Here is a 52,627-nt window from a genome sequence, read left to right as displayed (position 1 = left end):
CAAGCAGCCCCGCCGTCGCGACGCTGGCGAGAAGTTTCACCTTCATCATATCCCTCATGCTCGTTGTTTGCCCGAAGTCCCAATGTATACGGGACGCTCACGAGGCCGAACGGCAATGTACGGTCGTGGTTCCCGATTTTGGCTACGAATGCGGCGACTGTGGCGCCGTTTCAACACATTGACGCAGGCCTTTCCCGAAACGACACGCCTGCAGACAGTATTCCAGCACAAGGAGCGCGATATGGCGATTGGATTTGAGGGCCGGGTGGCCATTGTCACCGGAGCCGGCGGCGGCCTCGGGCGCGAGCACGCCCTCGCCCTGGCGAAACGCGGCGCAAAAGTGGTGGTCAACGACCTGGGCGGCGCGCGCGACGGTTCAGGCGGCTCGGCGACGGCGGCCGAATCGGTCGTAGCGGAAATCCGGGCCATGGGCGGCGAGGCGATCGCCAATGCGGCTTCGGTCACCGACTTCGCCGCCGTCGAGGCGATGGTTCAGGCGGCGATGGCCGAATGGGGCCGGGTCGACATCCTGGTCAACAACGCCGGCGTGCTGCGCGACAAGACCTTCGCCAAGATGGATCTGGACGATTTCCGCTTCGTCATGGAGGTGCACCTCATGGGCGCGGTCAACTGCACCAGGGCGGTGTGGGACATCATGCGCGAGCAGAACTACGGCCGCATCGTCATGACCACCTCGTCTTCGGGCCTGTACGGGAATTTCGGTCAGTCCAACTACGGCGCGGCCAAGATGGCGCTGGTCGGCCTGATGCAGACCCTGTCGATCGAAGGGGCGAAGAACGACATCCGGGTCAACTGTCTGGCTCCGACGGCCCATACGCGCATGACCGAGGATCTGGGCGCCCGCCTGCCGCTGGACCTGCTGGGTCCGGATACGGTTTCGCCGGGCCTGCTGTATCTGGTCAGCGAGGACGCACCGAGCCGTTGCATCCTGACGGCCGGAGCCGGCGGCTTCGAGCGCGCCTATGTGACCCTGACCCAGGGCATCCGCGCCGTCGGCGACGACGCCGCCGAGCAGGTGGCCGCCCGCTTCGCCGAAATCTCGGACCGCACCGGCGAGATCGTCCCCGAAATGGGCGCGGCCCAGGGCATGATCGAGTTGTCGAAGGCGCAAGCCGCGCATAAGTAGGTTCTGAAACAAAACTATCTCGGGGAAAGTCCGCCATGCGCGAAGCCGTCATCGTCTCCACCGCCCGTACGCCGATCGGCCGCGCCTATCGCGGCGCGTTCAACGACACCCAGGCGCAGCAGTTGGGCGCGCATGCAGTGCGTCACGCCGTGGCCCGGGCCGGCGTCGACCCGGCCGAGATCGAGGACGTCGTCATGGGCGCGGCCCTGCAGCAGGGCTCGACGGCGCCCAACGTCGCGCGCCAGATCGCCCTGGCAGCCGGCCTGCCAGTCACCACGGCGGGCATGAGCCTGGACCGCCAGTGCGCCTCGGGCCTGATGGGCATCGCCACGGCGGCCAAACAGGTGATCTTCGACCAGCAGAAGGTCGTGGTGGGCGGCGGACTGGAGTCCATCTCCCTGGTCCAGAACCAGAATATGAACCTTTACCGCGGCAAGGACGCGGATCTGCTGAAGCTGGCGCCGCACATCTATATGTCGATGCTGGAGACGGCCGAGGTCGTGTCGCGCCGCTACAACATCAGTCGCGACGCCCAGGACGAATACGCCCTGCAGTCCCAACAGCGGACGGCGCAGGCCCAGGCAGAGGGCCGGCTGGACGCCGAGATCGTGCCGATGACCTCGACCATGCTGGTCGTCGACAAGGCGACCGGCGAGACCTCGAAAAAGGAAGTCACCCTCTCGAAAGACGAGGGCAACCGCGCCGACACGACGCTCGAGGGCCTGAAGTCGCTGAAGCCGGTGTTCGGCTCGGGCGAGGAAATCCAGCAGGGCGAGTTCATCACCGCGGGTAATGCGTCACAGCTGTCGGACGGGGCCTCGGCCTGCGTCATCATGGAGGCGGGCGAGGCGGTGCGTCACGGTCTGCAGCCGCTGGGCGCCTATCGCGGCATGGCCGTGGTCGGCTGCGAGCCGGACGAAATGGGCATCGGCCCGGTCTTCGCCGTGCCAAAACTGCTCAAGCGCCATGGCCTGACGGTCGACGACATCGGCATCTGGGAGCTGAACGAGGCTTTCGCCGTGCAGGTGCTTTACTGCCGCGACCGGCTGGGCATTCCCAACGACCGGCTCAACGTCTCGGGCGGCGCCATCTCGATCGGCCACCCCTATGGCATGTCGGGCGCCCGGATGACCGGCCACGTCCTGATCGAGGGCAGGCGGCGCGGCGCGAAATACGGCGTCGTCACCATGTGCGTCGGCGGCGGCATGGGGGCTGCTGGTCTGTTCGAAATCTACTGAGGCGGGGGGCAGCCCGCCGCCTCCCATGCGGCGCGTTCGGCCGCGACCCTGGCGTACCATTTGCCGCGCAGCACAGCCGGCCGGCCCGGATAGCGGTCGTCGAGGAAGTCGGCCTCCACCACGCGATCGGTGCGGAAGGTGCGGAAGTCGTCCCGGGTTTCGCACCAGCCGACCAGCAGTCGTTTGGTTTCGCGATAGCCGACCAGACACGGCCATATCACGCGCAGGGTTTCGTTGCCCTGCTCGTCCGCATAGTGGAGCCGCAGCTTGCGGCCCGCGTGGATCCAGGCGCGGACCCGGGACATGTCCAGAGTCTCGACCTCGTGTTTCCAGACCGGGGCGCTGGCGACGGCGGGCTCCAGCAGGACCGGCCGAAGTTTTTCGGGCACCGTCGCCGCGATCTTGGCGATCAGGTCGCGGGCGGCCCGGGCCAGTGCCGGATCGCCCCGCCCCGCCACCCATTGGGCGCCCAGCACCGCCGCTTCAACCTCATCCGAGGTCAGCATCAGGGGCGGCATGTCGAAGCCCCCGTCCAGCACATAGCCGATGCCCGCTTCACCCCGGATCGGCACCCGCTGACCCGTCAACGTGGCGATGTCGCGATAGATGGAGCGTTTCGACGTCTCGAGCTCGGTCGCGATGGCGTCGGCCGTGACCGGTTTCGAGGACCGGCGCAGCACCTGGATGATCTGGAACAGTCGGTCGGCGCGTCTCATTCGTCCACCATGGATGACGACTGCTGACAGCATGCTGTCAGCAGGGTGGCAGTAGTCAATCCCTGTCGGCGGCGAGGGGCTGCCGGCGCGCTCGACAGCAAGCGACCATGTCGCGAGCGGCAGCGCCCATATGCGCTCAAGCAGCGAGGCGCGGCGCGCCGAGCGACAGCGCCACAAGGAAGGAGACAGCTCATGCTCACCCTGTTCCACGCTCCCCAGTCGCGTTCGGGCCGTATCGTCTGGCTGCTGGAGGAGATCGGCGCCGACTACGACATCCGATACGTCGACATCTTCCGCGCCATGACCCTGACAGGCGCCCGCGATCCCGCCAATCTGCACCCGGACGGAAAGGTCCCGGCCCTGCTCCACGACGAGGCGTTGGTGACGGAATCAGCCGCCATCGCCCTCTATCTGACCGACCTGCACCCTGACGCGAACCTGGGTGCGCCGGTCGGCTCGCCGGATCGTGCGGACTACCTGACCTGGCTGGCGTGGACGGCGGGCGAGATGGAGCCGGCCTTCTGGGGGAAGATCAGCGGCGCGGCCGAGACCGACCCCAACGCCAAGGCCCGCTACGACGCCGCCGTCGCGCGTCTGATGACCGCCCTGGCCACCGGACGCTATCTGATGGGCGACCGGTTCACTGCGGTGGACGTCATGATCGCCTCGGCTCTCGCCTGGGGCCGGGAGTACGTTCCCGAGAGCGCCCTTATCGACGGCTATCTGGAGCGGGCGCTGAACCGGCCCGCCAATGCCCGCGCCATGGCGAAGGACGGTGTCCTGCCTGGAGCCGTTCAGGCCGCCTGATCGGAGGGGGCGGCGGCCGGGTGGTCGCCGCCGTCCGCCGGACGTTCGATGGCCCGCAGGGTCGAGACGAAGTCGTCGCGCCAGACTCCCACGTCGGTGTCACGCACCACCTGCATCAGGCACTCCCATTTCCGTTTGCGCTCTTCCAACGGCATGGTCAGGGCGCGTTTGATGGCGTCGGACAGCTCCTCGCGGCTGAACGGATTGACCAGCAACGCCTCGCCCATCTGTTCGGCCGCGCCGGCGAAGCGCGACAGGACCAGCACGCCGGGATCATCCGGATTCTGGGCCGCGACATATTCCTTGGCCACCAGGTTCATGCCGTCGCGCAGCGGCGTCACCAGTCCGACCCGCGCGGCGCGATAGATGCCCGCCAGCTGGTCGCGGCGATAGGTGCGGTTGAGATAGCGGATCGGCTGCCAGTCCATCTCGGCGTAGGCGCCGTTGATCCGGCCAGCCAGGGCGTCCAGCCGGCCACGGATATCCTGGTAGGAATCGACCTCGTCCCGGGAAATCGGCGTGACCTGCAGAAGCAGGACTTCCGAACGCATGTCCGGATTGGTCTCAAGGAACTGCTCATAGCCCAGCAGCCGCTCCTCGAGCCCCTTGGAATAGTCGAGCCGGTCGACGCCGACGATCAGCGACCGGAACGCGGCCGACGCCGCCATCCGGTCGTAGGTGCGATTGCCCAGCGGAGAGTTGCGGGCCGCAATGAACCCGTCGACATCGATGCCGATGGGGAAGACACCGGTCTGGACCGTCTTGTCGAAGGCCTCCAGCGCGTCATTGGGCAACAGCTTGCCATGCACGCCAGGCTCGGCCGCGACATAGTCGCGGAACAGGTCCAGCCATTCGCGGGTCTGGAAGCCGATGAGGTCATAGTCGAACATCGCCTCAACCAGCCGTCGATGATGCGGCAGGGTGACCAGTAGCTGCCGCACCGGCCACGGCGTGTGCAGGAAGAAGCCGATGCGGTTGCGGATTCCCAGGCGGCGCAGGTCCCGGGCCAGCGGGATCATGTGGTAGTCGTGGATCCAGATGATGTCATCGGGCTGGATCAGCGGGGCCAGCACCTCGGCGAACCGGGCGTTGGTCCGCTCATAGCCCTCCCCATAGGACCGCTCATAGGCGGTCAGGTCGACCCGATGGTGGAACAGAGGCCACAGCGTCTTGTTGGCGTAGCCGTTGTAATATTCGTCGACATCCTGGGCTTCCAGATCGACCAGGGCGACGGTGACGCCCGCCCGGTCCTCCATCTTCAGCTCGCCGGTGAAATGCTCGACCGTTTCGCCGGACCAGCCGAACCACAGGCCGTCGTATTTCCTCAGGGCCGCCGACAGCGCCATGGCCAGGCCGCCCGCCGAGCCGGCGGCAGGGTCCTTTGACGCGGACACGCGGTTGGAAACGATGATCAGCCGGCTCATGTCCGGTCAACGATTCTGCACGCCCCTGGTTCGCGACCGGATTTCATCGCGCGTCCGTCCACGAACGGCTGAGCAGCACGGCGCAGTTGATGATGCCGACCAGCGAATAGGTCTGCGGATAATTGCCCCACAACTCCTTGTCGCCCAGCGACAGATCCTCGGACAGCAGGCCCGCGTGGGTGCGGCGGCTCAGCATCTCCTCGAAGATCTCGCGGGCCTCGGCGTCGCGGCCGTTCTGGTGCAGGGCCTCGATGAACCAGAAGGTGCAGAAGTTGAACGCCGTCTCAGGCTCGCCAAAATCGTCGGGCTCGACATAGCGGAACAGGTAGGGACCCTTCTTCAGCTCGCGCTCGATGGCGTCGAAGGTCGCGACCTGACGCGGATCGCGCGGATCCAGGAAGCCGAGGTCGGTCATTTGCAGCAGGGAGGCGTCCAGCTCGCGGTTGCCGAAGCTGGCGGCGAACCGGCCCTCGTCCTCGACGAAGGCTTCCCGCTCGATCCGCTCGCGGATGATACTGGCGCGTTCGCGCCAGAAGGCGGCGCGTTCGCCCAGCCCCATATGATCCGCCGCCTTGGCCAGACGGTCACAGGCGGCCCAGCACATGACCGAGGAATAGGTGTGGACCCGGGCGATGGTCCGGAATTCCCACAGGCCGGCGTCGACCTGGTCGTGCATGGCGAAGGCGCGATCGCCGACCTTCTCCAGGGCGTGAAAGTCGTCGATCGTGCCGGGACGCAGCAGCCGTTGGTCGTAGAAGGCCTGGACCAGCGGCAGGACGATCTGTCCGTAGACGTCGTGCTGAAGGTGTTCGCGCGCCTGATTGCCGATCCGGACCGGCTTCATGCCCCGATAGCCTTCGACGGTTTCGGTGATCCGTTCGTCGATGTCTTCCTCGAGCCCGACGCCGTAGACGGGCTGGACGTGCCCGCCGCCCGAGGCGTCGACCAGATTGCGCAGATAGCCGAGGTAGTTTTCCAGCAGGTCGACCGCGCCCAGCCGGTTCAGCGCCCGGACCACATAATAGGCGTCGCGAATCCAGCAGTAGCGATAGTCCCAGTTGCGGCCGCTCTCGGGAAACTCGGGCACTGATGTGGTCAGGGCGGCGACGATCGCGCCGGTCTCCTCATAGGCGCAGAGCTTGAGGGTGATCGCCGCACGGATCACCGCCTCCTGCCAATCCAGCGGGAGATAGAGGGTCCGAACCCAGTCCTGCCAATAGGCGATGGTGCGGTCCAGGGCGGCGGATACACCGGGCCCCACGTCCTGATCGTAGCCTTCGTCCGGACCGAAGAAGAAGGCGTGCGGTCGTTCCAGTCGGAAGGTCCGCTCATTCAGGACGTGGGACACCGGACAATCGGTGGTCAGCCGGAACGTCACGTCCGTGCACAGATAGCGGATATGGTTGGATCCGCTGGTGCGTTCGGCCCGGCGCGCGCCCCAGTCGGCGGACGGACGCAGGCGCACGCGAATCCGCGGCGACCCGCTCAGCGGCCGGATGATCCGGCCGAACGCCAGCGGCCGATAGGTGCGGCTGTGCTTGGGATGGCGGGGAGCGAAATCGATGATCTCGACCGAGGCGCCGTCCTCGGCCGTCAGCACCGTGCGCAGGACCGGGGTGTTGCGGACATAGGCCTGTTCGACCGTCGCCGGCCCTTCCAGTTCGACGTCCCAGAAGCCGTGGTCCGGATCGAAGCCGTCCATCAGGGCGGAGAACACCGGGTCTCCATCCACGCGCGGGGCGCAGGCCCAGACATAGCGGCCGTTGCGGTCGATCAGGGCGCTGATCGAGCAGTTGCCGACGGGTGCGAGATCCAGATTGGGGCTCATGCGGTCTCCTCGACGCTGTCCAGCCAGGCCAGCACCGCATCCACATCGGGCAGGCCGTAGCGGGCCGCGGTCCCGCGCGGCGGCCCGACCAGTATGCCGAAGCCGCCAAGGGCCTGTGCCGCCTCGAACCCGTGCTCGTCCGTCAGATCGTCGCCCAGCATCACCGGCGTAGAACCCTTGAACGGGGCCTCCGCCATGAAGGCCGTCAGCGCCGTGCCCTTGTCCGTGCCCGGAGTTTTTAGCTCCACCACCAGATTGCCGGGTTGCAGGGTCAGCCCCGTCTCGCCGGCCAGACGCTCGGCCAGAGCCGCGACCGCATCGGCCTCGCCCTGCGCCTGGCGAAAATGAAGACCCGCCGACACCGTCTTGTCCTCGACGATCAGGCCGGGCCGGGTGCGGGCGAAACCGTGAAAGGCGGCGACCGCCGCCCTCACCGCCGGATCGGGTTCCGCGCGATCCACCGAGCCGTCGGCGCGTCTCCGCTCCAGCCCGTGCACGCCGGACGCCGAGGCGGCGGCGCTTTCGGCGATACGGTCAATCTCGGCGATGGTCCGGCCGCTGATGATCGCTACCCGACCCTGCAGCCGCTCGGCCAGCCGGCGCAGCACAGCGGTGCGCCGGGCGTCCGGAACGACGGCGTCGGGCGTGGGCGCCAGCGGCGCCAGCACGCCGTCCAGATCGAGGAACAGCGCAGGCTGGTTCAGGCGCCCGGGCGGTTCAGGAAGGCGCGGCATGGCGCCGGCGGCCGTTTGCGCGGCGTTGGTCTGTTGCGACGTCCCCATGGGCTGCCAAACGCGCAACAGCCCGGTTGGTTGTCTCAAGGCGAAGCTTTTCTTCGCATCGCAGCATTACGCGCCCGAGCGCCGGACGTTGTGAATCCGTCCCGGATGGGCCAATTCCCGCCGATGACCGACGCCGCCGAAACCCTCTCCGCCGACCCCGCCGCCATGACCGCCAGAGCGCGCGAGGTGATCCGGCTGAACATCGCCGCGCTTCAGGCGCTGGAGAGCGGTCTGGACGACAGCATCGCCCGCGCCTGCGAGATCATCCTGTCCCGCCCCGGCTATCTGGTGGTCACCGGCATGGGCAAGTCGGGCCATATCGGCGGCAAGATCGCCGCGACGCTGGCCTCCACCGGCACCAACGCCTTCTTCGTCCACCCGGCCGAGATGAGCCACGGCGACCTGGGCATGCTGCGCAAGGACGTCACCCTGCTGGCCATCTCCAACTCCGGCGAGAGCCGCGAACTGCGCGATCCGCTGATCTATTGCCAGCGCGAGGGCATTCCCGTCATCGGCCTGACCCAGCGGCCCAACAGCTTCCTCGGCCGCTCGTCGGCGGTCTGCCTGACCATGCCGCAGGTCGCCGAGGCCTGCCCCAACGGCCTGGCGCCCACCACCTCGACCTTGATGACGCTCGCACTCGGAGACGCCCTGGCCATGGTGCTGATGGACCGGCGCGGCTTCACCGCCGAGGCCTTTGGCCTGCACCACCCCGGCGGCAAGCTGGGCATGAGCCTGCAGAGCGTGCGCGACTGGATGGGCGACCGGCCGCCGGCGCCCGCGACCGTGCCCCTCACCGCGGCCTTCGCCGAGGTCGTCTCGGCCATCACCGAGGGCCGCAAGGGCGCGGCGGCCGTGCTGGCCGCTGACGGGACCCTGGCCGGGATCGTCACCGATGGCGACATCCGACGGGCCTTTTCGCGCGATCTCAACGGCCTGACCGCCGCCGACGTCATGAGCGCAAAGCCCAAGGTCATCGGCCCCGACGCCCGCATGAGCGACGCCGTCGACCTGATGACCCAGAACAAGATCGCCACCCTGTTGGTGGTCGAGGACGACCGGCCCCTCGCCATCATCCACATCGCCGAACTGATGCAGGCCGGCTACGTCGGCTAGAAGGCCCGCTGGCCGTCGATATTGCCCGGCGGCGCATAGCGACAGGCCAGCACGGAACGATCGTCCCGGGTGGCAACGGCGCAGCCGACATGTGTCGTCCCGCTCCAGACCACCTGGGTGTAGTGGCCCACGTCGATCCAGTTGCCGGTCCGGCTGACGTTCGGGAAGACGCCGGGGCGGTACCGGGCCTTCTTGGCGATCCAGTCGCCGACCATGTCTTCCGGTGTGAAGTCGCGCCCGCCCCAGCCCATCCATAGGTTCTCGCCGTGGCCGTGCGCGGACGGATCGTGCGCGAAACGGCCACTGGCGGTCAGCTCCTGCACCCAGACTCGCGCCTCGGCCTCCAGCTCATCGCTCCACGCCAGCGGCGGCGAACCGACGCGGCGCCGCTCGCCGTTGTGGGCCTGAAGCAGCCGTGTCTCGATCTGATCCGAAGGTCGCGAGCTGCGGGGCGGGGCGATCGGCACAACCTGCCGCGCCGACTGGGACGCCGGCTCGACATAAGGAGCCCGCGGCGTCTGGGGCGCATAGCTGTCGGCGCAGGCCGACGCCGCTGGCAGGAGGCAGATCAGGGTCAGAAAAACGGAACGGCGCATGGAGCTTCCTCGGTCAGGTGGGCACATAGCGTTCCGGCCTGCGCGCCGTTCCGTGTCTCCATCTCTAGCGGGCGTCTTCACCCATGGGCGAATCCATCATCGCCTTTTCGGTGTCGTCGCCTTCCAGCGTCAGGGTCACGGCGGGCTTGCCGGCCTGGAACTCCTCCATGGCGGTCGCCTTGCGGGCGCGCATGGCGTCGGCGAGGGCGTCCATGTCGAGACCGGCCGCGCGCGCCTGGGCGAACATGCCCTCGGACCGCATCTCCTCTTCCTCGACGTGGTGCTCGATCATCTCCGACAGAACCTTGACCTTGGCGTCGTAGAAATCCTCTTCCGGACCGCCGGCCTCGATGTCGTTGATCAGCAGCTTGGCGCCGTCGTGCTCGACATAGGCCTCGTTCAGCAGGTCGTCTTCGATCTTGCCGCGGCAGGCCGGGTAGAAGACCTCCTCCTCGATCACGGTGTGGACCTTCAGCTCGAGACAGGCCTGTTCGGCCAGCGCCTGCTTCTTCGCCTTCGAAGTCGCCTTCTCGAACGCCGCGAAGATTTCCTCCACCTTTCGGTGGTCGGCCTTCAGCATCGCGATTGCGTCCATTTCTTCGTAGGTCTGGGCCATGATGTGTCCTCCTGACAGCGGGTGTATCTGGCCGCTTAAGGCGTGGAGAAGGCTGGTGTTCCCGAGGATACCCTAGCTGAGAGTCGTTCTCGCGAATTGGCCCTTTCGGGCGTCGGGAACCGGACACAGCGGGCTCGTTTCAGCCAGTTTTGCGTTCATTCGCGAGCAGCTGCGGGATCAGCGAAGGAACCTCACGGTGATCGATCACCTCGCCCTCGACGTCATGGACATCACGCGGTCCCGCGCCTTCTACGCCGCAGCCCTCGCCCCGCTCGGCATCCGGATCGTGGCCGAGGAGAAGGACGGCGAGGCGACGGTCGTCATGTTCGGAATCGGCGAGCCCGAGTTCGTCATCGCCGACAAGGATCGGCCGGGCGAGGCCAACCACGTCGCCTTCCGCGCCGAAACCCGCGCCCAGGTCGACGCCTTCCACGCCGCCGCGCTGGCGGCCGGCGGCCGCGACAACGGCGGGCCGGGCGTCCGTGAAAACTACGGCGCGACCTACTACGCCGCCTTCGTCCTCGACCCGAACGGGTTCAACATAGAGGCCGTCTGCCACACGCCGGCCTGACGGCCGATTCTGATGCATCGCCCTGCTAGAGTGCATTGGTCGGCGGGCGAATTGTCCGAACTGTCCGAAACTGTCCCACAAGTTTTTGGGGTCACGGACAGTTCGGAGTTCATGTCGCGAAAAAACTTGACGTTGACGTAAACGTAGGTTTTCTGGCGTCCACGCTTGATCCGTCCTTATTGGAGACCGACTCCCATGGCCGACGCCTATATCTACGATGCGGTGCGAACCCCGCGCGGCAAGGGCAAGAAGGACGGGTCCCTGCACGAGATCACGGGTCTCAGCCTCGCCACCCAGGTGCTGGAAGCCCTGCGCGACCGCAATGATCTGGACACCTCGAAGGTGGACGACGTCATCCTCGGCTGCGTCACCCCCGTGGGCGAGCTCGGCGCCGACATCGCCCGCACCGCCGTCCTCTCCGCCGGCTGGGCCCAGACTACCGCCGGCGTCCAGGTCAATCGCTTCTGCGCCTCGGGTTTGGAGGCCGTGAACATGGCCACCGCCAAGGTGAAGTCCGGCGAGGCCGAGTTCGCAGTCGGCGGCGGCGTCGAGGCGATGAGCCGCGTGCCCATGGGTTCGGACGGCGGCGCCTGGCCCGTCGACCCCTCCTCGGCCTTCCCGACGTATTTCGTGCCCCAGGGCGTCTCGGCCGACATGATCGCCTCGAAATACGGCTTCAGCCGCGACGACGTCGACGCCTATTCGATGGAGAGCCACAAGCGCGCCGCGGCCGCCTGGGCCGACGGCCGGTTTTCCAGATCGGTGGTGCCGGTCAAGGACCAGCTGGGCCTGACCATCCTCGACCGCGACGAAACCATCCGTCCCAACACCGACATGCAGACCCTGGGCGCCCTGAACCCGTCCTTCGCCATGATGGGCGAGATGGCCTTCGACGCCGTGATCGGCCAGCGCTACCCCGAGGTCGAACGCATCACCCACGTTCACACCCCCGGCAACTCGTCGGGCATCGTCGACGGATCGGCCGGCGTGCTGATCGGTTCTCTGGAAGCCGGCAAGGCCCTGGGCCTGAAGCCGCGCGCGAAAATCCTCGGCGGCGCCTCGGTCGGCTCCGAGCCCTCCATCATGCTGACCGGCCCCGAGTTCGTGACCCGCAAACTGCTGGGCAAGCTGGGCATGACCCCCGCCGACATCGACCTGTGGGAGTTGAACGAGGCCTTCGCCGCCGTGGTGCTGCGCTACATGCAGGCGCTCGACATCGACCATTCGAAGATGAACGTGAACGGCGGCGGCATCTCCATGGGCCACCCGCTGGGCGCCACCGGCGCCATGATCACCGGCATCGCCCTGGACGAGCTGGAGCGGTCCAACCGCTCGACCGCCCTGATCACCCTGTGCATCGGCGGCGGCATGGGCACCGCCACCGTCATCGAACGCGTCTGAGGATCACGAGCATGGAAAACTTCAAGATCGACGTCGACGCCGACGGCATCGCCCTGATCACCTTCGACGTGCCGGGGCGTTCGATGAACACCCTGACCTCGGGCGTGATGAAGGAAATCCCCGAATGGGTCGAACGGGTGAAGACCGACGAGGCCATCAAGGGCGCGGTCCTGACCTCGGGCAAGACCTCGGGCTTCTGCGCCGGCGCCGACCTGGGCGACATGGCCGGCGGCATGCTGGCCGGCGGTTCGCTGCAGGAAGCCTATGACGCCGGCTGGAAGCTGAACGGCGCCCTGCGCGCGCTCGAAACCTGCGGCAAGCCGGTCGCCGCGGCGATCAACGGCCTGGCCCTCGGCGGCGGTCTGGAACTGACGCTGGCCTGTCACTACCGGGTGGTCGGCGACGACAACAGGATCCAGCTCGGCCTGCCCGAGATCAAGGTCGGTCTCTTCCCCGGCGGCGGCGGCACCCAGCGCCTGACCCGCCTGATCGGCGTGCAGGCCGCCATGATGGCCATGACTGAAGGCAAGTCCTTCCGCCCGAACGACGCGAAAGGCTCCGGCTTCGTCCATGAGGTCGTGGCCAAGGGCTCAGAGGTCGAGGCCGCCAAGGCCTGGATCAAGGGCGGCGGCAAGGCCGTCCAGCCGTGGGACGACAAGTCGTTCAAGCTTCCCGGCGGCGGCCCGTACCACCCGGCCGGCATCCAGAATTTCCTCGTCGGCAATGCGATGATCCGCAAGCAGACCTACGGCAACTATCCGGCCGCCACCAATCTGATGAAGGCCGTCTATGAGGGCACGCAGGTGCCGATGGACGCCGCCCTGCGCATCGAGACGCGCTACTTCATCAAGACCCTGATGACGCCCCAGGCCCAGGCGATGATCCGCAGCCTGTTCCTGTCCAAGCAGGAGCTCGACAAGGGCGCCGTCCGCCCCGCCGGCGTGCCGAAATCCGATCCGAAGAAGGTCACCGTTCTGGGCGCCGGCATGATGGGCGCGGGCATCGCCTATGTGCAGATCATGGCCGGCATCGAGACCGTTCTGATCGACCAGACCCAGGAAGCCGCCGACAAGGGCAAGGCCCATGTCGAGGGTCTGCTGAAGAAGCGCCTGTCGCGCGGCCAGATGACCCAGGAGAAGTTCGACGCCACCCTGGCCCTCGTCACCGCCACCACCGACTACGCCCATGTGAAGGGCAGCGATCTGGTGGTCGAGGCCGTGTTCGAAAGCCGTGAGATCAAGGCCGACGTCACGAAGCGGGCCGAGGCGCAGCTGGCGCCCGGCGCCATCTTCGGCTCCAACACCTCGACCCTGCCGATCACCGGTCTGGCCGAGGCCTCGGTGCGCCCCGAGGACTTCATCGGCATCCACTTCTTCTCGCCGGTCGACAAGATGATGCTGGTCGAGATCATCATGGGCGAGAAGACCTCGCAGGAGGCCCTGGCGAAGTCGCTCGATTACGTTCTGAAGATCAAGAAGACGCCGATCGTCGTCAACGACAGCCGCGGCTTCTACACCAGCCGCTGCTTCTCCACCTTCCTGACCGAGGGCATGGCGATGCTGAAGGAGGGCTATGCTCCCGCCCTGATCGACAACGTCGGCCGCATGACCGGCATGCCGCGCGGTCCGCTGGAGATGCATGACGACGTCGCCCTGGACCTGTCCTACAAGATCGGCAAACAGACCCGCGCCGATCTCGGCGACAAATACGTCCCCAACCCGGGCGAGGACATCGTCGCGACCATGGTCGAGGGCGGGCGTTTCGGCCGCAAGAACGGCATGGGCTTCTATGACTATCCGGCCGAAAAGGGCTCTCCCAAGACGCTGTGGAAGGGTCTGGCCGACCTCGCCCCCACCACGAAGACCGAAGGCTTCGACGAGACTCCGGAGGCGCTGGACCGGGTCGCCGAGCTGAAGACGCGCCTGCTGTACCGTCAGGCCGTCGAGGTCGCGCGCTGCTGGGAAGAGGGCGTCATCGACGACCCGCGCGAGGCCGATCTGGGCGCCATCCTCGGCTGGGGCTTCGCACCCTGGACTGGCGGCCCGATCACCCTGATCGACCAGACGGGCCTCAAGGCCTTCGTCGCCAAGGCCGATGAACTGGCCGCCGAGCACGGCGACCGTTTCAAGGTCCCGCAACTGCTCCGCGACATGGCCGCCAAGGGCGAGACCTTCTATGGCAATTTCGAGGGCAGGCAGAAGGCGGCGGCGTAGCGGAATCGTGGACGTCGGATCGATCAATCCGGGCCTCGCGACCGCCTCCGTGCTGGCCCTGATCACCTTCGGAGTGCACACCTTTGTCGGCGGCGTCTTCGTCGCCCGGCCGCTGCTGGCCTCCCGGGAGCTGACGCCGGCCAGTCTCTGGCTGAACTACTACTGCTGGCACATCGTCTCGGCCCTGCTGCTGGTCATGAGCGCCGGGTTCGGCTGGGCGGCCGCGCACCCTGATGCGCGCGACGTTGCGGCGCTCCTGACTGTCATGGCGGCGATCTTCTCGCCGCTCTGTATCTGGGTGGCGATCAAGGGCGGCATCGCGCCCTGGCGGTTTCCGGCGTCGTGGCTGTTCGCCCTGATCACGGCGGCCGGTCTTTGGGGATTTGCGGCCTAGAGGTTCACCACCTCGAACCCGTCCTCCTTCGCCAGCCTTTCGGCCAGCACCGCGCGGTGACAGCCGGCGTGGTCGGCCTCGAAACACAGCAGCGCCGTCGGCCGGTCCTTTGCAATCTCGCGAAGCCGTTCGAAGGCCAGTCGGGACGGCGGCTCCTCCATATGGCTGGCGAAGATGTCGCGCATCTCGCCGATCCGGCCCTTCCGCGCCGCGTCCCGACCCGCCTTGGGCGTGCCGAGGTCCCGCAGATGGATGTATTCGATCCCGGCTTCGGCCAGGCTTGCGCCGAGCACCGTCTTCGAAAAGCCCGCCCGCCGCGACGCCGCCACCGCGCGGACGTCGGCCAGAACCGTCACGCCGGCGCCCTTCAGTCTGTCGATCACGGCGGCCTGCGGCTCGCCCTCGTATCCGATGGTGTAAAGTTTCATCCGCCCCACATGGGTCCGACATCCGCTTGACGCCAGCGGCTTTCGGCTCCACCCCTCCGGTCGCCTCAACCGGAGCCCTCTCATGATCCGCATCGCCGCCATCGCTCTGCTGCTCGGTTCAGCCGCCTCGAGCGCGGGCGCGCAGGAACTGCTCATTCGGGGCGGCACCATCTACACCGGCGTCGCCGAGCGGCCGACGGCGGAAGTCGTCCTCGTCCAGGACGGCCGCATCGCCTATGTCGGTCCGGAGTCCGGCGTGCCCGAGGTCGAATATGCGGAAACGCTCGACCTGAAGGGCGCATTCCTGTTTCCGGGCTTCACGGACGGCCATGCCCATCTGGACGGCATCGGCTGGCGCGAGCTCACCCTGAATCTCGAAGGGTCGGCCTCGGTCGCCGACGCCATGGCCCGGCTGTCGGCCTGGGCGGCCGCGCATCCGGAGGGCCCCATCGTCGGGCGCGGCTGGATCGAGACCCGCTGGCCAGAGGCCCGCTTTCTGACCGCCGCCGATCTGGACGCCGCCGCGCCGGGCCGGATCGTGCTGCTGGGCCGGGCCGATGGACATGCGGTGGTCGCCTCCACCGCGGCCCTCGCCGCCGCGGGCGTCGACGCCTCGACGGTCGCTCCGTCGGGCGGCGAAATCCTCAAGGGGCCGGATGGCAAGCCGACAGGGCTGCTGGTCGACGCCGCCGAACAGCTGGTCGCCGGCTTGCTGCCCCAGGCCGATCCGGCCGCCCTGCGCGACGCCTATCGCGCCGGCTTCCGCGTCGAGGCCGCCTATGGCTGGACCGGCGTCCACTTCATGAGCGCGCCGTGGAAGGACATCCCCCTGCTGGAAGACATGGCGGCGGACGGGGAGGCGCCGCTGCGTATCTACAACAGCATCACGCCCGACGGCGCGGCCGAGCTGATCGCCGGCGGGCCGCGCAGCGTCGCCGACGGCCGGATCATCACGCGGGCCATCAAATACTACGCCGATGGCGCGCTGGGTTCGCGCGGAGCCGCCCTGTTCGAGCCCTATGCCGACCGGCCTGACACCACCGGTCTGATGCAGATTTCCGAGCAGGAGATCGTGCCCCTGTACCAGGCGGCGCTGAGGGGCGGCATCCAGATCGCGACCCACGCCATCGGGGACAGGGGGAATGCCTCGGTGGCGGAATGGTACCAGCAGGCGCTGGCCGGCGTGGCTCCGGCGGATCGTCCGAATGGCGCCGACGTGCGCTGGCGCATCGAGCACGCGCAGATCCTGCGGCCGGCCGACTATCACTGGTTCAGGGACCTGCCGATCATCGCCTCGATGCAACCCAGCCACGCCATCGGCGATCTGTATTTCGCGCCCGCCCGGCTCGGCGACGCGCGGCTGGACGGGGCCTACGCCTGGCATAGCCTGGTCGATCTGGGCGTGATCGTGGTGGGCGGCTCGGATGCGCCGGTCGAGCGGGGCGCGCCCCTGATCGAGTTCTACGCCGCCGTCGCCCGCGCCGATCTGGAAGGCCATCAAGGGCCCGACTGGCGTCCGAACGAGGCCGTGGACCGCGCCACAGCCCTGAAGATGTTCACCCTGTGGCCGGCCTGGGCCAGCTTCCGCGAGGCCGAGCTGGGCACGATCGAGGTCGGCAAGCGAGCCGATCTGACGGCGTTCGACGTCGACCTGATGACCGCGCCCTTCGCCGACATCCCCAAGGGCAAGGCGACGCTGACGGTGGTCGACGGGGTCGTGGTCTATCGCGCTGACTGAGCTTGATGCGGTCCGCCGTTGGCCCTAAGGCTGCGGCGGCTCCGCGGGCGTGATGTAGTGGTAGCCTGAAAGCTTCCCAAGCTTTTCGTGCGGGTTCGATTCCCGCCGCCCGCTCCAGCCGCCGCCCTATTCCTCGCGGGTGACGGCGACGCCCCGGTCCTTGAGGATTTCCTGCACGCTGTCGTCGCCCACGAGGTGGGCCGCGCCGACGGCGATGAAGGCCGTGCCTGAACTGGCCAGCAGTGTCTGGATCTGGCCCGCCCAGTCGGTGTTCCGCTGGACCAGCAGGGCCTGATAGACGGCCGGAGATTCGGCCTTCATCTCTTCGACCGAAACCCTTTCCAGAGTGGCGATATCGCCCGTGGCCCACGCGTCGACCATGGCGTCCAGTTCCGTTGTGGCGTCGTCATAAGCTTCCAGCGTCGAGCGAAGGAACGACAGCTGATCCGCCTCCGACATGCCGGCCAGGATGCCGACCTGTTTGTCGAGGGTCTCGAAGCCGTGCACCGGAATCCCGATATCGTCGGCCCGGGCCTTGAGGATCATCTCGACGCCCGACTGGGGATCGTAGCCGGCCTTGATCAGGGGCGCGACAGAGAGGGTCAGACCGGCCAGCCAGGGGCGGAAAATGTCCATCTGGGCGGCGGTCAGACCGGCCCCGGCGGCGGCGGCGTTCAGGTCGGTCAGCTCTTCGGCCGTCAGCAGGCTGGACAGGGGACGGTCAGGAGAGACGCCGTGCTGCTGGATCAGGGGGATGATGGACGCCTGGTCGTCGGGATTGGAAATCTCGAACCAGATGTCGTCCGCGCCGGCGAAGGCGGCGTCGACCCTGGCCGAACCCCAGGCCGTGGTGGGGCGCAGCACGTGGACGGTTCCGAACAGGTAGATGGTCGAGTCGGCGTCGCGGATGGCCCACAGCGCCGGTCCGGCGCCGGCGGCCTGGGGCACGACGCGGGCAGCGGCGGCGGGGGCGGCTTCGGCGGCCTGTGCGAAGGCCTGCATGGGCTGGAAGATCACGGCGCCGGCGAGACCGAGACCGAGCGCGGCCCCGAGGGCGGTTCGGGCCAGATGGGCGGCGCGGGTCTTGAGGGTGGAAACGATCACTGGATCAGTCCTCGGAAAAGATGGATTCGATGGGTTGGCCGAACACCCTGGCGATGCGGAACGCCAGCGGGAGGGAAGGATCGTAGCGGCCGGTTTCGAGGGCGTTGACGGTCTGGCGCGAGACGCCGAGGGCGTCGGCGAGATCGGCCTGGCTCCAATTCCGCTCGGCGCGAAGAACCTTGAGGCGGTTTTTCATGCTCAGTCCCGCATCCGCGTCATCCACCACCAGGCCCAGACCACGGCGTAGCCGGCCACCATCAGCATCATCATTCCGAAGGCGCCCGTGGCGGCGTAGGCGGCGGGGTCGGTGCGGCCGTCGAAGGCGGTGAAGCGCCATTGTTCCGACTGGGGCAGGGAGGTCATGATCAGGAAGACGCCGCCGAGGGACATGCCGCCGCAACCGCCCCAGAACCAGGCGGCCTTGTGGGCTTCCCGCGCCGCCTCATCGATGGCGCGCATCCAGGCGACGCTGACGACCATCGCCCCGACCATGGCGACGACGGCGATCGCCCCGACCACCCAGACCAGCGCATGGTCCTTGTCCACGGCTCCATGGCCGGCGAGCCAGCCCACCGCGACGCCGACGGCGAACAGGACGACCATGAAGATGCCGACGCCGATCAGCGTTCGAAGCATCAGGCTGGTCAACTTCTTGCTCATGGAAAACGTCCCTTCGACATGACAAGGGTGTTTTACACCGCCCCGGCGCGATGTCAAGCGTCCTTGTCCATGGCCTTCAGGCTTCAGGCAGCGCCGCCGCCCGGTTGTCCGTGACGATCAGTTCCGGCCGGCTGAGCGTGCGCGGCGACTGGTCCACGGGGGCCAGTTCGGGCAGGTCCTTGCCCTCGTGGTCGACCTGAAGGTCCTCGAAGCGACGGGCCGAGACCATGACCTGGCTCTCCAGCGAGCCGACGAACTGGTTGTATTTGCCGACGGCGCTATCCAGCGCCCGGCCCACGGCGGCGGCGTGGCCGCCCATGACCGACAGGCGTTTGTAGAGCTCCTTGCCCAGTTTCGCGACGTCCTCGGCGTTGCGCGCCTGCTCCTCGGCGCGCCAGCCGTAGGCGACAGCCTTGCACAGGGCGAACAGGGTGGTCGGGGTGACGATGACGACGCGCGAGGCCATGGCCGTGGTCATCAGGTCTGGCTCGTGATCGAGGGCGGCGGCGAGGAAGGCGTCGCCGGGCACGAACATGGCGACGAAGTCGGGGCTGGGTTTGAACTGGTCCTGATAGGCCTTGGACGACAGCTGGCGGACGTGGGTCTTCATGCTGGCCGCGGTGCGCAGGGAGGCGGCCTTGGCCTGGGCCTCCTCGTCGCCGTCGGCCTCGTCGCCGAAGGCCAGCGACACCTTGGCGTCGATCACGAACATGCCGCCGCCCGGCAGGCGGACGACGAAGTCGGGGCGTTGCTGGCGGCCGGCGTCGTCCGCCGAGGAGGCCTGTTCCTCGAAGTCGAAGCGGCCGGCCATGCCCGCGGCCTCCAGCACATTGCGGCAGGTCTGTTCGCCCCAGCGGCCGCGCCGGCCGGTGTTGCCGCGCAGGGCCTCGGTCAGGCGCCGCGCCTCATCGCGGGTGGCCGTCGAGGCGGTCATCAGCAGGGCCAGCTGCTCCTTGAGGCCGCCGGTCTCCTCGTTGCGGGTCTTCTCGAGCGCCGCGACGTGCTCCTGGAACAGTTTGAGGGTGTCGGCGACCGGCTTCAGCTGGGCCTCCATCCGCTCGCGGGCGATGCGGTCCTGGGCCTGGAAGGTCTCCGTGGCGCGGGTGACCATCTGGTCGGCGACCGCCTGGGCAGACTGGGCGGCTTGCGCCCTGAGGAAGTCGGCCATGGTGACCCGGCTCTCCTCGATCAGGTCGATCCGATCCTGTGCGGAGGCCAGGGCGGCCTTTGATTTCTGCCAGCCGGTAAAGGCCCACAGGAAGGCCAGCCCGAACAGGGTGGCGGTCACGGACAGGACTGGGACAATCGTGTTCATGCTCCGTTCCTTAGCGGGAGTCGGCGTGCTACGCCACGGCGAACCGATCCGGGAGGGACTTCATCCATGGGCGACCTGATCCTGTACGGCCACCCGGACTCCGGCCACTCCTACAAGGTCAAGCTGGCGCTGACGGTGCTGGACCTGGCGCACGAGTACCGCGAGGTCGAGGTGTTCGCGCCCCGGGACGCGCGACGCGCGGACTGGCGCGAAGTCAGCCGTTTCGGCGAGATTCCGGTGCTGATCGACGACGGCAAGGCCATCGTGCAGTCCGACGCCATCCTGCTGCATCTGGCCCGGACGCGGAACGCGCTGGGCTGGGAGGTCGATCCGGACCGGCTCACCGAATGGATGTTCTGGGAGGCCAACAGGATCGGCATCTCCCTGCCCAATCTCAGACTCTGCAAACATTTCGAACAGGGCGGCGACGCGGGGCTGATCGCCTGGCTGGAGGGGCGGCTTCAGGCGGATCTTGACCGGCTGGAGACGGTGCTGGCCGGGCAGCCGTTCCTGATGGGCGAGGCGGTTTCGGCCGCCGATCTGGCGTGCTGCGGCTATCTGTTCTTCGCGGATCAGGTCGATCTGGACCTTGTCCGATGGTCAGCGGTTTCAGCCTGGCTGGATCGCATCCGCGGCCTGCCCGGCTGGGGTCATCCCTACGACCTGATGGGCGCCCGCTAGCCCTGTCGCCGATGTCGCGGATGTGCCGGTCCGATTGTCGCGGATGTCGCGGCCGAAATGTCTCGGTCCGAACGGTCCGTTCTCAGGCGGGCCTCCGCTGCCGCAACGCCTGAATGATCGTCCCGTCGTCCAGCCAGTCGAGCTCGCCGCCGACCGGCACGCCGCGCGCCAGCGAGGTGATGACGACGCCGGACTCGGCCAGCCGTTCGGCGAGGTAATGGGCCGTGGTCTGGCCGTCGACGGTGGCGGGAAGAGCCAGAACGACCTCCTTCGCCTCGCCGCCGCGCACGCGTCCGACCAGTTCGGCGACCCGCAGGGCGTCCGGGCCGACGCCGTCCAGCGCCGACAGCAGGCCGCCCAGCACATGGTATTTGCCGCGGAAGGCGCCGGACCGCTCCATGGCCCACAGGGCGCCGGCCTCCTCGACCACGCAGATCAGGGCGTTGTCGCGCGACCCGTCCGAACAGATCGAACAGGGGTTGCGGGTGTCCGGCGCGCCGCAGACCGAGCAGGACGAGACCTTCTCGGCCGTCTCGGCAAGCGAGGCCGCCAGCGGGACCAGCAGCTGGTCGCGCTTCTTGAGCAGGGCCAGGGCCGCACGTCGGGCCGAACGCGGACCCATGCCCGGCAGTTTGGCCAGCAGGCTGATCAGCCGTTCGATCTCGGGTCCGGCGGAGGCGGCCATGCGGGCTCAGTTCGCCGCGGGAACGCGGGTGGCCTGGCCGTAGACCACGCGCCACCGGCCGTCGCGCAGGGCCCAGACGTCGACGTAGCGCAGGGTTTGACGGAACGGCGAGCCGGCGAAGGTCCCGACCACTTCGACCGTGCCGCCCAGAGCCGCGCCGTCGGTCCAGACATGTTCGACCGGGTCGCGCACCGTGACCGGCTGAAGGTCCATTTCGGGGGCGGTGAATTCGGCGATATGGGCGGCCTTGTCCGTACGCGAGCCGTCGCCGCCGACCAGCACATAGTCATCGGCGATCAGGCGCTCGAGCGAGGCGCGGTCGCCCTCGATCTGGGCGCGTTCGTATTCGTGGGCCTCGCGCGCCAGGTCGGCGGGGACCTGGGCGAGGGCCGAGGCGGGCGCGAGCAGCAGGAGACAGGCGGTCAGCACGGCGCGCATGGTCACCTCGTTCGAAAGGGGGTTCAGAAGAGCTTGGGCATTCCGGGAATGTTCATTCCGGCCATCGGCCCGGCGGCTTCGCGCATCAGGGCGCCGTTGATCTCGTCCAGCCTGCGCTTGGCGTCGGCGTGGGCGGCGACGATCAGATCGGCCAGGATCTCGCCTTCGCCGGGGACCAGCAGGCTGTCGTCGATGACAACCGAGGTGATGTCGCCGGGGCCTTTCAGCGCCACGGTCACCAGTCCGCCGCCCGAGGTTCCGGATGCGGTTGTTTCAGCCATTTTCGCCTGGGCGTCCTGCAGCTTCTGCTGCATCGCCTGGGCTTGTTGCATGAGGGCGTTGAGGTCTTTCATGGCTCCAGGATAGGCGTTCGGCGGGGCGAACGACAGGCCCGAAAAATAGCAACAGTATTTGTTCTTATACCTCTTGCGGAGCTCACGGATCGCCCTAATTAGCAACCGTTGTTGTTTCTGATTGGAGCCGGTTATGGCCTTCGACGCTTCCCCCGTTCGCGACACGCCCCTGAGCGAAGCCGCGCTTTCGCAACTGTTCACCGGCGCGCGCACCCGCAACGCCTGGAGCGACCGGGCCGTGCCCGAGGCCCTGCTGCGCCAGCTCTATGACCTGACGAAATTCGGGCCGACGGCGGTGAACGCCACGCCGGCGCGGTTCCTGTTCATCACCTCGCCCGAGGCCAAGGCGCGGCTGGCCCCTCTGATGGCCGACGCCAACCGCGAGAAGACGCTGCAGGCCCCGGTCAATGTGATCATCGGCCAGGACATCGAATTCCACGAACATCTGCCGGTGCTGTTCCCGCACGCGCCGGGGGCGAAGGACTGGTTCGCCGACGAGGCCGGCCGGCGCGAGACCGCCTTCCGCAACGCCTCGCTGCAGGGCGGCTATTTCCTGCTGGCCGCGCGGGCGCTGGGTCTGGATGTCGGCCCGATGTCGGGCTTCGACGCCGCGGGCGTGAAGGCCGAGTTCTTCGGCGGCACGACGGTGGAGCCGAACTTCATCGTCAACCTGGGCTACGGAACGGACGAGAACCTGTTCCCGCGCTCGCCGAGACTGAGCTTCGAGGAGGCGGCGCGGATTCTGTAGGGCGCCGGACCGCCTTCGATCGGCCGTGGATGGCGCTGCTACAGGAGCAGCGCCATCGGGATGTCAGCCTCGCAGGATCCATCGGCGAGCCGGAAGCGTCGTTCGAAACGGCCTTCCCGCCGGAAGCCGATGCGTTCGTAGAGGCGGATGGCGTGGGTCAGGCCTTCCCTGACCACGAGTTCCACGCGCTCGATCCTGGGCGTCAATGTCGCCGCGGTCGCGAGCAGTTCCGAAAACAGCCGGGCGCCCACGCCCTGACCCTGGGATTCGGGGGCGACCGCAACGGTCAGATCCCAAAGCACATGCTGAAACTGCACCGACGGCATGCGGCTGGCCTTTATGACGCCCGCCAGACTCGCGCCGTCCCAGGCGCCGATCGCGAGGCCGCCGGCCAGAGCGCCTGTGATGGCGTCCTCCATCCACGGCAGGTCCATCTCATCGGGGAGGCGGCCAAGACCGCCCTCGGCCCGGCGCATCAGGGCGAGCACAGTCGGTGCGTCGGCGAGGGTCAGAGAGCGAAGGGAGACGCGGGACATGCGACGTCAGTCCTCTTCCACCGCCTCATCCGGGATCGCCGGCAGTTCCACCGCCGGGGCCAGCGTCTTGATCTCGCCGATCCTCGCACCGGGGAAGGCTTCCAGTACTGACATGACGAAGGGGTCGGCCTCGATCTGCGACCGCTCCTCCGCCCGCTTTCGACGATCGATCTCGATCATGGTCTCGCCGCCGCCCTGGCCGTTGGCGGCGATCAGCCAGGTGCGGCCGGTCCAGTCCTTGAGCCGGGAGGCCAGTTTGCGGGCCAGATCGATAGGGGCGCCGTCGAGGCTTTCATAGGTGATGGCGCCGGGCTTGAAGGCCACGGGGCGGACGTAGCGCTGGACGTCCATCTGCAGGCCGACCTCGCGCTTCTCGCCGATCAGGGCGACCACCGCCTCGAACGACTGGGGATCGGGCAGGGCCGGCGCGGCGACCGGGCGGGCGGCCAGCTGGGCTGAGGCGCCGCCTCCTCCGCCGCCGCCCGAGGGACCGCGCGGGGCTGAGCCGCCCGGCATGGGTTCGCCGTCGCGCAGGGCCTTCAGCGCCTCCTCGGGGCCCGGCAGGTCGGCGGCGTAGGCGAGGCGGACAATGGCCATCTCGACGGCGTCGGCCGGGTTGGGGGCGCGGCGGACCTCGTCCAGCGCCCGCAGCAGCATCTGCCAGACCCGGGCGAGCGTCCCGGCCGAGATCACCGCGCCCAGCGCCGTCAGCTTCTGCGCCTGATCATTGGGCAGGCGCGTCGCCTGCGGCCCCAGCATCTTGGCCACCGAGGCGGCGTGGCAATGCTCGAGCAGGTCGTTGGTCACCTGCACCGGGTCGGCGCCGTAGCCATAGAGGGTGCGGAACAGCTCGAGCGCCTCGGGCGTGCGGCCGGCCATGATCGATTCGAACAGGGCGATGGTCTGGCTGCGGTCGGCCAGACCCAGCATGTCGCGCACGACCTCGGTCTTCACCGTTTCGCCGCGCTCGCCCTGAACCAGGGCCTGATCCAGCAGGCTGAGGCCGTCGCGGACCGAGCCTTCGGCGGCGCGGGCGATCAGGGCCAGGGCGTCCTGTTCGATCTTCATCCCCTCGCGGTCGGCGATGCGGCCGAGATGTTCGACGAGGATCTCGGGCTCGACGCGGCGCAGGTCGAAACGCTGGCAGCGGGACAGGATGGTCACCGGCACCTTGCGGATCTCGGTGGTGGCGAAGATGAATTTGGCGTGCGGCGGCGGCTCTTCCAGCGTCTTCAGCAGGGCGTTGAAGGCCTGGTTCGACAGCATGTGGACTTCGTCGAGGACATAGACCTTGTAGCGCGCCTCGACCGGGGCGTAGCGGACGCTTTCGATGATGTCGCGGATGCCGTCGATGCCGGTGTGGGAGGCGGCGTCCATCTCGACCACGTCCATATGCTGGCCGGCCATGATGGAGGCGTCGTGACGGCCCTGATCGGTCAGGGCCAGCGACGGGCGATCGATGCTGTCGGTCTCGTTGTTGAGCGCGCGGGCCAGCAGGCGGGCGGTGGTCGTCTTGCCGACGCCCCGGACGCCGGTGAGCATGAAGGCGTGGGCGATCCGGCCGGTGGCGAAGGCGTTGGTCAGGGTGCGGACCATGGCCTCCTGGCCGATCAGGTCCTCGAAGGTGTGGGGCCGGTATTTGCGGGCCAGGACGGTATAGGCCTCGCCGTCGTCGACATGGGCCGGCGGACCGGCGCCGGCGTCTGTTTTCGCGGCGGGTTCGGCCTTCGGGGCCGGCTCGACCGGCGCCGCGGCGGCTTCGGCCTCGCGCATGCCGGCGGGTTCCGGCGCGCCGAACATGTCCTCGGTATTGGGGTCGCGCTCCTCGCCTTCGGGCGCGTCCTCCTCCCACGGAGGGCCATCGGGACTCAGGTCGGCGTCGCTCATCCGTCCGTCTTACAGCGAGAGGGCCGCGTCGCGCACCCCCTCGCCGCAAGGCGTCCCGCTTTCGCGGGGATGACGATGTGGATCAGTCGGTCATGTCGCGGATCTGGCCGCCGTTGTCCCTGATGCGCTGGATCACCTGCTTGTGCAGCCAGATGTTCATCGAGGCCGTGTCGGAGGTGTCGCCGGTGTAGCCCAGCTCTCCGGCCAGCTCGCGACGCTCGGCCAGGGTGGAATCCATGCCGGTCAGCTTCATCAGGTCGACGATGGAGGTGCGCCAGTTCAGCTTCTGGTCCCGTTGCTCGTTCATGAAGTCGAGGATGCCGTCGACATCGACCGGTTGGGCGGCGGGCGTCGGAGCGAACGTCGTGGTGGTCGTGGTCGGGGCCGCGGTCGGAGCCGGGGCGGCGGTGGGGGTCGCGGTCTCGCGCCGCTTGAAAATCTTGCCGAGGATGTTGCCGAGAATGCTCATGTGCCGCTCCTGAAGGGGTGAGCCTCAACAGCGGATGGAGACGGAGGGGGTTCCGCGCGCACATTGTTGGCGCGCTATCGCTCGGGACGCGGTCCCTCGCTGCCTGAGCGCGGCGCTGCGCTCAGGCGGCGAGCCGCCGCGCGGCGAGAGGTAGCGCAACAAAAAAGGAAGTGGAGACCGCGACCCGAAGGGGAATTCGTTGTGGCTGCTGCCTTCCGGCCCTGACCAGGTTGGCGAAGCCTTCGCCCGCGATCTCCAAGGCCGATATGACGATTCCCGCTCGCGGATGCAAGCGCAGCCTTGCTAGATGACGGTCATGGTCCTCCCCGTCCTGAACACCTTCTCCGGCAATCCGCTCGATCGCGCCGGCGACCTTCGCAACGATCCGGAGTGGTTGGCCGAACAGGCGGCCAATCCGGACGCCATGGCCATGGTGCTGTGGGAGGGGCGGCCGCTGGTCGAGACGGGAGAGCCGCGGCTGGCCTGGCTGGCCCTGCCCCATGCCCGCGCCGCGGCGCCGGAGCGGGAGCTTTTCCTTGGCCTGTGGAAGGGCGCGCCGTGTTTCGCAGTGGAGATCGAGGGCTCGATCGATCCGGCCGCGGGACCGCTGGCCGGGCTGGGCGCCTTCCATGAGATGCGCGAGGCGGCGGCGATGCTGCCGGACGCCGACGCGGCCATGGCGGGGACGGCCAAGTCGCTGTTCGACTGGCGGCGGCGGCACGGCTTCTGCGCCGCCTGCGGGGTCGAGAGCGAGAATGCGTGCGGCGGCTGGAAGCGTATCTGTCCGGCCTGCGGGACCGAGCATTTCCCGCGCGTCGACCCGGTGACGATCATGCTGCCGGTGTTCAGAGGCGGAGCCGAGCCGATCTGTCTGCTGGGGCGGCAGGCCGCTTGGCCCGAGGGGCGAATGTCGGCGCTGGCCGGCTTCCTGGAGCCGGGAGAGACGATCGAGGCGGCCTGCGCCCGCGAGATCGAGGAAGAGGCCGGACTGACGGTGACGGCCGTGCGCTATCACTCCAGCCAGCCTTGGCCCTTCCCGTCGCAGCTGATGATCGGGCTGATCGCCGAGGTCGACAGCATGGACGCCCGGCCCGACCAGACCGAGCTGGAGGCGGTGGCCTGGCTGACGCGGCAGGAGGCGGCCGACGTTCTCGCCGGCCGCCATCCCTCGATCAAGGCTCCGCCTCCGATCGCCATCGCCCGGACCCTGCTTCAGGCCTGGGTCGACGGCTTCGACGCCTAGACGAGGCGGCGCGCCGGTTTCAGGGCGAACAGCTGCAGCCCGGCGAACGCGGCCACGGCGGCGGCCTGGGCGATGACGAAGGCGACGCCGAGGGCGTTCGGCTCCAGCCATCCCAGCGCCAGGGTCAGGACGCTTTCGATCGTCCACAGGACGTTGACGGCGATCACCGCCATGACCAGGGGACGGGCCGGGCGAGGCTGCAACGCCAGGGCCGCGACGGCCAGGGCCCAGCCGATGAGGAACAGGCCGGCGGGCCGGGTGAAGCCGGGATCAAGCCTTAGAGCTTCGGCCAGCGGGCCCGCACCGAAGGTGAGCAGCAGGCCGACGGCGCCGCTGGCGGCGGCGTCGAGGCCCAGAACGCGGCGCAGGAACAGGGGGGAAGCGGGGGTCATGTCGGTCTCCTCGGTTGCGACGTCCCGAGGGTGAAGACGGAAAATACACCGGTCGATTACGCCGGAGGTAATGGCGAACCGGACCCCGACCTGTTTGGATCGGGCCATGGACATCAAACCGCTTCCACAGGCCTTCGGTCCCGCCCTGCGCGACTGGCGCATCCGCCGCCATCTCAGCCAGATGGATCTGGCCATCGAGGCCGAGATCTCGACGCGCCATCTGAGCTTCCTCGAGACCGGCCGGGCGCGGCCCAGCCGCGAGATGGTGCTGAAGCTGGCCGAGCGGCTGACGGTGCCGATGCGCGAACGCAACGCTCTGCTGAGCCTCGCGGGCTTCGCGGCCGTGCACGGAGAGCGCACGCTGGACGCGCCGGACATGGCGGCGGCGCGCAACGCCATCGAACGCCTGCTTAAGGCGCATGAGCCGTATCCGGCGCTGGCGGTGGACCGGCACTGGACGCTGGTCATGGCCAACGCCGCGGTGGGACCATTTCTGGAGGGGGCGGCGGCCCATCTGCTGACGGGGCCGATCAATGTTCTGCGGCTGAGCCTGCATCCCGAGGGGCTGGCTCCGCGGATTCGCAACCTTCCGGAATGGCGAGCGCATGTGCTGGAGCGGTTGAGGGCCCAGTTCGCCGCCTCGGCCGATCCCGCCATCCTCGCCCTGCTGGACGAGCTGTGGGCCTATCCGGCGCCGCCGGGGCCGCGCGCCCATCTGACGCCCGGCCACGCCATCGTAACGCCTCTGGTGCTGGACGGACCGGACGGCCCTTTGTCCTTCATCTCGACCACGACGGTGTTCGGCACGCCGCTGGACGTGACCCTGTCCGAGATCGCCGTCGAGGCCTTCTTTCCGGCGGACGACGAGACCGCGCGGCGGCTTTCAGCCCGCTAGCGCCCGGGCCGCGGCGAGATCGTCGGGATTGTCGACCGACAGGGGCGCCTCGTCGATCACGGCGGCCCAGATCTGGAGACCCATTTCCAGCGCCCGGAGCTGTTCCAGCTTTTCCCGGCGCTCCAGCGGCGACGGCGGGGCGGCGCAGAATCGCTCCAGCGCGCCTCGCCGGTAGCCGTACAGGCCGATATGGCGCCAGACGGGCGCGTCGCCGAACAGGGTCGAGCGGGTGAAATAGAGGGCGCGGCCCTGGCGTTCGCCCTCGGACAGGGCGACCACCGCCTTGACCACATCGGGATTGGTCCGGTCGGAGGCGTCCGCCTCGGGAGCGATCAGGGTGGCGATGTCGCAGGCCGGCTCGCCGTGCAGCAGGGCGGCGCAGGCCGTGGCCAGGCCGGGGTCCGCGAAGGGCATGTCGCCCTGCAGGTTGATGACGGCGTCGTGCGCTCCGTCCGGGTCGATGGCGTCCAGCGCGGCGCGGATGCGGTCGGAACCCGAAGGCAGGCCGGGGTCGGTCAGGACGGCGACGCCGCCGTCCGCCTCGATCGCCGCCACGATCTCCGGATCTCCGGCGGCGACCGCGACAGGCAGGCCTGACAGGGCGGCCTGACGGTACGCCCGCACGATCATCGGCACGCCGCCGATATCGGCCAGCGGCTTGTTCGGCAGACGGGTCGCGGCCATGCGCGCGGGGATCAGGATCAGCGGGTTCACGTTCAAGTCCCAAACTGGGGGCTGCGACAGCCAGACGACCTTCCGCCGGTTGCGAAGGCCGCGCTAGCGTGTAAGAGACGCCCACGCAAGAATTCGCCCGCCGGTCATATGGTCGGGCCTCAGATACGGGATGAGACGACGCGCATGAGCGGCGATCTGAAGTGGAACAAGATTCTGGGCGCCGCCCTCGCGACGGGGTTTGTCATCATCGGCGTGCAGCAGGTGACCGGCGCGATTTATCACACTGAAGCCCCTGAAAAGATGGGTTATTTCGTCGACGCGCCCGAAGAGGCCGCCGGCGGAGCCGCTGAGGTGGTCCTGCCGCCTGACTGGGGCACGGTGCTTCCGGCCGCTGATCTGGCCGCCGGCGAGGCCGCCTTCGCGCGCTGCCAGGCCTGCCACACGGCGACGGCGGGCGGAGCCAACGGAATCGGTCCGAACCTGTTCGGCGTGGTCGGCCGCGCCGTGGCCAGCCATGGCGGCTTCGCATATTCGGACGCGATGACCGCCCACAAGGCCGAGGCGCCGACCTGGACCCTGGACGAGCTCGACCAGTTCATCACCGCGCCCGGCCGTCACGTCCCGGGCACCAAGATGTCGTTCGCCGGCATTCGCGACACCAACACCCGCGTCAATCTGATCGCCTGGCTGCGCAGCCAGGGATCGGGCGGCATGGCCATCCCCGCGCCTGATCCGGCACGCCAGCCCGGCGCTGCTCCCGCGGCGGCCCCGGCCGAAGGCGCGGCTCCCGTCGCCGGCGCTGAAGAGGCCGGCGCTGCAAACGGCGGTCAGACCGGCGCCGCTCCGACCACGGGCGCCGCGGCCCAGCCGACTACGGCGGCCACGCCCGCCGCTCCGCCGGCCTCGACCAGCCCGGCTCCGCCGAACCAGTAGGTCCGGCTGGATGGATATCGACGGAAGGGCGGTCTTCGGGCCGCCCTTTCCTTTTGCGGTCAGAGGCGGCGGAAGACGGGTTGGGCGCCGCCAAGGCCGCCGTGCCGGGCGTTCGCCTCTGCGAAGGCCTCGATCACCACCTCGCCGTGATGACCGGTGGCGTGCAGGACGCGGTCCGGATCCAGCATGATGCCGGCATGGCCGTTCCACGGCGCCAGGCCTGGCGACAGCCAGATGACCAGATCGCCCCGTCGCGCATCGGCGATGGGGACGCCGACGCCCAGTTCGGCCTGCTGGTCGGCGTAGCGCGGCGCGGCGCGGCCGCAGGCGTAGAGGGCCTGCTGCACCATGCCGCAGCAATCGGTTCCCCGGGGCGTACGTTCGCCGGGACGGTGCGGCACGCCCAGAAAGCCTTCCGCGACGGCGACGGGGTCGTCGGCGAAGACGCCGATGGCGGCGGAGTCCTCATCGGCCCCGGAGACCAGGGCGTTCAGCGGCAGGTCTGCGCCGACGGCCTTGATGTGGTGGGTCGGAAGCGGCGCGCCCTCTACCAGGGAGGCGGCTTCCACCCATCCGACCACGCCGTCCCGGCGCGCGCGGCCCCACAGGCGGTCGCCGCGGCTGTCGAGGACGTCGAAGGCTTCGCCGAAGATCAGCTGGTCGACGGGATGTTCGCCGGGGACGACGTCGGCGTGGATGTCCGCGACGGGGGCCGCGCAATGCATGGGCCGGACCGCGCGGTAGGCCGCGGCGCGGACGACGCCTTCCAGCGCCTGCTCGGCCAGATCGGGCCGGGCGAGCGTGGTGCGGGGGTCCAGAATGGCGGCTGCTGCAGTCAAGCGTGGGCTCGTCCGGTTGAGACGCTGTCGTACCGCAAGAAGCCGAAAGGGCCGTTAACGAACGGAGGCTTTATCGTGGCCGAACCGTCTCGTGAGCATCTCGAAACAGGCGCGCAAGGCCTGGGCCTCGCCGCCCTCGGGCCAGCCCGGGCGGGCGCGGGGGTTCCAGGCGAAGATGTCCATATGGGCCCAGGCGCCGGTGGTCGGAGCGAAGCGTTGCAGGAACAGGGCGGCGGTCACCGAGCCCGCCTGGGCCCAGCCGGCGGAGTCGTTGCGCAGGTCGGCGATCTCGGTCTCCAGCGCGGCCCGATAGCCGGGCCAGAGCGGCATCCGCCACAGCGGATCGCCGACGGCGCGGGCAGCCTCGAGCAGGTCGGCGGCCAGGGCCTCGTCATCGGTGTAGAGCGGAGGCAGTTCGGGTCCCAGGGCGATGCGGGCCGCGCCGGTCAGGGTGGCGAAGTCGAGGGTCAAATCGGGCGAATGCTCGCCCGCGCGGGTGAGGATGTCGGCCAGGACCAGCCGCCCCTCGGCGTCGGTGTTGCCGATCTCGATGGTCAGGCCCTTGCGGCTGGACAGGATGTCGCCGGGCCGGAAGGCGTCGCCCGAAATAGCGTTCTCGACGGCGGCCACCAGCACGACCAGCCGGACGGGCAGGCGCGACTGCATGACCAGCCGGCCGAGGGCGAGGGCGTGGGCCGCGCCGCCCATGTCCTTTTTCATATTGCGCATGCCCGCGGCGGCCTTGATGTCCAGCCCGCCGGAATCGAACACCACCCCCTTGCCGACGAGGGCGACCAGCGGCAGGTCCGCGCGATCCAGATTCCAGCCGATCTCTATGACCCGGGGCGCGCGGTGCGGGGCGGCGGCGCGGCCGACCGCATGAACGGCCGGATAATTCTCATCCAGCAGGGCATCGCCGGCGATGGCGGTAATCGCGGCGCCGGCCTCCTCGGCGATCTCGCGGGCGATGGTTTCGATCTGCAGGGGCCCCATGTCGGCGGCGGGCGTGTCGACCATCTCGCGGGCGAGGGCGCAGGCCGAGGCGATCCGCGTCGCCGCCGCCAGGTCGAGGCCCTCGGGCGCGACCAGCCGCACCCGGTCACGTTCGGGACGGGCCTTGTAGCGATCGAACACATAGGCTCCGAGCAGGAAGGCCAGGGCGGCCCGGCGCGCATCCTCCGGTTCCGCCTCCAGCCGGTACAGGCCGGGCGGCAGCCTCGCCGGCAGGGCGCGGGCCGACATGGGATCGAAGGTCTCGCCGGCGCCGACCAGAACGGCGGCGATCCCGCCGTCGCCGCCGGGCGCGACCAGGATCTGGCCGGACTTGCCCTTGAAGCCGTTGGCTTCCGCCCAGCCTTGCAGCGTTTCGTCGATAGGCCCTGCGGCGCCGACGAAAAGCACCGGGATCGCGCCCTCCGCGTCGTCGGTCAGCAGGTCGGGATGCAGGGCGGACATGGGCGACAGCCTTTCCGGCCGGCGGCGGCCGATCTTAACCAAGGATTGACGCGAAAGGCCGAGTCTGGCCCCCGAACCATCCGGAGCGCCTCCATGTCGCGCACGACAGCCTCTCTCGCAATCCTCGTCCTGCTTTCGGGCGCCGCCGGCGCGGCTCACGCCCAGGCCGGGGCCCAGACCGGGACCCAGCCGCCCGCCCCGTCGCAGGCCGCCGCTACACCGCGTCAGCCCGCGAGCGCCGAGGTGCGCGCCGCCTATGAGCGTTCCGACGCGCTGAGCCGCTCGGTGTTCTGGACCGATCAGGCGGACATCGATCCCCGCGATCCCGTCGCCGGCGTGAAGGCGGCGGCGGCGTTGCGCGATCTCGGCCGCTATGATCAGGCCGCCGAAACCGCCCAGGCCGTGCTGGTCATCCAGCCGAACAACGTCGACGCCATGCTGGAGGTCGGGCGCGCCCACATCGCGCGTGGGCAGGCCTTCTATGGCGTGGCCGCGCTCGAACAGGCCCGCAACGCCCGGCCCAACGACTGGCAGGCCTGGTCGCTGCTGGGGACCGCCTATGAGCAGGTGCGCCGGCCCGACGACGCCCGCGCCGCATGGGGCCAGGCCCTGGCCCTGTCGCCCGACAATCCCGCCGTCCTGACCAATATGGCCATGTCGGCCATGACGAAGGGCGACGCCGTTACGGCCGAGCCGCTGCTGCGCCGCGCCGCCGCCCAGCCGGGCGCGTCGCTGAAGGTGCGGCTGAACCTGGCCATGGTGCTGGGTCTGAGCGGCAAGATGGCCGAGGCGGAACAGATCCTGCGCCGCGACCTGCCCCCGGAGGCCGCCGACGCCAATCTGCAGTGGCTGCGGGACCGCGTCAGGGACGGTTCGGTCGATCAGGCCCGGACCTGGGGCTCGCTCCAGGGCGGGTGATCGCCTATATTCCGGCCCATGATCGACGAGCTCTACAGCGCGCGCATCCTCAGGCTGGCGGCCAATCTGCCGCACAGCGGACGCCTGCCTGCGCCGGAAGGCACGAGTGAACGGGTCGCCAAACTGTGCGGTTCGAAGGCCGTCGTGGATGTGACGCTGGACGAGGCCGGTCGGGTTCTGGCGTTTGCGCAGGACGTGAAGGCCTGCGCCCTCGGCCAGGCCGCCGCCGGGGTGCTGGGCGAGAGCGTGATCGGCGCCTCTCTGGATGAAGTGGTCGCGGCCCGCGACGCCATGTCGGCCATGCTCAAGGCCGGCGGCGAGGGTCCGACGGGCCGTTTCGAAGGCCTGCGCGCCCTGAAACAGGTGGCCGACTATCCGGCGCGCCACGCCTCCACCATGGTCGCCATCGAGGCGACGCTGGACGCGATGCGGCAGGCGCTCGCCCGCAAGGGCCCTGACACCCGAACTAGCCTCGCCGGGGCTGCCTGACGCCCGTTGCTCCTGCGCCCATTGCAGGGGATAAGCGCGGCGACATGGCTTCCGGCGGAACTCTCTATGAACGCGGCGTGCGGCTGGCCCATCGCGGCTACAAGCTGACGCTGTCGCCCCTGATCGGGCAGCAATGCCGGTTCCTGCCGACCTGTTCGGACTATGGCCGGGACGCGCTGATCCAGCATGGACCGGTCAAGGGGGGATGGCTGACGGTCAGACGCCTCTGCAAATGCCACCCATTCGGCCAATCGGGCTATGACCCGGTTCCGCCTGTAAAGACGAAGACATGATCGAACTCCGATTCCCCGACGGCGCCGCGCGCCAGTATCCCGACGACGCCACGGGCCGTGACGTCGCCGCCTCCATCTCGCCGTCGCTGGCCAAGCGCGCCGCCCTGGTCGCCCTGAACGGCGAACAGCGCGATCTGGACCGCCCGCTGGGCGGGTCCGGCGATTTCAGACTGATCATGCGCGACGATCCCGAAGCGCTTGAGACCATCCGCCACGACGCCGCCCACGTGCTGGCCCAGGCGGTGCAGGAGCTGTTCCCGGGGACGCAGGTCACCATCGGCCCGGCCATCGAGGACGGATTCTATTACGACTTCGCCCGTGAGGAGCCCTTCTCGACGGACGACTTCGCAGCCATCGAGAAGAAGATGGCCGAGATCGTCGACCGCGACGAGAAGCTGGTCCGCGAGGTCTGGGAGCGCGAGGACGCGATCCGGCATTTCGAGAGCGTCGGCGAGACGTTCAAGGCCGAGCTGATCCGTGACCTTCCAGGTACGGAGGAAATCACCGTCTATCGCTCGGGCGGCTGGCTGGACCTCTGCCGGGGACCGCATTTTCCGACGACGAAATTCGTCGGCAAGGCCTTCAAGCTGACCAAGCTGGCGGGGGCCTACTGGCGCGGCGATCACCGCAATCCGCAGCTGCAGCGCATCTACGCCACGGCCTGGGCTTCGAAGGAGGACCTCGACGCCTATCTGCTGCGCGTCGAGGAGGCCGAGAAGCGCGACCACCGCCGCATCGGCAAGGCCATGGGTCTGTTCCACATGCAGGAGGAAGGCCGTGGGATGGTCTTCTGGCATCCCAAGGGCTGGGAGCTGTGGCGTGTGCTGGAGGCCTATATGCGCCGCCGGCTGGATGCGGCGGGCTACGTCGAGGTCAAGACACCGCAGGTGCTGGACCGGACCTTCTGGGAGAAGTCGGGCCACTGGGAGAAATACCGCCCCAACATGTTCGTCTGCGAGACAGTCGAGGGCGAGACGCTCAGCCTCAAGCCGATGAACTGCCCCGGTCACGTGCAGATCTTCGATCAGGGCCAGCGCTCGTACCGCGAACTGCCGCTGCGCATGGCCGAGTTCGGGGCCTGTCACCGCTATGAGCCGTCGGGGGCCCTGCACGGCCTGATGCGGGTGCGCGGCTTCACCCAGGACGACGCCCACATCTTCTGCCGCGAGGATCAGATCGTCGACGAGACGGCGCGCTTCATCGAACTGGCCCGCACCGTCCACGCCGACCTCGGGATGGAGACCGCCTACATCAGCCTGGGCACCCGGCCCGAAGTCAGGGCGGGTACGGACGAGTTCTGGGACAAGGCCGAGGCCCAGATGCTCGAGGCCGCCCGCGCGGCCGGAACCGAGCCGGTGGTCACCGAGGGCGACGGCGCCTTCTATGCGCCCAAGCTCGACTTCGTGGTGAAGGACGCCATCGGGCGCGAGTGGACCTGCGGCACGATCCAGCTGGACTATGTGCTGCCCGAAAGGCTGGGTGCGGAATATATCGGCGAGGACGGCCAGAAGCACCGGCCGGTCATGCTGCACCGGGCCATTCTGGGCTCGTTCGAGCGGTTCATCGGCATCATGATCGAGAACTACGCCGGGGCCTTCCCCCTGTGGCTGGCGCCGACGCAGGCGGTCGTGGCGACGATCGTTTCGGAAGCCGACGACTATGCGCGCGAAGTGCAGGCGCGGTTCAAGGCCGCGGGCCTGCGCACCGAGCTCGACCTGCGCAACGAGAAGGTCGGCTACAAGGTGCGCGAACACTCGGTCGGCAAGGTCCCGGTCATCGCCGTGGTCGGCAAGAACGAGGCCGAACAGGGCACGGTCGCCATTCGCCGTCTGGGTTCGCAGGCGCAGGAGGTCGTGTCGTTGGACGAGGTCATCCGCATCCTGACGGAAGAGGCGACGCCGCCGGATCTGCGCCCCGCCTGATCCGACCGGGGAAACAAAAAAAGCCCGCCATCGCGATCGCGGTGGCGGGCTTTCCCTTGAGCGATGGTTGGACGGTCAGAGCAGCCGCTTGCGCATGGCCTGTGACAGCATGTCGATCAGGGTCACGGCGACCACCACCACGACCACGATGGCCGAGACGTCGCGGAAGTCGAAGGCGTTCATGCTGTCGAACAGCACCTGGCCGATGCCGCCGGCCCCGATCAGACCCAGCACCGTGGCCGAGCGGCTGTTCGATTCGAAGCGATAGAGGGCGAACGAGGTCCACAGCGGCGCGACCTGCGGGATCACGCCCCAGACGATCTCATGCAGCTTGGACGCGCCGGTGGCGCGCACGCCTTCGACCGGGCCCTTGTCGATGGACTCGACGGCTTCCGAGAACAGCTTGGCCAGGACCCCGGCGGTGTTCAGGGCGATGGCGAGAACGCCGGCCAGAGGGCCAAGGCCGACGGCCACGACGAACAGCAGGCCGATGACCAGATCGGGGATCGAGCGCAACAGGTTCATCAGCCAGCGAACCGGGGTGACGACCCAGGCGGGGGCGATGTTGCGGGCGGCGGCCAGACCCATGGGAACCGCGGCGAAGACGGCGATGAAGGTGCCCCACAGGGCGATCTGCACCGTCTCCCACATCTTGGCGACGAACAGCTTCCAGTTCTGGAAATCGGGCCGCAGCAGTTCGCGGGCGAAATTCTGGGTGTGTTCGTTGTTGCTGAACAGCTTGGTGACATTGGCCAGTTCGACCGGGCCGAAACTGTAGACCAGCAGGGCGCCGACCCCGCCCCAGATCAGGATGTCGAGCGCCCATGCGCCCATCGATTTGGTGGGCGGATTGGGAATGGCCGTCGCAGGCGTTCGGGCGGCGGCGTCGGTCAAGGCTGGACCTCACGCAGGCTGCGCAAGCGCTGCAGTTCACGCTCGGCGGCGGCGACGCCGGCGGCGTCCCCCTTGGCCCGGGCCTCGCCCAGCTTCTGGTCGGCGACCATTTCGCGGATCGGGTTCAGATAGCCGTCGTCCGCGGCGTTGAAGCGCGAGTATTCCAGACCCGCCAGCACCTGACGCTGGCGTTCGGCCTCGACGCCTTCGCCCTGGCCGTAGGTGAGGAAGAAGCTGCGGATTTTCTCCTTCAGCGCCGGATCGAGGTCCTCGCGCACCAGGATGCCGCTCTCGGGGATCGGGGGCGACTGCCAGATTTCCTGAATCTGGCTCGCGATCTGCGGGTTCTGCTTGCGCAGGAAGACGGTGTTGACCGTGTTCGAGGTCGCCACGTCCAGCACGCCCGAGGCGACCGAGAAGGCGTTCGACTGATGGTTGGCCGAGCGGACGGTCTTGAAGCACTGGGCCGGGACGACGTTGCGCGGATTGAACAGGAAGGCCATCGGGGCCAGCGTGCCCGAGGTCGACTGGGCGTCGCCGATGCCGAAGTCGAAGCGTTTGCCGCAGGCCATGACCTGATCCAGCGTGATGCCCGAGCCGGTGCGGACGATCAGGGTCGAGCGGTAGCTGTCCAGCCCTTCCTTGTTGACCGTGCGGGCGATGACCTCGGCGTCGGCGCGGTCGATGGCCTCGACAGCGGGCTTGGCCGAGAACCAGGCGACCTGGGTCTGGTTGCCGCGCATGGCCTCGACCAGGACGGTGTAGTTCGAGCCGAAATAGGGCTTCACCGGTACGCCGACGGCCCTGGACATGTCGTCCAGCAGCGGCTGCCACAGAGGGCCCGCCGAAGCCTGGCCCTCGGCGGACAGGATGGAGAAGGTCAGTTCGGTCGGGGCGGCCGTCGACTTGCTGTCTTCGCCTCCGCAGGAGGCCAGGCCGAACATGGCGGCGGCGGCGGCGATCAGGCCGAGCCGGCGGGTGACGGGTGCGAAGGTCATGCCTTGGTTTCCCAGAACGCGTCCTCGAACTCGGGACCGTAGATGTCGATAAGCTGTTTGGTGTCCAGGCCGGTGGCGGGCCCGTCGTAGACGATCTGGCCGGCCTTCAGGGCGACGACCCGGTCGCAATAGCGGATGGCGTAGTCGACCTGGTGCAGGGTGACGATGACCCCCAGGCCGTCGCGCCTGTTCAGTTCGACCAGCAGTTCCATCACCTTGCGGGCGGACACGGGGTCCAGCGAGGCGACGGGCTCGTCGGCGAGGATGGCCCTGGCGCCCTGAACGAGGGCGCGGGCTATGGCGCCGCGCTGCTGCTGGCCGCCGGACAGGGTGTTGGCGCGCTGGGCCGCATAGTCGGAGACGCCGACGCGGTGCAGGGCCGCCATGGCGCGCTGCCTGTCCGCCTTCGGCCAGGCGCCGAGGAAGCCCTGCCAGCCGGGAAGACGGCCCAGTGCGCCCAGCATGACGTTGGAGAACAGCGACAGCCGGCCCACCAGATTGAACTGCTGGAAGATCATGCCCAGCTTCTGGCGCGCGGCGCGGACGGCGCCGGTGGTGCGGCCGTTCTTCTGGACGGTCTCGCCGAAGACGGTGATCGTTCCCTTGCCGGAATCGATGGTCTGCAGGCCCGTGATCGAGCGCAACAGCGTCGATTTGCCGGAGCCGGACGGGCCGATCAGGGCGACCATTTCTCCGGCCCCGACCTCGACGGACACGCCGTTCAGGGCCTTTCGGGCGCCGAAAGTCTTGGACACGTCCTTCACGGACGCGACGGCGGCAGTGGCTGAGGTCATGGACACGCTGAAAGCGGTTGCAAGGGCGCGCCGCATGGCCCGATCAGGCCCGCGAGGCAAGTCTTAATGACACGTCCACGAGGATTTCGTCCAGCGGAACAGCAGGGGCGGCCCGCCGCGTACGCGCCGTCCGCGCATGGGCCGAACCCTTTCGCCGCCGGACAGTCCGCGCGCGGATAAATCCCGCGCAAGTCCAAGCCCTGCCTGGAAAAAACCGCTTTACATGACAGTCGGCGAACCCTACATCGCGGCTTCCGGCGGACCCCGTAGGTCTAACGTTGCGCTGCTAACGCCGGTCTGGGTTTAACAATTACAGGGGTTTACGTGAATTGCGCACGTATCCATTTCCCCTGGACCTGGTCCGCGAGCGGTCCCCTGAACGTCCCGTCGCACTCGTGCGACCGCGTTCGGTTTCCGTAGCGGCGCGCTGGTTCCAGGACAATCTGAACGCCGACGTCTTCTATGCGGTGAAGGCCAATCCCTCGCGGTGGGTCATCGAGACTCTCGTGGAGGCTGGGGTTACCGGCTTTGACGTCGCCTCGCTCGCCGAGATCGAACTGGTCCGTTCGGTCAGCGCCGACGCGCGCCTGGCCTTCATGCACCCGGTCAAGAGCCGCGGCGCGATCACCCGCGCCTATTTCGAGCACGGCGTCCGCACCTTCTCGCTGGACAGCCATGACGAGCTGGCCAAGATCCTCGACGCCACGGGCAACGCCACCGACCTGAACCTGCTGGTCCGCATGACGGTTTCGGCCGACGGCGCGGCCTATTCCCTGTCGGGCAAGTTCGGCGTCTCGCCGGACCATGCTCCGTCTCTGCTGCTGGCCACGCGCCAAGCGGTGGTCGACGGGCTGATGGGCGTCTGTTTCCACGTCGGTTCGCAGTGCATGCGCCCGTCCGCCTATGAGGCCGCCATGGCCCAGGTCGGTCGCGCCATCAGCCGCGCCGGGGTGATCGTAGACATCGTCGACGTCGGCGGCGGCTTCCCTTCGGTCTATCCGGGCATGGTTCCGCCGGACATGAGCGAATACGCCGACGCCATCCATCGCGGCTTCGCAGAGATGCCGGTCACCCACACCACCGAACTGTGGTGCGAGCCCGGCCGCGCGCTGGTCGCCGAGTCCTCGTCGGTCCTGTGCCGCGTCGACCTGCGCAAGGGCGACGCCCTGTATCTGAACGACGGCTCGTACGGCTCGCTGTTCGACGCCACCCACTCGCGCTGGCCCTTCCCGACCAAGCTGGTCCGGGATGGTGATGCGTCGAGCGATCTGAAGCCGTTCCGCTTCTATGGCCCGACCTGCGATTCCATCGACCACATGCCGGGCCCGTTCTGGCTGCCGGCCGATGTGCAGGAAGGCGACTTCATCGAGATCGGCATGCTGGGCGCCTATGGCGTGGCCATGTCGACCGGCTTCAACGGCTATGGCGAACACGACATCGCCGCGGTCGGCGACGCCCCGATGGCTTCGCTGTACGGCCTGGCGCCGCGCTCCATCCCGACCGTGCGCACCACGGCGGAAGAGACCGCCCGCAAGGTCGTTCGCCTGTCGCGCCCCAAGGGCAAGGCCGGTCAGCGGAGAAAGCAGCGGCGCTAAATCGTCGCTTTCGCGTTGTAACCAGCAGCGGCCCGTCGCTCCGTCCGGGCCGCTGTTTCTTTTGACGACGGGCGCTCAAACCAAAGGGAAACCCTTGCAATGAACGCTCCCGTTCAGTCCAACCAGAAGGCCCAGCTGCTCCAGAACACCGTGGAGCACGTCGACATCACCTCCTTCGACGCCCGTCCGATCATCGACAGCATGCGCAAGATGTCGTTCTCGAGCCGCGACACGGCCCGGGCCGCCGACATCTTCAACATGGCGCTGGAGGACAAGGCCTGCTCGCCCTGGCTGATCCTCGCCGGCTCGACCTCGGCCGGCGGCTGCATGCACGTGTACCGCGACATGGTGAAGTTCGGCATGATCGACGCCGTGGTCGCCACCGGCGCCTCGATCGTCGACATGGATTTCTTCGAGGCGCTCGGCTTCAAACACTACCAGGCCGCCGGCGAGGTGGACGACAACGTCCTGCGCGACAACTACATCGACCGGATCTACGACACCTATATCGATGAGGAAGAGCTCCAGGCCTGCGACCACACGATTCTGGAGATCTGCAACCGGCTGGAGCCGCGCGGCTATTCCTCGCGCGAGTTCATCTGGGAAATGGGCAAATGGCTGAGCGAGGGCAATGCGAAGAAGCCCGGCTCGCTGATCCAGACCGCCTATGAAGAGGGCGTGCCGATCTTCTGCCCGGCCTTCGTCGACAGCTCGGCCGGCTTCGGTCTGGTCAAGCACCAGAAGGAGCGGATGGCCGAGGGCAAGCCGTATCTGATGATCGACGCGGTCGCGGACTTCCGCGAACTGACCGACGTCAAGATCGCGGCGGGCGTCACCGGCCTGTTCATGGTCGGCGGCGGCGTGCCGAAGAATTTCGCCCAGGACACCGTCGTCTGCGCCGAGATCCTCGGCGTCGAGGCCGAGATGCACCGCTATGCGGTCCAGATCACGGTCGCCGACGTGCGCGACGGCGCCTGCTCGTCGTCCACGCTCAAGGAAGCCGCTTCATGGGGCAAGGTGCAGACCACGCACGAACAGATGGTCTTCGCCGAGGCCACCACGGTCGTGCCGCTGATCGGCTCGGACGCCTATCACCGCGGGACGTGGAAGAACCGCGACAAGCGCCGCTGGAACAAGCTGTTCGGCAAATAGGGCCAGTTCAAAAGAGAAAACGAAACGCGAGCCGGGATTTCGATCCCGGCTCTTTTCGTATGCGGAACCGCCCCGCGCGCGGTTCGCTTTGTCTGACGAAGGAGCTTCGCCATGAACGACCAGCATCAGACCGAGGACGCCCGCGAGGCGGACGACATGGGCGAGAAGCCCGATCTGGGCCGCAAGCCCGACGCCATGACCGAGGCCCTGTCAGGGTCTGGCATGGGATCGGACACCCGGGCCGGATCATTGCAGGGCGGAGCGGCCACGGGGTCGGAGGACGATCCCGATCAGGACGCCATCAATGAGACGCTGGCGACTGAAGGCATGGCCTCGGCCGACCCGCAGTCGCCCTCGAACGCCGACCCGAACCCCATCAACAACACGGGCGCGGACCGGACCGGTCCCGCCGGCGATCCCGCGGAAGGCAGGCCGGACCAGGCCGACGCGGCGACCGGCTGACGTCCGCGTCATTCCGCGCCTTTCCGAAGGCGTGAACCCGCCTTGCCGCCGCCGCAGCCTTGGGCCACGGTGGGTGCAATCAAGAAGTCTTTCCAGGGACGATACGGAATGAAGCGCATGTTCGCGGCCGCCGCACTCATGGCGACCCTGGCCGCAGCCGGTTGCGGCCCGAGCCCGGCGCAGGATGCTGTCGCTCCGGACGAGGCGGCGCCCGACACGGCGGCCGTCGCCGCCCCGGAGGCCGCGGCGCCCGCCGCCGCCATCACCACGGCGGCCGCGCCGGCGGCGCCAGGCGCGCCGGTCTTCGCCGTGGTCTATCCGGGCGGAACCGTCAGCGGTCCCGCGACTGTCGCCCGGGGTCCCGACGGCCCCGGCGGGATCCTCAGCTTCACCACCGACGCCGCGCCCGAAACGGTCATCGCCTTCTACCGCGAGCGCGCCGAGGCCGCCGGCCTGGCCTCGGTCATGGCCATGAACCAGGGCGAGGCCCGCGCCTATGGCGCCGCAGCCGAAGACGGCAGCGGCAAGCTGCTGCGCGTCGTCGCCACCCCCGTCGAGGACGGCCCGACCAGCGTCCAACTGGACTGGACCGCCGGCGGGTGAGCCGCGCCGCCGCGCTCGCGGCCTGCGCCCTTCTGGGCGCCTGCGCCACGGGCGTGGCCCCCGGGGCTGCCGAGGCGCCGCAGGGCTATCTGGAAGAGACGGCCATCCGGTCCCTGGCCGATGCGACGCCCCCGCCGGGGCCATGGTCGGGGTCCGACCTCCCCTCTGTCGAGCCCGGCGCGGACCGGTGGTGGATGGCCACGGCCCATGCCTGGCTGGCGGCGCCGGAGGGGGCCCAGCATTTCGACTGCGTCCTCGGCGCCCGGTTCGCGCAGAAGCCCCGACCGGCCCTGACCCGGCTGATGAACCGGCTGCTGGTCGACGCCGACCGTCTGACGCGCCTGTTGGCCGAGCAGACCCCCCGTCCCCGGCCGATCAGGGCGATCGAGGGTCTGGAGCCCTGCCAGAGGATCAATGACGCCATTCGCGACGGTTCGTCGTGGCCCGCGGGCGGCGCCGTCGCCGGCGCGGCGTATGGCGAGATGTTCGCGGCCCTCGCGCCCGACCGCGCCGCCGAGGCCCGGCGCATCGGCCGCGAGATCGGACTGAGCCGGGCGGTTTGCCGCATGAACTGGACGGCGGACGTAACGGACGGAGCCGTTCTGGGTCAGAGGCTGTTCGCCGCCGAGGCCTCGCCCGCCTTCGCCGACGATCTGGAGGCCGCGCGGGCCGAGGTGGCCGCCGCGCGCGCCGAAGGCCTGACCAGTCCGGGCTGCGCCGCCGAGCGGCGGGCCTTCGCCCAGGCGGGCGCTCAGGCCGGGCGGGGCGCGACCAGCGAGCCGTAGAGGTCGGTCCGCCGGTCGCGGAAGAAGCCCCAGGCGGCGCGGTGCCGGTCGACGTAGTCGAGGTCGAAGGTATGGACCAGCGCCCCCTCGTCGTCGCGGCCGAAGCTTTCGACCAGATCGCCGCGATGATCGGCGATGAAGGACGAGCCGTAGAAGACCTGGCCCGCCTCGGTGACCCGCTCATGACCCGTGCGGTTGGCGCCGACGACCGGCACGACGTTTGAAACGGCATGACCCTGCATGGCGCGCCGCCACGGATCGGCGGTGTCCAGCTCCTTGTCGTGCGGCTCGGAGCCGATGGCGGTCGGATAGAACAGCACCTCGGCGCCCTGCAGCATCATGGCGCGGGCGGTTTCGGGGTACCACTGGTCCCAGCAGATGCCGACGCCGACGCGGCCGTGGCGCGTGTCCCAGACCTTGAAGCCGGTGTCGCCGGGCCGGAAATAGTATTTCTCCTGATAGCCGGGACCGTCGGGGATATGGCTCTTGCGATAGACGCCCAGGGCGCGGCCGTCGGCGTCCAGCATCACCATGCTGTTGAAATAGTGCGGTCCCTCGCGCTCGAAGATGGAGACCGGGATGGCGACGCCAAGTTCGGCGGCGACGGGCTGGAGGGCGGTCACGCACGGATGGTCGCGCCATGGATGGGCGGTCGCGAACCATTTCTCTTCCTGGCTGACGCAGAAATAGGGGCCCTGAAACAGTTCGCTGGGCAGGATTACCTGCGCGCCCTTGCCGGCAGCCTGACGGATCAGGTCGATCGTCCTGTCGATGTTCGCCTGCATGTCCTCGCCATAGGAGGTCTGGAGCGCGGCTACAGAGATCGTGCGGGCCATCAGGCGGGCTCCTGCTGGGTGATGCAGTGGAAGGATCCGCCGCCCGACAGGATGGCGATCGACGGCAGGGCGATGATCTCGCGATCCGGGAAGACCGTCGCGAGGCCCTGGCAGGCCAGATCGGCGGCGCGGTCGTCGCCATAGGTCGGCACGATGACGGCGCCGTTGGCGATGAGGAAATTCATGTGGCTGGCCGGGACGGGCTTTTCGTCCTCGTCGCCGACGAAGCCGGGCGAAGGCAGGCGCAGCACCTTGAGCGGCGCGCCCGTGGCGTCGGTCATCTGCGACAGGGCGCGGGCCACGGTGTCATAGACGTGGTCGTTGGGATCGCCCCTGCCCCAGGCCACCGGGCAGGCCACGACGCCCGGCGCGACGAAGCGGGCCAGGTTGTCGACATGGCCGTCGGTGTGGTCGTTCAGCAGGCCGTCGCCAAGCCAAAGCACCTTCCTCGCGCCCAGCGAAGCGGCCAAAGCGGCCTCGGCCCCAGCCTCGGTCCAGCCGGGGTTGCGGTTCGGGTTCAACACGCACTGGCGGGTGGTGAGGACCGTGCCGCGGCCGTCATGATCGACAGCCCCGCCCTCGAGGATGAAGTCGTTGCGGGTCAGGGGGACGCCCGAGGCCCGGCCGATCTGGTCGGCGACCGTGTCGTCGTGCTCAAGCTCGTATTTGCCGCCCCAGCCATTGAAGCGGAACGCCGCCGCCGTCGCCGAGCCGGGGCCGAAGATGGGGCCCGTGTCCCGCAGCCAGATGTCGCCGAACCGGCCGTCGACCACCTCGACCCCGGTCACGCCGTCGAACCGCGCGCGGGCGTCGTTCAGCGCCTCGGGCTTGCCCACCAGCAATTTCACATGTTCCCGGCCCGGACCGGCCAGGGCGCGGACCAGGGCCTCGACCTCGGCCCGGGCCGGTTCGAGATTGTCTTCCCACAACTCGGCATGGCTGGGCCAGCCAACCCACATCGCGCGGTGCGGCGTCCATTCGGCGGGGACGGGAAACTGGTTCATGGGGCCTCGTATCGGCGAATGACCGATCGCGCCAGATAGAGGGCGCCGCGTGAGGTTTCAACGCACGGGCGCGTCGTGCGGCCATGGAAAAAGGGCGGCCTGTGAACAGGCCGCCCTCGTTCGTCTCGATATGAAGCGTGAAGCCTAGAACTTCATGCCCAGGGTGATCTGCGCGATGCGCGGGGAACCGACCGAATAGGTCCGGACCTGACCGCTGCGGTTGGCGTTGGCGGCCGGCACGCGGGGATCGGTCGTCACGACGGTCGACAGGGCGTTGTTGCCCGTCGAGATGTTGCCCAGATATTCCTCGTCGAACAGGTTGTTGACGTTGAGCTGAACATAGGCGCCGCGGATGCCGAAGGTGTCGGTGAGGTCGTAGCGCACGTCCAGATCGGCGACCGTATAGGCGTCGGAGATCTCGTCATTGACGTCCGTGGCGAAACGCTCGCCGACATATTTGGCCTGCAGGCCGACCGAGAGGTTCTCGGTCACGTCCCAGTCCGCGCGAGCGGCGAAGGTCCAGTCCGGAGTCTCGACCAGGGTCTTGCCCTTGGTCTGCAGGAACAACGGAATGGGGGTGGAGGCCGGGGCGGTCGGGCAGACCGGGGTCGAGCCCGGGACCTGGTTGGCCGACGTGCAGTTGAAGTTGCCCAGGAAGAGATTGTCCTGCAGCTCGCTCTCATTATACGACGCCGACAGGTTCACGGCGAAGTTGTCCGCGAAGATGTAGCCCAGCTGTCCGTCGAAGCCCTGCTGCTTCACGGCGCCGACGTTCCGGTCGGTGAAGAAGCCGAAGGTCGGGGAGTTGGGGTCGTTGTCCTGGGAGGCGACGATGCGGTTCTCGAACTCGATATACCACAGGGCGGCCTGGGCGATCAGGCGCGAGTTGCGGAAGCGATAGCCCAGATCATAGGATTTCGTGCTTTCCGGCTGCACGGTCGAGAAGTCGATCGAGTTGTCGGTCGTGTTCCGCACCGGCTGGTACAGGTTGTCCGTCCGCGGGACCGACAGGCCTTCAGCGTAGCTGGCGTAGACGCTGTGGCCGCCGCCGAAGCGGTAGACGGCGCCGACGTTCGGCAGAACATCGTCATACTTCAGTTCGGCTTCGTACGGCGGGATGTACTGGGTCGTTCCGGTCGAGGCGAACCGGACGTTGCCGTTGGCCAGGGTCGCCGAAGGGGTCTCGGTCGTGCAGCGCACGTTCGAGGAGCCGTTCTGCGAGTAGCAGTACTGGTTCAGCTGACGCGTGAAGAAGGGCGCGCGGACACCGATGTTGATCGTCAGCGAGTCGTCGAGGAAGTCGCCGATGTACTCGACAGCGAACTGTTGCAGTTCGGCGATCGAGAAGCGGTCGCGTCCGCGCAGGTACGAACCGTCCCGGCCCAGAATGCGGGCGTCTTCGTCACCCCAGCGCTCCTGGCCGCCGAACACGTTCAGCGGTTCGCTGTCGCGGGTCAGGCGGGTGAATTCCCCGGTCTGGCGGTGACGCCCGTAGTCCAGCGAATAGGCGGCGCGGATCCGGTGACTGTCGTTCAGGTCCCAGATCAGCGAGCTGGTGATGCCGTAGCGGTGGGTGTTGGTGTTGTTGGGCGTGTAGAGGCCGACGTTGTCGCAGCTGTCGCCGTCGCCGTTCAGATCGACGCCCGTGCGGTTCACGGCCGCTGCCGCGCACTGGGCGGGCGTGGTGACCGTGGCGTTGTTGGCCGCGTTCTGGTCCAGGCGATCGTCCCGCTCGCCAACCAGGGTGTAGCCGCCGCCGTTGGCGATGACGTACTGGAACGAGGGGTCGAAGGTGAAGCGCAGGTTGTCCGTGAGGCCGTAGCTGAACTGGCCGCGGATGTTGCCCGTGTTGGACGGGTTGATCCGGATGCCGTGATAGTTGGTGCAGCTGCCCGTCGCCACGCTTCCATCGGAGAGGACGCGCGAGGAACTGTTGCTTTCGTTCTGGACCGTGCCGTCAACGCCCACCGGGCGGAAACAGGCGATGTCGTTTTCCAGGTAGGTCCCGGCGTCGAACTGGGCCTGGTTGATGAAGTTGTTATAGAAATCGTTGCGGTTGACGTTCCAGTGCGCCGCGACGCTGGCGAAGTCCCCGTCGCCCAGATCCTGGTAGAGCTTGCCGTTGAACTGGGTCTTCTCGAGTTCGCCGGGGCCCTTGAACTTGTCATAGTTGGTGTAGGAAACCGTGGCGTAGCCCGTCGTACCCCACGGGCCGAAGGCGCCGGTGTCGCCGCGAAGGAAGACGCGACCGTAGTTGTTCTCGCCGATCGACGTATTGATCTGGAGGCCGGCCTCTTCCAGCGGGCGGGCCGACAGGAAGTTGATGGTGCCGCCGGTGGCCGAGGCCGTCGGGCTGTCGACGTCGGTCGTGCCCTGGTTGACCGAGGCGCGCTCGATCAGTTCCGAATCGAGCTGCTGGTTGGTGTAGACCGCGTAGTTGCCCGTGTCGTTCAGCGGCATGCCGTCGAAGGTCAGCGAGACGCGGTTGCCGTCGAAGCCGCGCAGACGGATGTTGCCGCCCGAGTTGCCGTAGGGGTCGCTGTTCACGAAGTTCAGGCCGGGAACCAGGTTCAGGGTCTGAAGGATCGTCTGGCCCGCGGCCTGGGTCGAGATGAATTCCTGCGAGATGCTGGAGCGCGTCTTGGGGACTGTCTGGGCGACGATGACACCGTCGATGCTGGGCGTGCGGGCGCCCGTGACGACCACCGTGTCCAGTTCGGTGGCGCCTTCGGTCGCGACCGTGCCCGAAGACTGGGCGGAGGCGGCGCCGGCGACCAGAAGGCCGCTGAAGAGGGCCGTGGTGGCCCAGAACACGCGTTTGCGGTTCGTCATTGTCATCTATCCCCGATGAAGATGGGCATGTGCGCCCTGCGACCGGCCGTGGCAGCCGGTTGAAATCCCGCCCCCTCTAGGCGTGCCATGGGAAAGTGGGACGACATTCATGTGACAGTGATATGACAGGCCCGGCGGGTGACACGAGAGACACACCGCCGTGGGCCGTTTAGCTGTGGATGATCGCTAACGGCGTTCGTCCAGGCTTTGCTGTGGCAAGGGGAAGAGGTGGTGGCTGGAGGCGGGCTCGAACCGCCGACCTGTGGGTTATGAATCCACCGCTCTAACCAGCTGAGCTACCCAGCCCCGATTGCTCGAGTCCCGGCGGGAACTGGTCTGACCGCCGGAAGAGGCGTGCCTATATAGGCGGGCGATGGCGGATTCAAGTCGAGTAAACGCCATGGTCGATGAGCGGGTACGTGACGCCGCAGGGCCGGAACGGCTAGGCTGACGGACCGTTCGTTCGCTGTTCCGTTCAAGGGGATTCCCATGCGTCTGCTCGCACTCGCCGCCACGGTCGGCGTCGCCGCCCTTTCCGCCGCCTGCGGGGCCAATGGGCAAGATGCGGCGCCCCCGGCCGGCGCACCGCTGGAGACCCGGCCCGCCAATGGCGCGGCGCAGCAGCCCGCCTTCCCCGGCCAGACCCGCGCCCCCGGCGTGCGCACCGAAACGGCCATGGCGCACAGGGTGGTGGCGTCCGGGCTGGAGCATCCGTGGGGCCTGGCCCTGCTGCCCGACGGCCGCTGGCTGGTCACCGAGCGACCGGGCCGTCTGAGGCTCATCACCGCCGACGGCGCGGTCGGCGAACCCGTCGCCGGCCTGCCCGCCGTCGACGCCCGCGGTCAGGGCGGCCTGCTGGACGTCGCGGTCGGTCCGACCTTCGGCGCCGATCGGCTGATCTACTGGAGCTATGCCGAGCCGCGCGAGGGCGGCAACGCTACCTCGGTGGCGCGGGGCCGGCTGTCGGACGACGGAACCCGGGTCGAGGCCGTCCAAGTCATCTTCCGCGCCCTGCCGGTCTACGACGGCGACAAGCATTTCGGCTCGTCCCTGGCCTTCGACGGCGCGGGCCATCTGTTCATCACCCTGGGCGAACGGTCCGACGCGCCGATGCGGCCCCAGGCCCAGGACCTGGGCTCGCACATGGGCAAGACCATCCGCATCAACGCCGACGGCTCGGTCCCGCGCGACAATCCCTTCGTCGGCCGGGCCGGCGCCCTGCCGGAGATCTGGTCGCTGGGGCACCGCAACGTGCAGGGCGTCGCCATCGCCCCCAACGGCGACGTCTGGACGGTCGAGCACGGCACGCGCGGCGGCGACGAGATCAATCTGGATCGCGCGGGCCTGAACTACGGCTGGCCCGAGGTGGCCTACGGGATCGAATATCGCGGCGGCGCCATCAACGGCGGCGTCACCGCGCGTGAGGGGATCGAACAGCCCGTCTACTACTGGGACCCCGTCATCGCGCCGGGCGGCATGACCTTCTACGACGGGGCCATGTTCCCCGGCTGGCGCGGCAATCTGCTGATCGCCGGCCTGAAGGAAAAACATATCGCCCGGCTGGTGCTGGACGGCGGCCGGGTGGTCGGCGAGGAGCGGCTGATGACCGGTCTGGGCGAACGCGTCCGGGACATAGCCGTGGCCCCCGACGGCGCGGTCTGGGCCGTCACCGACGAGCAGAATGGCAAGCTGGTCCGGCTGGCGGCTTCCCAGGGAGGCTATCGCTCCGCGCGCGGAGCCTCGCTGCCTGAACTCAATCCCGCAGCAGTTCGTTGACGCCGGTCTTGGCCCGCGTCTGCGCATCCACCCGTTTGACGATGACCGCGCAATACAGCGACGGCCCGCCGTTCGGGTCGGGCAGGCTGCCCGGCACCACGACCGAATAGGCCGGCACCTCGCCGCGGAAGACCTCGCCGGTGGCCCGGTCGACGATCTTCGTCGAGGCCGACAGATAGACGCCCATGGCCAGGACGGCGCCCTCGCGCACGATCACGCCCTCGGCCACCTCGGCGCGGGCGCCGATGAAACAGCCGTCCTCGATAATGGTCGGATTGGCCTGCAGCGGCTCCAGCACGCCGCCGATGCCGGCCCCGCCCGACAGGTGCACATTCCTGCCGATCTGGGCGCAGGAGCCCACCGTGGCCCAGGCGTCGACCATGGAGCCCTCGTCGACATAGGCGCCGATGTTCACGAAGCTGGGCATCAGCACGACGTTGCGGCCGATGAAGGCCCCCTGACGCGCCACGGCCCCGGGCACGGCGCGGAAGCCGGCGCGCTCGAAGTCCGCCTCGGTCCAGTGGGCCCATTTGACCGGGACCTTGTCCCAGTAAGGACCCGGCGTCGGATCGGTGACGCCCATGGTGGCCCCGATCGCCGCCCCCATGCGGGTGTTGGGGTTCAGCCGGAACGACAGCAGCACCGCCTTCTTCAGCCACTGGTGCGTGGTCCAGACGCCGTCGTCCCCCCGCGACGCGACCCGGGCCTCGCCCGAATCCAGCAGGGCCAGGGCCTGTTCGACGGCCTTGCGAACCTCGCCGTGGGTCGAGACCGAGATTTCGGCCCGGCCCTCCCAGGCGGCTTCGATGACGGATTCAAGGTGCGCGCGATCCAGCATCAGGCGTCTCCGGGCAGGCGGGCGGTGGCGAGGAAGGGGCCGAGCGCGGCGGCCCGATGATCGACGAAGGGAATGTTCGGGTGGTGCGCCCTGGGCCCGACCAGCACGGTCGTCATGCCGATCGCATGGGCGGGCTCCAGGTTCCGCACCGTGTCCTCGAAGAAGGCGGCCGAGCCCGGGTCGACGCCGAACTGTTCCGTCATCCGGGCGAAGGTGCGGGGATCGGGCTTGGGGATCAGGTCTGCGTCCTCCAGCGAGAACAGGCCGTCGAACAGGTCGGCCAGCTCCAGCCGCTCGATCACGCGGCGGGCGTGGGCCTTCGATCCGTTGGTGAAGACGATGCGCGGCCCGTCCAGCCGCTCCAGCGCCGCGCGCAGGCCGGGATCGGGCGTCAGCACGTCCAGCGGCACGTCGTGCACCTCGGCCAGGAAGTCGTGGGGATCGATCCGGTAGTGGGCCATCAGTCCGGCCAGAGAGGTGCCGTAGTCGTTCAGATAGGTCTTCTGAACCACCATGGCCTCGTCCGCCGGCAGGCCCGAGGTGCGCACCACATAGTCGTTGATGCGCTGCTGGATCAGCCCCATGAACTGCGACTCGGGCGGATACAGGGTGTCGTCCAGATCGAAGATCCAGCTGCGCACATGGCGCAGGTCCGCCCCGAGTTCCGTCGCCTCGACAGCCTCGGCGCTCATTCCGCCTTCACCAGCGTGCCGGCGCCGTGTTCGGTGAACAGTTCGACCAGCATGGCGTGAGGACGGCGGCCGTCCAGGATGACCACGGCCTCGACCCCGTCGCGCACGGCCGCCATGGCGGTCTGCAGCTTGGGAATCATCCCGCCGGTCGCGATGCCGTCCTCGATCAGCCTCGACGCCTCGTCCACGGTCATCTGTCGGATGATCTGGCCGTCCGCGCCCTTGACCCCGGCCACGTCGGTCAGCAACAGCATGCGCTTGGCCCCCAGCGCCCCGGCCATGGCCCCGGCCACGGTGTCGGCGTTGACGTTGAAGGTCTGGCCGTCCTCGGTCACGCCGATCGGGGCGATCACCGGCACCCAGTCGGCGTCCGAGTCCAGCAGGCGGGTGATCAGTTTGGCGTCGACCCGCGTCGGTTCTCCGACGAAGCCCAGATCGACCTCATGCTCGATCATGCTGTCGGGATCGCGTTTGGTCCGGCGGGTCTTTTCCACGGTCAGCAGACCGGCGTCCTTGCCCGACAGGCCGATCCCCCGCACGTCGGCCTCGCGCCCGGCCATGGTGATCCAGTGTGCGATCTCCTTGTTGACCGCGCCGGACAGGACCATCTCGGCCACCTGCATGGTGTCCGCGTCGGTCACCCTCAGACCGTCGACGAAGCTGGAGCGGACGCCCGCCTTGTCCAGCATGGCGCTGATCTGGGGCCCCCCGCCATGAACGACGACCGGATTGACCCCCATCAGCTTCAGCAGAACCACGTCGGCGGCGAACTGTTTGGCCACGGCGCTCTCGCCCATGGCGTGGCCGCCGTATTTGATCACCACCGTCTTGCGGTCGTAGATCTGGATGTACGGCAGGGCCTCGGCCAGCGTCTTCGCCGTGTCCCAGCCGCGCTCCTCGGATTGCCGTTCGGTTTCGTCCATGATGGCGGGTCAGTAAAGCCAGGGCTGGCCGCTGTCATCATGAAACCGGACGGTCTGCACGCCGTTCCACCCGGATGAACCCGCATGACATCGATGACCGCGACCTGACGCCGGCGAATCCGGTCGACCCCGCCTCGCTCCAGCACCCCGACCCGACCCTGTGCCCGGAATGCCAGGGAGCGGGCGTCAGCGCGTCCGGAGAAACCTGCGCCGTCTGCGAGGGAACCGGCAAGGCGACCGGGCGAACCGGCGGCGGTTGAGAAGGCACACGCCCGCCTTGAATCGCCACAGGCCGCCGGGATTTCAAGGTTGTAACTATATGGCCACGCTGGGCGCTTATCCGGCTTACGCCGCTCGACCTCGGCCAGCGGGGCTGTTATGAGGGCGCAGCGGCTGCTCGTACGCCGTCACAAATTCACTTGGGCTGCGGAGGGCATCCACCCATGCGCGTAAAGACTTTCATCATGGCCACCAGCGCGGCCGGGGCTCTCGCCCTGT

General features: G+C 68.5%; 54 protein-coding genes, 2 tRNA genes and 1 other RNA gene. 25 read left to right on the top strand and 32 right to left on the bottom strand.

Annotation, left to right across the window (positions count from 1 at the left end; genetic code table 11):
- Positions 1-241: 241 nt before the first annotated feature.
- Together BrevBR_RS16525 and BrevBR_RS16520 are read left to right on the top strand one after the other, a co-directional pair.
- Positions 242-1,147, top strand: a complete 906-nt coding sequence (locus tag BrevBR_RS16525; RefSeq protein WP_340001699.1) for an SDR family NAD(P)-dependent oxidoreductase — start codon at positions 242-244, stop codon at positions 1,145-1,147.
- 35 nt (positions 1,148-1,182) lie between these two features.
- Positions 1,183-2,385 (top strand): acetyl-CoA C-acyltransferase, encoded by a 1,203-nt coding sequence (locus BrevBR_RS16520; protein WP_340001698.1) that lies wholly within the window; start codon positions 1,183-1,185, stop codon positions 2,383-2,385.
- Here BrevBR_RS16520 and BrevBR_RS16515 read toward each other — a convergent pair.
- Positions 2,379-3,101 (bottom strand): helix-turn-helix transcriptional regulator, encoded by a 723-nt coding sequence (locus tag BrevBR_RS16515; protein WP_340001697.1) that lies wholly within the window; start codon positions 3,099-3,101, stop codon positions 2,379-2,381. The two genes, BrevBR_RS16520 and BrevBR_RS16515, sit on opposite strands and share 7 nt — an antisense overlap.
- Before the next feature lie 192 nt (positions 3,102-3,293).
- Between BrevBR_RS16515 and BrevBR_RS16510 the strand changes: the two genes are divergently transcribed.
- Positions 3,294-3,908: a glutathione S-transferase family protein gene (locus tag BrevBR_RS16510; protein WP_340001696.1), complete on the top strand. Its 615-nt coding sequence runs from the start codon at positions 3,294-3,296 to the stop codon at positions 3,906-3,908.
- On the opposite strand, the gene BrevBR_RS16505 is transcribed toward BrevBR_RS16510, so the two are convergent.
- From BrevBR_RS16505 to otsB, 3 genes are read right to left on the bottom strand one after another with little or no spacing between them, the layout of a single operon-like run.
- Positions 3,896-5,332 carry an alpha,alpha-trehalose-phosphate synthase (UDP-forming) gene (locus tag BrevBR_RS16505; protein ID WP_332641113.1) on the bottom strand — a complete coding sequence of 479 codons (1,437 nt, stop codon included), beginning with the start codon at positions 5,330-5,332 and terminating at the stop codon, positions 3,896-3,898. The genes BrevBR_RS16510 and BrevBR_RS16505 overlap by 13 nt on opposite strands.
- A gap of 43 nt (positions 5,333-5,375) precedes the next feature.
- Positions 5,376-7,160, bottom strand: coding sequence for a glycoside hydrolase family 15 protein (locus BrevBR_RS16500; protein WP_340001694.1), 1,785 nt, complete (start codon positions 7,158-7,160; stop codon positions 5,376-5,378).
- Positions 7,157-7,894: a trehalose-phosphatase gene (gene otsB / locus BrevBR_RS16495; protein ID WP_445214772.1), complete on the bottom strand. Its 738-nt coding sequence runs from the start codon at positions 7,892-7,894 to the stop codon at positions 7,157-7,159. Before otsB ends, BrevBR_RS16500 begins: the two co-directional genes overlap by 4 nt.
- A gap of 171 nt (positions 7,895-8,065) precedes the next feature.
- Between otsB and BrevBR_RS16490 the strand changes: the two genes are divergently transcribed.
- Positions 8,066-9,058 carry a KpsF/GutQ family sugar-phosphate isomerase gene (locus BrevBR_RS16490; protein WP_340001690.1) on the top strand — a complete coding sequence of 331 codons (993 nt, stop codon included), beginning with the start codon at positions 8,066-8,068 and terminating at the stop codon, positions 9,056-9,058.
- Here BrevBR_RS16490 and BrevBR_RS16485 read toward each other — a convergent pair.
- Both BrevBR_RS16485 and BrevBR_RS16480 read right to left on the bottom strand, forming a co-directional pair.
- Positions 9,055-9,654: a CAP domain-containing protein gene (locus BrevBR_RS16485; RefSeq protein ID WP_332641109.1), complete on the bottom strand. Its 600-nt coding sequence runs from the start codon at positions 9,652-9,654 to the stop codon at positions 9,055-9,057. The two genes, BrevBR_RS16490 and BrevBR_RS16485, sit on opposite strands and share 4 nt — an antisense overlap.
- Before the next feature lie 64 nt (positions 9,655-9,718).
- Positions 9,719-10,270 (bottom strand): hemerythrin domain-containing protein, encoded by a 552-nt coding sequence (locus tag BrevBR_RS16480; protein ID WP_332641108.1) that lies wholly within the window; start codon positions 10,268-10,270, stop codon positions 9,719-9,721.
- A 196-nt stretch (positions 10,271-10,466) separates the two neighbouring features.
- On the opposite strand from BrevBR_RS16480, the gene BrevBR_RS16475 reads away from it, so the two are divergent.
- The 4 genes from BrevBR_RS16475 to BrevBR_RS16460 all read left to right on the top strand — a co-directional run bounded on the left by BrevBR_RS16475 (position 10,467) and on the right by BrevBR_RS16460 (position 14,849).
- Positions 10,467-10,841 carry a VOC family protein gene (locus tag BrevBR_RS16475; RefSeq protein WP_340001688.1) on the top strand — a complete coding sequence of 125 codons (375 nt, stop codon included), beginning with the start codon at positions 10,467-10,469 and terminating at the stop codon, positions 10,839-10,841.
- A 195-nt stretch (positions 10,842-11,036) separates the two neighbouring features.
- Complete coding sequence (locus BrevBR_RS16470) at positions 11,037-12,242, top strand: acetyl-CoA C-acetyltransferase (protein ID WP_340001686.1); 1,206 nt, start codon at positions 11,037-11,039, stop codon at positions 12,240-12,242.
- Between the two features lie 11 nt (positions 12,243-12,253).
- Entirely contained in the window at positions 12,254-14,455 is a 2,202-nt protein-coding gene (locus BrevBR_RS16465) for a 3-hydroxyacyl-CoA dehydrogenase NAD-binding domain-containing protein (RefSeq protein ID WP_340001685.1), read from the top strand.
- 7 nt (positions 14,456-14,462) lie between these two features.
- Positions 14,463-14,849, top strand: a complete 387-nt coding sequence (locus BrevBR_RS16460) for a hypothetical protein (protein WP_340001683.1) — start codon at positions 14,463-14,465, stop codon at positions 14,847-14,849.
- Here the strand turns inward: BrevBR_RS16460 and BrevBR_RS16455 are convergent.
- Positions 14,846-15,277 (bottom strand): DUF488 domain-containing protein, encoded by a 432-nt coding sequence (locus tag BrevBR_RS16455; RefSeq protein WP_340001682.1) that lies wholly within the window; start codon positions 15,275-15,277, stop codon positions 14,846-14,848. The genes BrevBR_RS16460 and BrevBR_RS16455 overlap by 4 nt on opposite strands.
- A gap of 82 nt (positions 15,278-15,359) precedes the next feature.
- On the opposite strand from BrevBR_RS16455, the gene BrevBR_RS16450 reads away from it, so the two are divergent.
- Together BrevBR_RS16450 and BrevBR_RS16445 are read left to right on the top strand one after the other, a co-directional pair.
- Entirely contained in the window at positions 15,360-17,015 is a 1,656-nt protein-coding gene (locus BrevBR_RS16450; RefSeq protein WP_340001681.1) for an amidohydrolase, read from the top strand.
- A 43-nt stretch (positions 17,016-17,058) separates the two neighbouring features.
- Positions 17,059-17,132, top strand: a tRNA-Gly gene (locus BrevBR_RS16445).
- A gap of 9 nt (positions 17,133-17,141) precedes the next feature.
- Here the strand turns inward: BrevBR_RS16445 and BrevBR_RS16440 are convergent.
- The 4 genes from BrevBR_RS16440 to BrevBR_RS16425 all read right to left on the bottom strand — a co-directional run bounded on the left by BrevBR_RS16440 (position 17,142) and on the right by BrevBR_RS16425 (position 20,094).
- Positions 17,142-18,119 (bottom strand): TraB/GumN family protein, encoded by a 978-nt coding sequence (locus BrevBR_RS16440; protein ID WP_340001680.1) that lies wholly within the window; start codon positions 18,117-18,119, stop codon positions 17,142-17,144.
- Positions 18,120-18,123: 4 nt separating this feature from the next.
- Positions 18,124-18,315 carry a helix-turn-helix transcriptional regulator gene (locus BrevBR_RS16435; RefSeq protein ID WP_340001679.1) on the bottom strand — a complete coding sequence of 64 codons (192 nt, stop codon included), beginning with the start codon at positions 18,313-18,315 and terminating at the stop codon, positions 18,124-18,126.
- 2 nt (positions 18,316-18,317) lie between these two features.
- The gene (locus BrevBR_RS16430) at positions 18,318-18,779 is read right to left on the bottom strand and encodes a hypothetical protein (RefSeq protein WP_340001678.1); all 462 of its coding nucleotides are present in this window, start codon (positions 18,777-18,779) and stop codon (positions 18,318-18,320) included.
- A 76-nt stretch (positions 18,780-18,855) separates the two neighbouring features.
- A complete protein-coding gene (locus tag BrevBR_RS16425; RefSeq protein ID WP_340001677.1) occupies positions 18,856-20,094 on the bottom strand; it encodes a DNA recombination protein RmuC in 1,239 nt (412 codons plus the stop codon).
- A 66-nt stretch (positions 20,095-20,160) separates the two neighbouring features.
- On the opposite strand from BrevBR_RS16425, the gene BrevBR_RS16420 reads away from it, so the two are divergent.
- The gene (locus tag BrevBR_RS16420) at positions 20,161-20,775 is read left to right on the top strand and encodes a glutathione S-transferase family protein (RefSeq protein ID WP_340001676.1); all 615 of its coding nucleotides are present in this window, start codon (positions 20,161-20,163) and stop codon (positions 20,773-20,775) included.
- Positions 20,776-20,857: 82 nt separating this feature from the next.
- Here BrevBR_RS16420 and recR read toward each other — a convergent pair whose 3' ends face one another.
- The 3 genes from recR to BrevBR_RS16405 are packed head-to-tail and all read right to left on the bottom strand — an operon-like array spanning position 20,858 to position 22,251.
- Positions 20,858-21,460, bottom strand: a complete 603-nt coding sequence (gene recR, locus BrevBR_RS16415) for a recombination mediator RecR (RefSeq protein ID WP_332638999.1) — start codon at positions 21,458-21,460, stop codon at positions 20,858-20,860.
- A 6-nt stretch (positions 21,461-21,466) separates the two neighbouring features.
- Entirely contained in the window at positions 21,467-21,898 is a 432-nt protein-coding gene (locus BrevBR_RS16410) for a nuclear transport factor 2 family protein (RefSeq protein ID WP_340001675.1), read from the bottom strand.
- A gap of 23 nt (positions 21,899-21,921) precedes the next feature.
- Complete coding sequence (locus BrevBR_RS16405; RefSeq protein WP_332639001.1) at positions 21,922-22,251, bottom strand: YbaB/EbfC family nucleoid-associated protein; 330 nt, start codon at positions 22,249-22,251, stop codon at positions 21,922-21,924.
- A gap of 133 nt (positions 22,252-22,384) precedes the next feature.
- On the opposite strand from BrevBR_RS16405, the gene BrevBR_RS16400 reads away from it, so the two are divergent.
- Positions 22,385-22,999, top strand: coding sequence for a malonic semialdehyde reductase (locus BrevBR_RS16400; protein WP_340001674.1), 615 nt, complete (start codon positions 22,385-22,387; stop codon positions 22,997-22,999).
- Positions 23,000-23,037: 38 nt separating this feature from the next.
- On the opposite strand, the gene BrevBR_RS16395 is transcribed toward BrevBR_RS16400, so the two are convergent.
- From BrevBR_RS16395 to ffs, 4 genes are all read right to left on the bottom strand, one after another.
- Positions 23,038-23,535, bottom strand: coding sequence for a GNAT family N-acetyltransferase (locus BrevBR_RS16395; protein ID WP_340001673.1), 498 nt, complete (start codon positions 23,533-23,535; stop codon positions 23,038-23,040).
- Positions 23,536-23,541: 6 nt separating this feature from the next.
- Positions 23,542-25,422, bottom strand: a complete 1,881-nt coding sequence (locus tag BrevBR_RS16390; protein ID WP_340001672.1) for a DNA polymerase III subunit gamma/tau — start codon at positions 25,420-25,422, stop codon at positions 23,542-23,544.
- Positions 25,423-25,504: 82 nt separating this feature from the next.
- Entirely contained in the window at positions 25,505-25,891 is a 387-nt protein-coding gene (locus BrevBR_RS16385; RefSeq protein WP_332639009.1) for a DUF3597 domain-containing protein, read from the bottom strand.
- Positions 25,892-26,056: 165 nt separating this feature from the next.
- Positions 26,057-26,152, bottom strand: an RNA gene (gene ffs / locus BrevBR_RS16380) — signal recognition particle sRNA small type.
- A 55-nt stretch (positions 26,153-26,207) separates the two neighbouring features.
- Between ffs and nudC the strand changes: the two genes are divergently transcribed.
- Complete coding sequence (gene nudC / locus BrevBR_RS16375) at positions 26,208-27,134, top strand: NAD(+) diphosphatase (protein WP_340001671.1); 927 nt, start codon at positions 26,208-26,210, stop codon at positions 27,132-27,134.
- On the opposite strand, the gene BrevBR_RS16370 is transcribed toward nudC, so the two are convergent.
- Positions 27,131-27,526: a hypothetical protein gene (locus BrevBR_RS16370; RefSeq protein ID WP_340001670.1), complete on the bottom strand. Its 396-nt coding sequence runs from the start codon at positions 27,524-27,526 to the stop codon at positions 27,131-27,133. The two genes, nudC and BrevBR_RS16370, sit on opposite strands and share 4 nt — an antisense overlap.
- 106 nt (positions 27,527-27,632) lie before the next feature.
- Here BrevBR_RS16370 and BrevBR_RS16365 point away from each other — a divergent pair, with 106 nt between their 5' ends.
- Complete coding sequence (locus BrevBR_RS16365; RefSeq protein WP_332639012.1) at positions 27,633-28,421, top strand: helix-turn-helix domain-containing protein; 789 nt, start codon at positions 27,633-27,635, stop codon at positions 28,419-28,421.
- On the opposite strand, the gene BrevBR_RS16360 is transcribed toward BrevBR_RS16365, so the two are convergent.
- Positions 28,410-29,135, bottom strand: a complete 726-nt coding sequence (locus tag BrevBR_RS16360; protein WP_340001669.1) for a 3-deoxy-manno-octulosonate cytidylyltransferase — start codon at positions 29,133-29,135, stop codon at positions 28,410-28,412. The two genes, BrevBR_RS16365 and BrevBR_RS16360, sit on opposite strands and share 12 nt — an antisense overlap.
- 144 nt (positions 29,136-29,279) lie before the next feature.
- Between BrevBR_RS16360 and BrevBR_RS16355 the strand changes: the two genes are divergently transcribed.
- Positions 29,280-30,029 carry a c-type cytochrome gene (locus BrevBR_RS16355; protein ID WP_332639014.1) on the top strand — a complete coding sequence of 250 codons (750 nt, stop codon included), beginning with the start codon at positions 29,280-29,282 and terminating at the stop codon, positions 30,027-30,029.
- 59 nt (positions 30,030-30,088) lie between these two features.
- Here the strand turns inward: BrevBR_RS16355 and BrevBR_RS16350 are convergent, their stop codons facing one another.
- The gene (locus tag BrevBR_RS16350; protein WP_340001667.1) at positions 30,089-30,868 is read right to left on the bottom strand and encodes a C40 family peptidase; all 780 of its coding nucleotides are present in this window, start codon (positions 30,866-30,868) and stop codon (positions 30,089-30,091) included.
- Positions 30,869-30,922: 54 nt separating this feature from the next.
- A complete protein-coding gene (locus tag BrevBR_RS16345; RefSeq protein ID WP_340001665.1) occupies positions 30,923-32,323 on the bottom strand; it encodes a leucyl aminopeptidase family protein in 1,401 nt (466 codons plus the stop codon).
- Between the two features lie 93 nt (positions 32,324-32,416).
- Here BrevBR_RS16345 and BrevBR_RS16340 point away from each other — a divergent pair, with 93 nt between their 5' ends.
- From BrevBR_RS16340 to thrS, 4 genes are read left to right on the top strand one after another with little or no spacing between them, the layout of a single operon-like run.
- Positions 32,417-33,241, top strand: coding sequence for a tetratricopeptide repeat protein (locus tag BrevBR_RS16340; protein ID WP_340001663.1), 825 nt, complete (start codon positions 32,417-32,419; stop codon positions 33,239-33,241).
- 18 nt (positions 33,242-33,259) lie between these two features.
- Positions 33,260-33,730 (top strand): iron-sulfur cluster assembly scaffold protein, encoded by a 471-nt coding sequence (locus BrevBR_RS16335; protein WP_340001661.1) that lies wholly within the window; start codon positions 33,260-33,262, stop codon positions 33,728-33,730.
- Positions 33,731-33,774: 44 nt separating this feature from the next.
- On the top strand, positions 33,775-34,023 hold the full coding sequence (gene yidD, locus BrevBR_RS16330) for a membrane protein insertion efficiency factor YidD (RefSeq protein WP_300465370.1): 249 nt from the start codon (positions 33,775-33,777) through the stop codon (positions 34,021-34,023).
- A complete protein-coding gene (thrS, locus tag BrevBR_RS16325) occupies positions 34,020-35,945 on the top strand; it encodes a threonine--tRNA ligase (protein WP_340001659.1) in 1,926 nt (641 codons plus the stop codon). The genes yidD and thrS overlap by 4 nt, the downstream gene beginning before the upstream one ends.
- A 75-nt stretch (positions 35,946-36,020) precedes the next feature.
- Here the strand turns inward: thrS and phnE are convergent, their stop codons facing one another.
- Genes phnE through phnC form a run of 3 tightly spaced genes read right to left on the bottom strand, consistent with a single transcriptional unit; the run spans position 36,021 to position 38,631 of the window.
- On the bottom strand, positions 36,021-36,839 hold the full coding sequence (gene phnE, locus BrevBR_RS16320) for a phosphonate ABC transporter, permease protein PhnE (RefSeq protein ID WP_442881302.1): 819 nt from the start codon (positions 36,837-36,839) through the stop codon (positions 36,021-36,023).
- Positions 36,836-37,837, bottom strand: a complete 1,002-nt coding sequence (gene phnD / locus BrevBR_RS16315) for a phosphate/phosphite/phosphonate ABC transporter substrate-binding protein (protein WP_340001657.1) — start codon at positions 37,835-37,837, stop codon at positions 36,836-36,838. Before phnD ends, phnE begins: the two co-directional genes overlap by 4 nt.
- Entirely contained in the window at positions 37,834-38,631 is a 798-nt protein-coding gene (gene phnC / locus BrevBR_RS16310; RefSeq protein ID WP_340001656.1) for a phosphonate ABC transporter ATP-binding protein, read from the bottom strand. Before phnC ends, phnD begins: the two co-directional genes overlap by 4 nt.
- Positions 38,632-38,960: 329 nt before the next feature.
- Here phnC and BrevBR_RS16305 point away from each other — a divergent pair, with 329 nt between their 5' ends.
- The 5 genes from BrevBR_RS16305 to BrevBR_RS16285 all read left to right on the top strand — a co-directional run bounded on the left by BrevBR_RS16305 (position 38,961) and on the right by BrevBR_RS16285 (position 43,228).
- Complete coding sequence (locus BrevBR_RS16305) at positions 38,961-40,226, top strand: type III PLP-dependent enzyme (RefSeq protein WP_332639023.1); 1,266 nt, start codon at positions 38,961-38,963, stop codon at positions 40,224-40,226.
- A 99-nt stretch (positions 40,227-40,325) separates the two neighbouring features.
- The gene (locus BrevBR_RS16300; RefSeq protein ID WP_340001655.1) at positions 40,326-41,378 is read left to right on the top strand and encodes a 1,9-bis(guanidino)-5-aza-nonane synthase; all 1,053 of its coding nucleotides are present in this window, start codon (positions 40,326-40,328) and stop codon (positions 41,376-41,378) included.
- Positions 41,379-41,489: 111 nt separating this feature from the next.
- A complete protein-coding gene (locus BrevBR_RS16295; protein WP_332639025.1) occupies positions 41,490-41,840 on the top strand; it encodes a ribonuclease in 351 nt (116 codons plus the stop codon).
- A 108-nt stretch (positions 41,841-41,948) separates the two neighbouring features.
- Positions 41,949-42,443 carry a hypothetical protein gene (locus BrevBR_RS16290; protein ID WP_340001654.1) on the top strand — a complete coding sequence of 165 codons (495 nt, stop codon included), beginning with the start codon at positions 41,949-41,951 and terminating at the stop codon, positions 42,441-42,443.
- Entirely contained in the window at positions 42,440-43,228 is a 789-nt protein-coding gene (locus BrevBR_RS16285; RefSeq protein WP_332639027.1) for a PA-phosphatase, read from the top strand. Before BrevBR_RS16290 ends, BrevBR_RS16285 begins: the two co-directional genes overlap by 4 nt.
- Here the strand turns inward: BrevBR_RS16285 and aguB are convergent.
- From aguB to BrevBR_RS16265, 4 genes are all read right to left on the bottom strand, one after another.
- The gene (aguB, locus tag BrevBR_RS16280) at positions 43,195-44,064 is read right to left on the bottom strand and encodes an N-carbamoylputrescine amidase (RefSeq protein WP_340001653.1); all 870 of its coding nucleotides are present in this window, start codon (positions 44,062-44,064) and stop codon (positions 43,195-43,197) included. The two genes, BrevBR_RS16285 and aguB, sit on opposite strands and share 34 nt — an antisense overlap.
- Positions 44,064-45,068, bottom strand: coding sequence for an agmatine deiminase family protein (locus BrevBR_RS16275; RefSeq protein WP_340001652.1), 1,005 nt, complete (start codon positions 45,066-45,068; stop codon positions 44,064-44,066). Before BrevBR_RS16275 ends, aguB begins: the two co-directional genes overlap by 1 nt.
- Positions 45,069-45,212: 144 nt before the next feature.
- Entirely contained in the window at positions 45,213-47,900 is a 2,688-nt protein-coding gene (locus BrevBR_RS16270) for a TonB-dependent receptor (protein ID WP_340001650.1), read from the bottom strand.
- 229 nt (positions 47,901-48,129) lie between these two features.
- Positions 48,130-48,206 (bottom strand) — tRNA-Met (locus BrevBR_RS16265).
- Between the two features lie 183 nt (positions 48,207-48,389).
- Between BrevBR_RS16265 and BrevBR_RS16260 the strand changes: the two genes are divergently transcribed.
- Positions 48,390-49,676 carry a PQQ-dependent sugar dehydrogenase gene (locus BrevBR_RS16260; protein WP_340001648.1) on the top strand — a complete coding sequence of 429 codons (1,287 nt, stop codon included), beginning with the start codon at positions 48,390-48,392 and terminating at the stop codon, positions 49,674-49,676.
- On the opposite strand, the gene dapD is transcribed toward BrevBR_RS16260, so the two are convergent.
- Genes dapD through argB form a run of 3 tightly spaced genes read right to left on the bottom strand, consistent with a single transcriptional unit; the run spans position 49,654 to position 52,129 of the window.
- Complete coding sequence (gene dapD / locus BrevBR_RS16255) at positions 49,654-50,514, bottom strand: 2,3,4,5-tetrahydropyridine-2,6-dicarboxylate N-succinyltransferase (protein ID WP_332639033.1); 861 nt, start codon at positions 50,512-50,514, stop codon at positions 49,654-49,656. The two genes, BrevBR_RS16260 and dapD, sit on opposite strands and share 23 nt — an antisense overlap.
- Entirely contained in the window at positions 50,514-51,206 is a 693-nt protein-coding gene (locus BrevBR_RS16250; protein WP_332639035.1) for a pyrimidine 5'-nucleotidase, read from the bottom strand. The genes dapD and BrevBR_RS16250 overlap by 1 nt, the downstream gene beginning before the upstream one ends.
- Entirely contained in the window at positions 51,203-52,129 is a 927-nt protein-coding gene (gene argB, locus BrevBR_RS16245; RefSeq protein ID WP_340001646.1) for an acetylglutamate kinase, read from the bottom strand. Before argB ends, BrevBR_RS16250 begins: the two co-directional genes overlap by 4 nt.
- Between the last annotated feature and the right edge of the window lie 498 nt (positions 52,130-52,627).

Source organism: Brevundimonas sp. BR2-1 (assembly GCF_037626195.1).
Taxonomy (GTDB): domain Bacteria; phylum Pseudomonadota; class Alphaproteobacteria; order Caulobacterales; family Caulobacteraceae; genus Brevundimonas.
This window is presented reverse-complemented; position numbering and strand designations above follow the sequence as displayed.

Coding starts and splice junctions, on each gene's coding strand:
- BrevBR_RS16525 (WP_340001699.1), top strand. CDS start 242: ATGGCGATTGGATTTGAGGGCCGGGTGGCCATTGTCACCGGAGCCGGC.
- BrevBR_RS16520 (WP_340001698.1), top strand. CDS start 1,183: ATGCGCGAAGCCGTCATCGTCTCCACCGCCCGTACGCCGATCGGCCGC.
- BrevBR_RS16515 (WP_340001697.1), bottom strand. CDS start 3,101: ATGAGACGCGCCGACCGACTGTTCCAGATCATCCAGGTGCTGCGCCGG.
- BrevBR_RS16510 (WP_340001696.1), top strand. CDS start 3,294: ATGCTCACCCTGTTCCACGCTCCCCAGTCGCGTTCGGGCCGTATCGTC.
- BrevBR_RS16505 (WP_332641113.1), bottom strand. CDS start 5,332: ATGAGCCGGCTGATCATCGTTTCCAACCGCGTGTCCGCGTCAAAGGAC.
- BrevBR_RS16500 (WP_340001694.1), bottom strand. CDS start 7,160: ATGAGCCCCAATCTGGATCTCGCACCCGTCGGCAACTGCTCGATCAGC.
- otsB (WP_445214772.1), bottom strand. CDS start 7,894: ATGCCGCGCCTTCCTGAACCGCCCGGGCGCCTGAACCAGCCTGCGCTG.
- BrevBR_RS16490 (WP_340001690.1), top strand. CDS start 8,066: ATGACCGACGCCGCCGAAACCCTCTCCGCCGACCCCGCCGCCATGACC.
- BrevBR_RS16485 (WP_332641109.1), bottom strand. CDS start 9,654: ATGCGCCGTTCCGTTTTTCTGACCCTGATCTGCCTCCTGCCAGCGGCG.
- BrevBR_RS16480 (WP_332641108.1), bottom strand. CDS start 10,270: ATGGCCCAGACCTACGAAGAAATGGACGCAATCGCGATGCTGAAGGCC.
- BrevBR_RS16470 (WP_340001686.1), top strand. CDS start 11,037: ATGGCCGACGCCTATATCTACGATGCGGTGCGAACCCCGCGCGGCAAG.
- BrevBR_RS16465 (WP_340001685.1), top strand. CDS start 12,254: ATGGAAAACTTCAAGATCGACGTCGACGCCGACGGCATCGCCCTGATC.
- BrevBR_RS16455 (WP_340001682.1), bottom strand. CDS start 15,277: ATGAAACTTTACACCATCGGATACGAGGGCGAGCCGCAGGCCGCCGTG.
- BrevBR_RS16450 (WP_340001681.1), top strand. CDS start 15,360: ATGATCCGCATCGCCGCCATCGCTCTGCTGCTCGGTTCAGCCGCCTCG.
- BrevBR_RS16435 (WP_340001679.1), bottom strand. CDS start 18,315: ATGAAAAACCGCCTCAAGGTTCTTCGCGCCGAGCGGAATTGGAGCCAG.
- BrevBR_RS16430 (WP_340001678.1), bottom strand. CDS start 18,779: ATGAGCAAGAAGTTGACCAGCCTGATGCTTCGAACGCTGATCGGCGTC.
- BrevBR_RS16425 (WP_340001677.1), bottom strand. CDS start 20,094: ATGAACACGATTGTCCCAGTCCTGTCCGTGACCGCCACCCTGTTCGGG.
- BrevBR_RS16420 (WP_340001676.1), top strand. CDS start 20,161: ATGGGCGACCTGATCCTGTACGGCCACCCGGACTCCGGCCACTCCTAC.
- recR (WP_332638999.1), bottom strand. CDS start 21,460: ATGGCCGCCTCCGCCGGACCCGAGATCGAACGGCTGATCAGCCTGCTG.
- BrevBR_RS16410 (WP_340001675.1), bottom strand. CDS start 21,898: ATGCGCGCCGTGCTGACCGCCTGTCTCCTGCTGCTCGCGCCCGCCTCG.
- BrevBR_RS16405 (WP_332639001.1), bottom strand. CDS start 22,251: ATGAAAGACCTCAACGCCCTCATGCAACAAGCCCAGGCGATGCAGCAG.
- BrevBR_RS16400 (WP_340001674.1), top strand. CDS start 22,385: ATGGCCTTCGACGCTTCCCCCGTTCGCGACACGCCCCTGAGCGAAGCC.
- BrevBR_RS16395 (WP_340001673.1), bottom strand. CDS start 23,535: ATGTCCCGCGTCTCCCTTCGCTCTCTGACCCTCGCCGACGCACCGACT.
- BrevBR_RS16390 (WP_340001672.1), bottom strand. CDS start 25,422: ATGAGCGACGCCGACCTGAGTCCCGATGGCCCTCCGTGGGAGGAGGAC.
- BrevBR_RS16385 (WP_332639009.1), bottom strand. CDS start 25,891: ATGAGCATTCTCGGCAACATCCTCGGCAAGATTTTCAAGCGGCGCGAG.
- nudC (WP_340001671.1), top strand. CDS start 26,208: ATGGTCCTCCCCGTCCTGAACACCTTCTCCGGCAATCCGCTCGATCGC.
- BrevBR_RS16370 (WP_340001670.1), bottom strand. CDS start 27,526: ATGACCCCCGCTTCCCCCCTGTTCCTGCGCCGCGTTCTGGGCCTCGAC.
- BrevBR_RS16365 (WP_332639012.1), top strand. CDS start 27,633: ATGGACATCAAACCGCTTCCACAGGCCTTCGGTCCCGCCCTGCGCGAC.
- BrevBR_RS16355 (WP_332639014.1), top strand. CDS start 29,280: ATGAGCGGCGATCTGAAGTGGAACAAGATTCTGGGCGCCGCCCTCGCG.
- BrevBR_RS16345 (WP_340001665.1), bottom strand. CDS start 32,323: ATGTCCGCCCTGCATCCCGACCTGCTGACCGACGACGCGGAGGGCGCG.
- BrevBR_RS16340 (WP_340001663.1), top strand. CDS start 32,417: ATGTCGCGCACGACAGCCTCTCTCGCAATCCTCGTCCTGCTTTCGGGC.
- BrevBR_RS16335 (WP_340001661.1), top strand. CDS start 33,260: ATGATCGACGAGCTCTACAGCGCGCGCATCCTCAGGCTGGCGGCCAAT.
- yidD (WP_300465370.1), top strand. CDS start 33,775: ATGGCTTCCGGCGGAACTCTCTATGAACGCGGCGTGCGGCTGGCCCAT.
- thrS (WP_340001659.1), top strand. CDS start 34,020: ATGATCGAACTCCGATTCCCCGACGGCGCCGCGCGCCAGTATCCCGAC.
- phnD (WP_340001657.1), bottom strand. CDS start 37,837: ATGACCTTCGCACCCGTCACCCGCCGGCTCGGCCTGATCGCCGCCGCC.
- phnC (WP_340001656.1), bottom strand. CDS start 38,631: ATGACCTCAGCCACTGCCGCCGTCGCGTCCGTGAAGGACGTGTCCAAG.
- BrevBR_RS16300 (WP_340001655.1), top strand. CDS start 40,326: ATGAACGCTCCCGTTCAGTCCAACCAGAAGGCCCAGCTGCTCCAGAAC.
- BrevBR_RS16295 (WP_332639025.1), top strand. CDS start 41,490: ATGAACGACCAGCATCAGACCGAGGACGCCCGCGAGGCGGACGACATG.
- BrevBR_RS16290 (WP_340001654.1), top strand. CDS start 41,949: ATGAAGCGCATGTTCGCGGCCGCCGCACTCATGGCGACCCTGGCCGCA.
- aguB (WP_340001653.1), bottom strand. CDS start 44,064: ATGGCCCGCACGATCTCTGTAGCCGCGCTCCAGACCTCCTATGGCGAG.
- BrevBR_RS16275 (WP_340001652.1), bottom strand. CDS start 45,068: ATGAACCAGTTTCCCGTCCCCGCCGAATGGACGCCGCACCGCGCGATG.
- BrevBR_RS16270 (WP_340001650.1), bottom strand. CDS start 47,900: ATGACGAACCGCAAACGCGTGTTCTGGGCCACCACGGCCCTCTTCAGC.
- BrevBR_RS16260 (WP_340001648.1), top strand. CDS start 48,390: ATGCGTCTGCTCGCACTCGCCGCCACGGTCGGCGTCGCCGCCCTTTCC.
- dapD (WP_332639033.1), bottom strand. CDS start 50,514: ATGCTGGATCGCGCGCACCTTGAATCCGTCATCGAAGCCGCCTGGGAG.
- BrevBR_RS16250 (WP_332639035.1), bottom strand. CDS start 51,206: ATGAGCGCCGAGGCTGTCGAGGCGACGGAACTCGGGGCGGACCTGCGC.
- argB (WP_340001646.1), bottom strand. CDS start 52,129: ATGGACGAAACCGAACGGCAATCCGAGGAGCGCGGCTGGGACACGGCG.